Source organism: Aurantimonas sp. (genome assembly GCF_964217435.1).
In the GTDB taxonomy this organism is placed as follows: domain Bacteria; phylum Pseudomonadota; class Alphaproteobacteria; order Rhizobiales; family Rhizobiaceae; genus Aurantimonas; species Aurantimonas coralicida.
The window spans coordinates 1-55769 of the sequence record NZ_CAXPJM010000040.1; the positions used below are offsets into that span (position 1 = coordinate 1).

A 55769-nucleotide genomic window follows, 5' to 3' on the forward strand; every position below is an offset into this window, starting at 1 on the left:
TCACGTGACTGGAGTTCAGACGTGTGCTCTTCCGATCTGAAGGCGAAGCTTTCTATAATGGTCCTGTTTATAACTTTGTAGGATTAACTTCAACACCTAACTATAGATATACAATGGATGTAGGTCATACTTTACAAGCTATGCCTGAGCTGTACTTAACTTTACAGTATGAGTTCATTGATTCTATGGCTGATGATTACTCAGCAACATATGAGCCAATTGGTTCAGTTGGTGATTGGACACAAGTTAACTTAAGAGCAGTTTACTCTGTTCCTCAAGTTGACGGTCTAAACGTTTCATTAACAGTAAGAAACGCTGAGAAAAATGATCCACCACTTGATTCATCAGGTGAGTTCAGTCACCCAGCGCATGCTGGCGATGTACAAGAAAAAAGAAAAGTGAGGCGGTAGCGACCGATGACAGAGAATTTCGCCGCCTTCCTGTACCTCGTCTCGGGGGTGCTCTTCATCCTCGCGCTGCGGGGCCTTTCCCACCCGACGACCAGTCGTCAGGGCAACATGTTCGGCATGGTCGGCATGGCCATCGCCATCGTCACCACGCTGCTTCTGGCCGGTCCGTCCTTCGGTAGCCTGGTGCTGATCGTGCTGGGTATCGCCATCGGCGGTGCCGGCGGCGCGATCGTCGCCAAACGCATTCCGATGACGGCGATGCCGCAGCTCGTCGCCGCCTTCCACTCGCTGGTCGGTCTGGCCGCCGTCATGGTCGCCGCCGCGGCGCTCTATGCGCCGGAAGCCATCGGTATCGGCACGGTCGGTGCCATTCACGGCCAGGCGCTGGTCGAGATGTCGATCGGCGTGGCGATCGGTGCGATCACCTTCACGGGCTCGATCATCGCCTTCCTGAAGCTCGACGGCCGGATGAGCGGCAAGCCGATCATGCTGCCGTCGCGCCATCTCATCAACATCGCGCTCGGCGTGGTCATGGTGGCGCTGGTCATCGGCTTCGCAGTGACCGAGAGCCACGTGATGTTCTGGCTGATCGTCCTGGTGGCGCTGGCGCTCGGCGTGCTGCTGATCGTGCCGATCGGCGGTGCCGACATGCCGGTGGTCGTCTCGATGCTCAACTCCTATTCGGGTTGGGCCGCCGCGGGCATCGGCTTCACGCTGCAGAACCTGGCACTGATCATCACCGGCGCGCTGGTCGGCTCGTCCGGCGCCATCCTGTCCTACATCATGTGCAAGGGCATGAACCGGTCGTTCATCTCGGTCATTCTCGGCGGCTTCGGCGGCGAGAGCGGCCCGGCCGGGGCCGACGATCTGGGCGACCGCACGGTCAAGCAGGGCTCGGCCGAGGACGCTGCCTATCTGATGAAGAATGCCGGCCGGGTCATCATCGTCCCGGGCTACGGCATGGCGGTGGCACAGGCCCAGCACGCGCTGCGCGAAATGGCCGACAAGCTGAAGGAAGAGGGCGTCGAGGTGAAATACGCCATCCATCCGGTGGCGGGCCGCATGCCCGGGCACATGAACGTGCTCCTGGCAGAAGCCAACGTGCCCTATGACGACGTGTTCGAGCTGGAGGACATCAACTCCGAGTTTGCCCAGACCGACGTCGCCTTCGTCATCGGCGCCAACGACGTGACCAACCCGGCGGCGCGCGACGACAAGGCCTCGCCGATCTACGGCATGCCGATCCTGAACGTCGACCAGGCGCAGACCTGCCTGTTCATCAAGCGCTCGCTCGGCTCCGGCTATGCCGGCATCGACAACACGCTGTTCTACAAGGACAACACGATGATGCTGTTCTCGGACGCCAAGAAGATGGTCGAGGACATCGTCAAGTCGCTGAACGACTAGGGTCTTCGCGACCCTTCGCGCTGCCCATGTGAAAAGGCCCTGCCGGCGATGCCGGCAGGGCCTTTTCCGTTTCTGGACCGTGGGTCGGCCGGCTTACTTCGGGCGGACTTCGCCCGGGCCTGCCGGAACGGCGGGGACCGCGACCGTGGCCGGCTCGGTGACGACGGGCTCGGCCGGCGTCAGGGTGAACTTCGACACGCCGATGGCGGCGTTGATGCCTTCCTGCGCCTGGACGCTGACCGGCTGCAGCGAATAGCTGTCCTGCGCGCCGCCGACCAGCACGTTTGCACCGCCGCCGACGATGGCCGACGCGTCCGCCGTGGCGCCGACATAGGTGCCCTGGAGGCCGTTCGGCTGGTAGGTGTAGCCGTCGGCCGTCACGACGGCCCAGGTCATGACCGTGCGGCCGGTGACGCCGACATCGAGGCCGAAGGTGTCGAGGGTCGCGGCATAGAGCTCCACGGGGCCGTCACCGGCCGGCGTGAACTCGCAGACCAGATCCTCGGAGGATCCGACGATGAAGCCCGTTGCGCCGTCGCTGTGGCAGCCGAGCACGCCGGCCTTCACTTCTGCCGCCTGAGCGGAGGTTGCGGCGAACGGTGCCGCGGCGAGCGTGGCTGCGATGGCGAGGCTCGAAATTCTGGAAATCATAAGGGCATTCCTTGCATTGTTCTGTCCCGTTCGCCGGGGAGAACCGCGCAGGAGCCTTCCTGTTCCGTGACGGATGATGTCATTTTGCAACGGCCGTGATCGCGGAGGCCACGGACGCTCTCCCGATCGCCGGGGAGAGCCGGCCCGACCGCTTGCGCGGCCGGGCGTCGCATTGATCAGGCGGCGTTGCCGCCGCGCGTGCGGGCCATGCCGTCCTTGGCCGGCACGTATTTCGGGTCGATCTGTGCGCCGCGCGCATAGGACTGGAAGGCGCGCTTGGTCTCGCCGCGACGCTCATAGACCAGCGCCTGGTTGGTCCAGTACTCAGCCTTGGTGTCGTCGAGCTTCAGGGCGGTGTTGAAGTCGGTGAAGGCATTCTCCTCGTCGCCGAGGGCGAGATAGGAGACGCCGCGCCCCGAATAGGGCTCCGAGGCATTGGCCTGCAGCGAGATGGCCGTCGAGAAGTCCTCGATCGCCTGCTTGTGCTGGCCGTCCTTCTGATAGAGCAGGCCGCGATTGTGATAGGCGCGCGGGTCTGTGGTGTTCAGGTCGATGGCGCGCTGGAAGTCGGCCAGCGCCTCGCGGTTGCGACCGGCCACCCGGTAGACGTTGCCGCGGCCGATATAGGCGGAATCATAGTTCGGATTGATCCGCAGGGCCGCGTTGTAGTCCTCGACGGCCTTCAGCGGCTCGTTGGTCTGGCGGTAGACCAGCGCGCGGTTGGCGTAGGCCTGATGGAAATTCGGGTCGAGCTGCAACGCCATTGTGAAATCGGCGATCGCGGCTTTGTAGTTGCCAGCGCGGCCATAGGCGGTGCCGCGCACATTGTAGGCTTCCGGGTCCCGCGGATTGGCGTCCACCGTCTGGCTGAGCGAAGCCAGGTTCTGCTCGAGACCTTGGTTCTGGTCGAGCGCGATCGCGGTCACGGCGGGGCCGTCGGCGGTCTGGCAGGCGGAGAGAATCGCGATCAGCCCGAGCGCCGCGGTGGCCCGCAGAAGTGCAGCCGCGCGACCGGCGGGTTCATGCGGCGCGCAATGGTCGGCCGGGTGAAGGGCGATCGGGTGGGAGAGCTGCGGCATCGACGGACTGTTCCTCAAGAGACGGTTCGGACGTTCGGATCGCCTGGGACGCTCGCCCACGCGACGGCAAACCGAACTGTCCTATGCCATGCATGCGGTTGCGCCGCAAACGACGAAAGGCGGCGGCCGGAGGCCGGCCGCCGCACTTGAATCGCCAAAACGGTCGAAATTACGGCTGCTTAGTGAACGCGGCCGCCGGCCAGCAGGCCTTCGCGCTGAGCCTGCTTGCGGGCCAGCTTGCGACTGCGGCGGACCGCCTCGGCCTTCTCGCGGGCCCGCCTCTCGGAAGGCTTCTCGAACGCGCCGCGCATCTTCATTTCGCGGAAGATTCCTTCGCGCTGCATCTTCTTCTTGAGCGCGCGAAGCGCCTGGTCGACGTTGTTGTCGCGTACAACTACCTGCACAGGGGTGTTCCGTTTCTGAAGTGTGGACGGGCCGTATAGGGACGAGAAAAGCTGTGCCGCGGAGCGTGTTGCTTCGAAGCGCGCTGGCCGATAGCAGATGACCGCCTTCTTGTCGAGGTCGTCCGGCCACACTGGCCGTGCCGAATGGCGTCAGCGGTTCGCAGCGCCGGCGGGACCGGGCCCGGCGGCATCGAAGTCGGCCTGGGAGACATTCGTCACCACGAAGTCGGCGACCCTGACGAAGGCCTCGTCGGTGTCGCCGCGAAACGAGAGGACGCGGCTGAAGACGTCCCTGCGATCCTCGATGTCGATGATGTCGACGCGGCCCATGCCGACGAGCGTCGAGACCTTCTGGACCGCCCCGAGCAGGAGATAGTCCACGTCGAGCGCCGCGGCGGCTTCGACCGCCTTTTCGACACTGAGCGTACCGACGCTGCATTCGGGCTGGCCGCATGTCAGCGCGACGACCTCATAGGCAGCGCGGTCGGCGAGGCCCTCGCCGAGTGTCGATTCGAACAGGGCGATCCGTGCGGCATGTTCCGCCGTCCGGTCGCCCGGCTCGCCGGACGTATCGAGATAGTAGATGTTGGCGAGCGCGATCCGGGGCGTATCGTTGTTCGCCGCGGCGGGTCCCGTGGCCGATGCGGCGATGAGGCCGGCGGCGATGCCGATGGCTAGCTTGCGTGGAAATCCGGTCATTACTGGTTCCTCCGTCCGTTCGCCCACCCGCCGGTGTCCCGGCCATGCCGTATCGGTCTCGCCATGTCGGCGCCCACAGCACAGGGGCCGACAGGCAATCGCGATTTCACGATGGATATCGTATCCACCAAGAGTATATGCGCCCGCGCAGCCTTCGCTGCTTCAAGTGCAGTGCAAAATTGCCTAGGGTCGCGAAACTGACCCTAGGCCACCTGAGCGGGACACAACATAACATGAGTGACATTCGACGCGAGCGGACAATGGCTTCGGCCTCTGCACAGGCCTTGCCGCGCATCTCCTGGGGGGCGATCGTCGCGGGTTCGCTGCTGGCGATGGCGCTGCAATTCATGCTCGGCCTCTTGGGGCTGGGCATCGGACTGTCCAGCATCGAGGCTGCCGCCGCCGGGGATGCGGGTGCGCTCCTGTCCGCCGGAGGGCTGTGGACCATCGCGGTCGTCCTGATCGGCCTGTTCGTCGGCGCCTATACTGCCGGCCGCCTGTCGGGCAGCGTCTCTCGAACCGACGCGGTTCTGCACGGCGTCATCACCTGGGCGACCTCCACGCTGGTGGTGGTGTTTCTCCTGACCAGCGGTGCCTCGGCCGTGGTGGGCGGCGCCTTCGGTGCGATCGGCAGCTCGATTCAGGGGCTGACCCAGGCCGCCGCCACGGCCGCACCGCGATCGGATTCGGGGCTTCCCGATCCGATCCGCCGCGAGGTCGCGCAGCTTCTCGATCGCGCGACGGCCGCCCCGGCCCCGCAGGCGGCGACCGACGTTGAAGGGCCTGGCGGCGAAGATAGTGTGGCGGGCGACAATGACGCGAATGTTGCGAGTTCCGCTGAGCAGGCCGGATCTGTCGATCTTGCCGGCGCGGTGACGACGATTGCCGCCGGACTTGCCGAGGATGCGACGTCCGACGAGCGCACGGCTGCCGTGCAGGCCATCGCCGACGGAGCAGGCATCCCGACCGCGCAGGCGCGCCAGCGGCTGCAGGCGTTCCAGCAGCGTTTCGACGAGGCGCAGCGCGATGCCCGGCGCGCGGCGGCCGAGGCGGCGCAGGTGGTGTCCTCCGCGTCCTTCGGCGCCTTCGTCGCATTGCTGCTCGGCCTGCTGGTCGGCGCGGCTGGTGGTTTCGTCGGCCGGTCCCGCCGACCGGTGATGTAAGAGCGCCAGGGCCGGCGGCGATCACGGCGCTCCGCACCGTCGCCGCCGGCATTTCGTCGCTGCGTCACCGGCCGTCGCAATCGGAGCATGGTGCGGCGTGATCCCCGCTAGACATGGAGAGTGCGGCCATTGCTCCAGCGGGCAGGGCGGCGCTACACCTGACGGGCGGGCGGTATCCTCGATCGTGCGCCATTCGGATGCGGGGCGAATTATGCGACGATTTTCGGCCTTTGCGCTGGCACGCGAAGCGATGCGCGGCCATTCCGGCTGGACCGAGCAATGGGCCTCGCCCGAACCGCGCAAGACCTACGACGTGGTCATCGTCGGCGCCGGCGGCCATGGTCTCGCCACGGCCTATTATCTCGCCAAGGAGCACGGCATCACCGACATCGCGGTGATCGAGAAGGGCTGGCTCGGCGGCGGCAACACCGGCCGCAACACCACGATCATCCGCTCCAACTATCTCTATGACGAATCCGCGGCGCTCTACGACCACGCGGTCAATCTGTGGGAGGGCCTCTCCCAGGACCTCAACTACAACGTCATGTTCTCGCCGCGCGGCGTCCTGATGCTGTCGCACAACGAGCACGACCGGCAGGGCGCCCAGCGCCACATTCACGCCAACCGGCTGAACGGCGTCGACAACGAATGGCTGACGCCGGACGAGTGCAAGGCCTATTGCCCGCCGCTGAACATCTCGACGAACACGCGCTATCCGGTGATCGGCGGCGCGCTGCAACGGCGCGGCGGCACCGCCCGGCATGATGCCGTCGCCTGGGGCTATGCTCGCGCGGCCTCGGCCCGCGGCGTGCATGTCCTGCAGAACACCACGGTCACCGGCATCCGGCGCAGCACCGACGGCCGTGTGGCGGGCGTCGAGACCTCGCGCGGTTTCATCGGCGCCCGCAAGGTCGGCGTCGTGGCGGCAGGCAGCACCTCCGTCGTGATGAACATGGCCGGCGTGCGCATGCCGATCGAGAGCTTCCCGCTGCAGGCGGTGGTCTCCGAGCCGGTGAAGCCGTGCTTTCCCTGCGTGGTGATGTCCAACACCGTCCACGCCTATGTCTCCCAGTCGGACAAGGGCGAACTGGTGATCGGGGCGGGCACCGACCAGTATCCGTCCTATTCGCAGACCGGCAGTCTTTCGATCTTCAACCACACGCTCGACGCGATCGCCGAGATGTTCCCGATCTTCCGGCGCATGCGGATGCTGCGGACCTGGGGCGGCATCGTCGACGTGACGCCGGACCGCTCGCCGATCTTGTCGAAGACGCCCGTGCCGGGGCTTTACGTCAATTGCGGCTGGGGCACCGGTGGCTTCAAGGCGACGCCGGGCTCCGGTCACGTCTTCGCCCACACGATTGCCCGCGACGAGCCGCATCCCATCAATGCCGCCTTCAGCCTCGACCGCTTCGAGACCGGGCGCTTCATCGACGAGGCGGCCGCGGCCGCCGTCGCCCACTAGCGCGGAAAGGCGGACGATGCTGCTGATCCACTGCCCCTATTGCGAGGACGACCGGCCGGAACCGGAGTTCCGCCATGCCGGCGAAGCGCATATCGCGCGGCCCTCTGCGGAGCTCGACGCCGGACGGGCGGTCGCGGAATCCCTTTATCTGCGCACCAACACGCGCGGCGTGGTGTTCGAGCGCTGGCGGCATGTGCATGGCTGCGGCCGCTTCTTCAACGCCGCCCGGCATTCCGTGTCCGACCGGTTTCTCGCATTCTACAAGGCCGGCGAGCCGAAGCCGGACATTGCCGCGGAGGATGGCCTTGCCCTCGACCCGCTTGGCGCGGGCGCCACGCCGGCGACCGTCGGCGCCGACGGGCTCAATGTCGGTGGCAGGGAGACGGGCCGATGACGTCGCGGCGACTTCCCGAGGCCGGCCGTCTCGGCAATGCCCGGCGCATTGCCTTCAGCTTCGATGGCCAGCGCTATGCGGGCCGCGAAGGCGATACGCTGGCCTCGGCGCTACTGGCGAACGGCATCCATCTGACCGGCCGCTCGTTCAAGTATCACCGGCCGCGCGGCATCGTCGGTTCCGGGCCGGAGGAGGCCAATGCGCTGGTCGAGATCCGCCGCGACGCGGCGCGGCGCACGCCCAATATCCGCGCCACCATGCAGCCGCTCCATGACGGGCTGGAGGCCGTCAGCCAGAATCGCTGGCCGTCGCTCGATTTCGATGTCGGCGCCGTTAACGGCCTCTTCTCGCGCTTCCTGACGGCGGGCTTCTACTACAAGACCTTCATGTGGCCGAAGACCTTCTGGCACCGGGTCTACGAGCCCTATATTCGGGCCGCTGCCGGGCTTGGCCGGGTGCCGGATGCGCCCGACACCGACACCTACGCCAACCGTTTCGCGCATGTGGACGTGCTTGTCGCAGGCGGGGGCGCGGCGGGTCTTGCCGCGGCGCTCGAGGCCGGCGCGAGCGGGGCGAGCGTCCTGATCTGCGACGAGAATGCCGGTTTCGGCGGCTGGCTGCGGGCCGAAAGCGACACGACGATCGACGGCGGGCCGGCAATGGACTGGGTCGCCGATGCGGTGGCCCGTCTCGCAGCGATGCCGAATGTGCGGGTGATGCCCCGCACCACCGCTTTCGGCTATTACAATCACAACATGGTCGCGCTCTGCGAGCAGGTGACCGAGCATCTGGCGCAGCCCGACCCGGCCCTGCCGCGCGAGAGGCTGTGGCAGGTGCGGGCGAAACAGGTGGTGCTGGCGACCGGCTCGATCGAACGGCCGCTGGTGTTTCCGGACAACGACCGGCCGGGGATCATGCTGGCGGGCGCGGCGCGACTCTATCTCAATCACTACGGCGTCGCGGTGGGCCAGCGGGTCTGCGTCTTCACCGCCCATGACGCGGCCTATGCCACGGCGCTGGATCTCAAGCGCGCCGGCGTGGACGTGCCGGCCATCGTCGATCTGCGCGCCGAACCGGGGCCGGGTCTTACGGGCGCGGCGCGGGCTGCGGGCATCGAGGTGCTCTGCGGCTATGGCGTGAAGAGCGTGCGCGGCCGGCGCCGGATCCGCGGGATCACCATTGAGGAGCTGCGCTCGGGGAACGACAATCGCAGCTTCGACTGCGATGCGCTGCTGATGTCGGGGGGCTTCACGCCGTCGGTGCACCTGTTCTCGCAATCGCGCGGCAAGCTCGCCTTCGACGCGAACCTGCAGGCCTATGTCCCATCCGAGGCGGTGCAGGCCTGCGTCAGCGTCGGCGCGGCTGCCGGCCAGTTCGATCTCGCCGAAACCATTGCGGGCGCACGCCGCGCCGGTCGCGCCGCCGCTGGCGGTGATGACGCTGCGGCGGAGGCGGTCACGGTCGACGGCGCGGCTGGGTTCGGCGGCGGCATGGCCGGAGCGACGCCGGCGGCCGGGCCCGGCAAGGCCGTGAAGGCCTTTGTCGACTTCCAGAACGACGTGACGGCCCGCGACATCCGTCTCGCGGTCGCCGAGGGTTTCCGGTCCGTCGAGCATATCAAGCGCTTTACCACCACCGGGATGGCGACCGACCAGGGCAAGACGTCGAACATTCATGGCCTGGGCGTTGCGGCCGAAGCGCTCAGCCGGCCGATGCCCGAGGTGGGGTTGACCACCTTCCGCGCGCCCTTCACGCCAGTGTCCTTCGGTACCATTGCAGGCTTCGCGCAGGGGGCGCTGTTCGATCCGACCCGGCAGACGCCGATCCACGAGAGCGCGGCAGCAGACGGCGCGGTCTTCGAGGATGTCGGCATGTGGAAGCGCGCCTGGTATTTCCCGCGTGGCGCCGACAAGCACGCGGCGGTGGACCGCGAATGCCGCGCGGTGCGCGAGGCCGCCGGGCTCTTCGACGCCTCGACGCTCGGCAAGATCGAGCTGGTCGGTCCCGATGCAGGAGCGTTTCTCGACCTGATGTATGCGACGCCGCTGTCGCGGCTCGCCGTGGGCAAGTGCCGCTATGCGCTGATGCTGAACGAGGCGGGCTTCATCATCGACGATGGCATCGTTGCGAGGATCGCCGAGGACCGCTTTCACGTCACCACGACGACCGGTGGTGCCCCGCGCGTGCTCAACCTCATGGAGGATTACCGCCAGACCGAATTCCCGGAGATGGCGGTCTGGACAAGCTCGATCAGCGAGCAATGGGCGGTGATCGCGGTGCAGGGGCCGCGGGCGCGGGACCTGATCGCGCCGTTCGTCGAAGGGCTGGACATCGGGCCGGACGCCTTCGCGCATATGTCCGTCGCCGAATGCCGCTTCATGGGGCTGCCCTGTCGGCTGTTCCGCGTGTCCTTCACCGGCGAGCTCGGCTTCGAGATCAACGTGCCGTCGGATTACGGTCGCAGCGTCTGGGATGCGCTGCGCGAACGAGGACGCAGCCTGGGCGTCGAGCCCTATGGCACCGAGGCCATGCATGTGCTGCGGGCCGAGAAAGGCTACATCATCGTCGGCCAAGAGACGGATGGGACAGTGACGCCGGCCGATGCCGGCATGGCGTGGGCGGTGTCGCGCAAGAAGGCGGATTTCGTCGGCAAGCGGGGGCTGGAGCGGCCGGATTTGTCGGCGCCGGGACGCAAGCAGCTCGTCGGGCTGAAGACCGCCAACCCGCTGACGGTTCTGGAAGAGGGGGCGCAACTCGTCGCCGATCCGAACCAGCGCGTGCCGATGACCATGCTCGGCCATGTGACCTCGGCCTATCGCTCGCAGACGCTGGGGCGGTCCATCGCACTGGCGATGGTCAAGGACGGGCGCAGGCTGGTGGGCCAGACCCTCTACGTGCCCATGCCGACGGAGACGATCGCGGTGGAAGTGACGGAGCCGGTGTTCTTCGATCCAGACGGGGAGCGACTGCATGGTTGATGCGCAGACGGATGGACCGAAGGGGGCAACGCCGGCGCATGGGGCCGGCAGGACCGGCGAGATGCCGCGGCGGCTCTCGCCGCTCGACGGTCGCCAGGCCAGCGGGCCCGGCGTGACGCTGATTCCGGCCGCATCGCGCCGCCGTCTGATCCTGCGGGCAAGGGGCGATGCCATCGCCGCCGCCGGTACCGCGCTCGGCCTGGAACTGCCCGTGCGGCCGAAGACGAGCGCCCGCCAGGGCGGCGTATCCGCGCTCTGGCTGGGACCGGACGAGTGGCTGATCCTCGACGAGACCGAGGCGGCCAATTCCCTCGCCGCGTCGGATGGGCCCCTGGCGGAGGCGCTCGTCGCCGTCTCCGGCATTGCCGTGGTCGATATTTCCCATCGCAATGTCGGCATCGTGGTCGACGGGCCGGCCGCCGAAGCGGTCGTTGCCGCCGGCTGTCCGCAGGATATCCGGCCGGTCAGTTTTCCGGTCGGGGCCTGCAGCCGCACGGTCCTGTCGAAGGCGGAAATCGTTCTGTGGCGGACCGGCGAACAGCACCTCGAGATCGAGTGCTGGCGATCCTTCGCGGATTATGTCTGGACGTTCCTCGCCGAAGCGAGCCGGGCTCCGGCGGTGTGAGACGGGTCAGAGGGGGCGCATCGACCGCCGGAAGGCGTCGCGGTCAATGACGCGCTCGACATAGGCCTGGATGGGCGTGCTGTCGCCGATGCGGGGTGCGCCGATCATGCCCGCCCAGTTCAATTGCGCGCCGATATAGAGATCGGCGGCGGTGAAATTATCACCCAGCAGATAGGGGCCGCCCGACAAAGCGGCTTCCAGCGTGTCGATCACGTCGTTGTAGCAGCCCCAGCCAACGGTGGATTTCGACAGGGGCACGGCGTCCTTGCGCATCATCGTCTCGGTTAGCGCCGGTTCGAAGCAGCTTCCGCCGAAGAACAGCCAGCGATAATAGCTGCCGCGCTCGGGGCAGTCCTGACGGGGGGCGAGGCCGGCGGCGGGATAGGCATCGGCGAGCCAAGCGATGATGGCAGGCGTCTCGGTGATCACCGTGCCGTCGTCCAGCACCAGCGCCGGGATCTTGCCCATGGGATTGATCGTCAGGAAGTCCGGGCGGCGATTGTCGCCTGCCTCGAAATCGATCGGCACGATCTCGTGCTCGGCACCGACTTCCTCGAGCATCCAGCGCACCATCGCCGCCCGGCTGCGTGGATTGTGGTAGAATGTCAGCCGACCCGGCATCGTCCGTCTCCCGACCATGGCCCTGCATCCGGGGCGATCATGGCAGAGTGCGATGACGAGGGGAAGTTACCGCCAGCCTGGCTCAGGACGGCGTGCCGTCGGCGTCGCGCTTGGCTCTCAGCGCCGTGGCGTACCATTCGAATTCGTCGAGCCATTTTGCCGCCGAGCGGTCGATCCAGTCCTCCATGGCGGCGCCGTCCTCGCCCAGCGACTTGCCGATGGAGGGAATGGCGAGGATCGACGGCAGGCTGGGCATGCCCATTTCCGCAAGGATCGGGCGCAGCGCGATCGCCGCCCTGACGCCGCCGAACCGGCCGGCGGAATAGGAGACGATCGTCGAGGGGCGCCAGAAATACTCCTCCAAGAAATAGTCGAGCGTGTTCTTCAGCGCCGGCGGGACCGACTGGTTGTATTCGGCGCTGACGACGACGAAGCCGTCGGCCCGCCGATAGAGGTCGGCCAGCCGCTCCAGCTTCTCCGGTGCCTCGCCGCGCGGATATTCCTTGTACATCCTGTCGAGGAGCGGCAGGTCGAGTTCCATCGGGTCGACCAGCACCGGTTCGTGCCCGCGCTCGTGCAGCTTCGCGATGACGAATTTCGCCGCCTTGATGCCCTGCCGTTCGGTGCGAACCGAGCCAAGGATGACGGGAACGAGCAGGGACATGGACGTGACCTCCTTGAGTGCGAAGGGGGATCGTCCGCCGGGTCAGCCCACCGCGTCAAGCGCCAGGATGTGGTTGTCCCATTCGAGGTCGGCCCGGGTCGGGCTGTCGTCGTCTTCCAGGCGGACGATGTCGCCGGCGCCGCTGGTCGCCATGAAGCCGGAACCGCCCGGGGCGAGGCCGCAGCCGTCGCGCAGGACATGGCGGGAAAGGATGTTGCCCGTGGCGGCCTCGATGATCAGCATCGTATTGCCGACCGGAGAGGAGACCGCGACGCGAGCCCCGTCGCGACTGGTGGCAACCGAGCCGATATAATTGCCGAGGCCGGCAAGATCGGTTTCCGGCATGGCGGTGAGGGCCAGCGGCCGGCCGGCTTCGGCAAAGCCCACAAGGGGCGGCGCGTCGCCGGACGCGCCCTGATACTGGCCGCCGAACCAGACCCGGTGCTGCGCATCGACGGCGATGTGATGCAGCGACAGCTTGTGCAGATGCGAGGGCAGCAGCTGCCGGTCGAGAAGGTCGCCGCTTCGCCGATCGATGAAGGCGATGGACGGCTCCATGGTGGCAAGGTTCAGCTTCTGCCGGCCGTAATCGGGGTGGGTCTCGATGCCGCCATTGGCGACGACGATGGTCTCGCCGTCGGGCATCAACAGCGCCTCGTGGGTGTCCATGCCGTGGGAATCGAACTCGCCGATGCGCCGATAGCCGGCTGCGACGTCGTAGACGCCGATCACGCCATGGGCAGCGTCGTAGTCGTTTTCGGTGGCGTACATCAGCGCGCCGTCGGGCGAGAAGAAGCCATGGCCGAAGAAATGCCGGCCTTCGACCGAGGTCAGCGTCTGGAGTGTCTCGCCACTGACCGGATCGAAGACGATGGCGAAGGTGCGCGGGCGGCGGGCGAAGACCACCGCGCGGCGACGGACGGGATCATAGGCCACGTCGTGGCCGCGATCGGGCAGGGAGACCGTCGAGACGATCTCGCCGCGCTCGGAAAAGATCGCGCAGCCATAGCTGCCGTCCGGCCGCCGGCAGGAGGCGCCGAACAGGGCGTCGGTTCGCTCAAGTGCGGCGGCGGAACGGGCGGACAGGCCCCCGACGAAGGCGGCTCCGGCCCCTGCGAGGAAGCGCCGCCGGTCGAGGAGGATGCCGCGGCTGGCGGGATGCGGGCGGAAGGACATGAGACAATTCCCGGCGCGTGCCATGGCCGCGCCTGCGTTGGTTCGGCGTGAGCGCCCCTCAATCGCCGTCGAGGGCGGAGAAGCCGGCCGACAAGCCGAGAATGGGCGAGACCTGTTCGGCGAACTGGCTCTGCAGGCTGTCGGTGACGATCAGGAGATAGGTCAGCCCCTGGCGCTTGTCGGGTTCGCTCGCGACGTCCGCCAGCGGCGGCGCGAGTTCGGACAGGGTGCGGTCGGCATTGGCGAATTCGAACAGGATCGAATCCTCCAGATAGGCCTGGGGCGCGGGCAGGAGGCCAGCGAGCTTCGATGCGGCGAAGAGGTCGTTCATGCCGGCGAAATTGGCGCGCAGGGACGCCAGCGCGAGTTCTGAGCGGCGAAACAGGAACAGGTTGGGCTTCGCCGCCTCGGCGCTTTCGCCCATTGCCGGGCGCAGCCGCAGGTCGCGGATCGCCTCGAAGCCATGGATAAAGACGCCGACGATTTCCTGCAGCGAATCCTCGGCGCTGCGCCAAGCCGGGTCGGCGGCGTCCGGCGCGGTCAGGCGGGCGGCGATGCCGGCGTCCGCGGCCCAAGCGGCGTCGAGCTCGCCGGCGATGGACGCAAGGTTGCGGGCGATGGCCCGGCCGTAGGTACAGCGGAAGGCGCTCTGATCGGTGGCGAGCGTCTCGGCATCCGTCCCGTGCAGGACGAATTCCAGGGCGCCCAGCCCCTGGACGGCGACCGACTTGTCGGCGAGGCGCTGCTGCGTTGTTGCTGTCTCGTCCTCGCCGCCGAGAATGCCCTGGATCTGGCGCAGGGCGATGCCGCGACGGTCGGGGAAGAACAGGATCTTCTCCAGCCGGTTGTCGTCCATGACCGGGCCGAAGCGGACGAACTCGATGCGCGACCAGCTCGCCGCGAGATCGGCGAAGCGGTCGCGGGCGTCCTGCAGTGCGGTGTCGCCCGGTTCGCTGCAGAGACTATCCATGGCGCTCGCGGCGGCCGCGGCGTGGTCGTGGAACTGCGCATAGCCCGGCCGGATGAAGCCGTCGATGGCGTTTGCGACGACCGCCAGTTTCTCGGCCTCCGTCGCGCGGGACGGCTCGCGGGGGCCGTCCTCCTGGCCATGCGAGGCCGTGCCAGCGGCAAGCAGGAGCGCAAGGCCGACAAGCGCGCGACGGGAGAGAGAGGCGATCATAGGGACTCCAGGAATGCGTGCAGCGCGTCGCGGTCGGCCTTGTCCATCGCAGCGTAGGCATCGCGCGCGGCCTGGCCTTCGCCGCCATGCCACAGGATCGCTTCGGTCAGATTACGGGCGCGGCCGTCGTGCAGAAACATCGTGTGGCCGTTGACGGTCTCGGTGAGCCCGATGCCCCACAGAGGCGGGGTGCGCCATTCGTTGCCATTCGCGTCGCCCACCGGGCGGCCGTCAGCGAGGCCTTCGCCCATGTCGTGCAGCAGGAAGTCGGAATAGGGCCAGATGAGTTGGAAGCGCAGCGCCTTGTCGTCGGCATTGCGCGAGGTGACGAATTTCGGCGTGTGGCAGGCGGCGCAGCCGGCATCGTAAAAGAGCTTCTTGCCCTTCAGGACCTCCGGCGCATCGACGTCGCGCCGGGCCGGCACCGCGAGATTCTGCGAATAGAAGGTCACGAGCCCGAGGATCGGATCGGGCGCCTCCACCTCGCCGAGGCGGGGCTGGACGCCGGAGGGCGCGTCGCGGCAGACGGTCTGGGCAATCGAGCATTCGCCGAAGGCATCGGTGACCAGCGGTGTCGAGATGCCGATGTCGCCGGAAAAGGCTTCGGCCGTCTGGGTCTCTATGGTTGGGATGGTCGCCTTCCAGCCGAAGCGGGCGAGGACCGGCTCGCCGGTCTTCGGGTCACGCGCCATGGACGGCTTGCCGGAGATGCCATCGCCATCGGCGTCGTTCGGGTCGGCGCGGGCGAGGATGTCGGCGGGCTCGATCTGCTCGACGAGGCCGAGGCCGATCATCGGCGGGGCAACCCGCGGCGACATCAGGACATTCCCGGCCATCGGACCATAGGCGAGATCGGCGACGGAATAGGTCGGGTGGCGCAGCGAGACATTGCTGCCGTCGGCAAGGGTGACGTCGCGCGCGTCATAGTCGATGACGACGCGGCCCTCGGGCTTCAGGCCCGGCGTGGCGAAGGTCTGGAACTGGCCGCCATAGGTCGGCTCGGGAATGCGGCTGAGCTCGTGCGTGGCGAGCTTGCGGCGCTCTTCGTCCGTCGAGGGCGGGACCGACAGGCGCAGGAACATGGAGACGGCGTCTTCGCCCGGCCGGGGCGGGCGGCCGCGACCGTCCTTGATATGGCAGCTCTGGCAGGAGCGGGCGTTGAACAGCGGCCCGAGACCGTCGGACGCCTCGGTCGAGGAGGGCGAGGAGACCCAGAGCTTGCGGAAAAGGGCGTTGCCCAGCTTGAAGCGGTCTTCGCCGGCGAAGGTCTGGTTGGCCGAGACCTGGCTGAAGGAATCGCGATTGACGAGCTTGGTCGAGGTGGCGCCGCCCCCGGGCATCGCCTCGAAATTTTCCGGTCTGGTGAAGTCGCTGGTCGGGGCCGTGACGGCCCGGACACGGGCCAGATCCTTCGGCGTCAGGTCGTCGCGGACCGGGCGGTCCAGTCCGATGGCGGCGCCGATCGGAAGCGCCAGCGGCACGGTCAGCGCCGCCGCGAAGATTGCCATGCCTGCGGCGAAGCGCATTCGCCTCTCCCGATATCGACGCGGCGAACCCGCCGCGCCCCGGTATTGTCGATTATCGCGCCGACCGCACTGTGGCGAAGGGTCTCGTCGGCGCGGTCAAGGTCACCTCCGACGAACCCTGGGGCCGCCGGAGGTGGCGCTGGAGCTTACTGGAAGACGGCGTTGACGTTGTCCAGACTGTCGGAGCCCTCGATGCTGACATTGCCCAGATCGAGCGCTGCGACGGCGCGCTCGATGGCGCGGGTCTGGTCGACCAGGCCGTCGATCGCGGCCTGGACGCGGGCGTTGCCCTCGTCGTTGCCTTCGCCGATCTGCTGATCGTAGGCCTCGCCGTCCTCGGCCGCCTTGGCCATCGTCTCCATCGCGGACACCGTCGCGTCGAGCTTGGCGCGCAGCTCCTCATCGATCTCCGGCGCGCTGGCGGCAACGAGGTCGGAGACGGACGGGCCCTCGACAATCGTTCCGTCGGTGCGCTCGTAGCGGCCGGTATAGACGTTGCGAATGCCGATGGCGTCGTGGAGGTGCGAGATGTGGGTGTTGTCGGAGAAGCAGTCATGCTCCTCCTCCGGATCGTGCAGCAGCAGGCCGAGCTTCATGCGCTCGCCGGCCAGTTCGCCGTAGGAGAGCGACCCCATGCCGGTGAGGATCGCGGAAATGCCGTTCTCCGGGGAATCGAGCAGAGCCTTGCGGGCCGCGCCGTCTTCTTCCCAATTGCCGACCATCTCTTCCAGGTCGGTGACCAGCAGGTCGGTGGCGGCGTCGAGATACTGGCCGCGCCGGTCGCAATTGCCGCCCGTGCAGTCGTCGCCGCTGGCAAAATCGGTGTGCGGGCGCTCGCCTGCGCCGACTTCCGTGCCGTTCAGGTCCTGGCCCCAGAGCAGGAACTCGACCGCATGATAGCCGGTGGCGACATTCGCCTCCACGCCGCCGGCTTCCTGCAGCTTGTCCTGAAGAAGCTCGGGCGTGATGGTCGACGCGTCGATGGTCTCGCCGCCGATGGTGATCGACGGGTTGGCGATGACGTTGGCGGTGTAGAGATTGTTGGCGTCGGACTCGGTGCCGTAGGTGCCGGCGACGTAGTCGATCAGACCCTCGTCCAGCGGCCAGGCATTCACGCGGCCTTCCCAGTCGTCGACGATCGGATTGCCGAAGCGGAAGGCCTCGGTCTCCTGGTAGCTCGGCCGGGCAGCGCGCCATGCGTCACGGGCGGCCTTCAGGGTCGCCTCGCTGGGATCGGCGATGAGGGCGTCGGTGGCCTCGTCGAGCGTCTTCGCCGCAGCAAGCGCATCCTGGTAGCCGGCAAGCGCGATGTCGGAATAGTTCATGAGAACCGCGGCCTTGTCCGGCGCGTCGTCGGCGGCGAGGGCCGACGGGGCAACTGCCAGCAGGAAGACGCCGGAAAGGGCGGCGAGGCCGGTTCGGGCCATCGGGCGAAGAGAGATCATGGTCGTGCTCCAGTTCTGGCCGAACGCCTGTCCGGCTTCTGCCAAATTGCCAGGGGCGAGCCGTCAGCCCGTGACTGTCGTTTCGGGCTAGAACTTGGGGTGGTGTAAAGTCAACTCTTAAAGTCCAGTTTAGAGTCGTTCAAAGAACCTGATCTGCTTGCATTTGCTTGCACTCGACAGATCATTTGTCGGCTGAGGGCGCATGGAGCCCGGCATCGGCGAGCGCGCCGCCCGCCGATGCCGGTTGCCGGGGGAGTTAACCCTTGGAGACGCCGCGCAGGAGCATGAGGAAGCTCGGCTCCAGGTCGAAATTCTCGATCGCCGTCGTGGCGACGGCATTCTGCTTCCAGTTGGCGATGAAGGCCCAGGGCGCATCCTCGTGGATGATCGCCTGCACCTGGTTGTAGAGGGCGCCGCGAGCGGCGGGATCGGTCGTCCGGCGGGCTTCGGCGAGCAGGCGGTCGACCTCGGCGTTGGCGTAGTAGCCCGCATTGAAGCCGCCCGTCTCCGGCATGGCATCGCTGCGCAGCGCCAGGAAGGGCAAGGTGTCGGGGTCGTTGGTCATCCACGCCATCTCGGCCATGTCGGCCTTGCCCGCGAGGCCCGGATTGACGTTGGAAAGAAAGGTGTTCCACTCATAGGTCTCGATCCGGGCATTGAGCCCGACCGCCTTCAGATCGGCCTGAATGGCTTCGGCCATCGCCACGGGATCGAGCATCCCGGACCCGCCCTCGGCGACGTAGAAGGTGAGGGAAGCGCCCTCGACGCCGGCCTGCCGGATCAGCTCGCGCGCCTTCTCCGGATCGTGCGGGTAGGGCTGGACGGAACCGTCATTGGCCCAGTCGAAGGCTGGCGGAATGGGGCCGGCGGCGATCTCCGCCGTGCCCTGCAGGAGGTCCTCGATCAGGCTCTCCTTGTCGATGGCGTAATTGACAGCCTGGCGAACGCGCTTGTCCGAGAAGGGACCTTCCCTGGTGTTGAGGATCAGGAACCAGAGATGCGGTCCGGTTTCCTCGTGGACGATGAAATTGGGGTTGTCGCGGAAGGCGGCGAGGCTCGCGGGCGGCACCTCGGCCATGATGTCGATACCCCCCGACAGCATGTCGGAAGCACGAGCGGCGGCGTCCGGGATCGGCCGGAAGACGACCGTCTCCATCGATGGCGCGCCATCCCAGTAATCCGCATTGCGGGCAAGGGTGACAGCCTCGTCCGGTGTCCATTCGGCGAAGCGGAACGCTCCCGTTCCGACGGGCGCGCGGGCAAAGCCCTGGCCGCTTTCTGCAACGGCCGAGGGCGAGACGATCAGGCCGGTCGGGTAGGCAAGATTGGACAGGAATGGCGCGAACGGCTCCTTCAGCTGGAACGTCACGGTCATCGGATCGGGGGCCTCGACCGCCTCGACCATGGAAAAGAAGAAGGCGAGGGGAAAGGGCCCCGTGCCGTGCTGCGGATGGTCCGGGTCGAGCATCCGGTCGAAGGTGAATTTCACCGCCTCCGCATCGAACGGCGTGCCGTCGTGAAAGGTCACGCCTTCGCGCAGATTGAAGGTGTAGGTCAGCTGATCGTCGGACACGGTCCAGTCGGTCGCGAGCGCCGGTTCGACCTCGAGCGTGCCGCGCTTGAAGCGCACCAGCCCGTCGAAGATGTTCACCAGGATGCGGAAGTCGTTGGTCGCCGTCACGGTCTGCGGATCGAGCGATTTCGGCTCGGCGATCTGGCCGACGACGAGGGTCTCGTCGGACGTCTGCGCGGCGGTCGGTCCGGCGAACACAGTCAACAGGACTGCGAGGACGGTGACGAACCATCTCATGAAACTGCTCCGGTCAATCGGCTGAAAAAGCGATGTTGCTGATTCAGCCTTATGGATCAACCGGCGGGCCGAAATGAGACGCCGCGCGTGTCGTCAGCCCGATTGGGGCGTCTTTGTCCTTGAGCAGGTACCCGGGCATGGCCGGGCGGAATGCTCAGAGGAGAACGTCGAAGAAATATCCGGCCATGGCGAGGAGGGTTCCGACCACTGCCGTCGGGATCATGACGCTCGTCATCCGGTTGTCGGCGACGGCCGCGCCACTCGCCAGATCGTCGCGCTGCGAGCGGGCCAGATAGAAGCCCCGTCTGCCCAGCCGGACCTGCTGCCGTGTCGGCTCGGCCTGCGCCCAGACCTGCGGTGTGTAATGTACCGGCTCTGCGAAATGGGTGGGCTCGCGCACGACGTCCGCCTGGGCTGCGGTCGTGATCGGGTCTGCCGCTGCGGATGGCGCCGCTTCAGTCGCGGGCACATCGGCGGAGACAGCATCCGTCCGCGCCGCGCTGCCGCTGCAGGCGAACATCATGTATTCGTCGCTACCAAATCCAGGCGGGAACGCAGAAACACCGAGCATCACAGACCTCCGAACCGTTAACGCGCGAACGGCCGTTTCGTTGCGCGGACGAAACCCCGAAGTCACTGATCCGGTTTCTTTAGTTGGCTCAAAACCGGCGCGATCGGCCCTGCCGGCTATTCAACCGATTTTAATACCGGCGAGCATGCGCCCGGTACTGGACGTCACGCGTCCGGGTCATCAATAGGGATGACGAACCAACCGGTGGGCCAGGGTGGCCGCCGGCGCCACGAAGGGGAGAGACATGCTAAGAACGCAGACCGTCCGCGAGATCCTGTCCTGGTACGAGGGCGAGACGCCCGGCCTGAAAAGCAATCTCTCCCGCCTCTTGATGCACGGCAAGCTGGCCGGTACCGGCCGCGTCGTCATCCTGCCGGTCGACCAGGGCTTCGAGCATGGTCCGGCCCGCAGCTTTGCGCCGAACCCCGTCGGCTACGACCCGCACTATCTCTACCAGCTGGCCATCGACGCCGGTGTTTCCGGTTATGCCGCGCCGCTCGGCCTGCTCGAGCAGGGCGCCGACACCTTCGCGGGCGAGGTGCCGCTGATCCTGAAGCTGAACAGCGGCAATTCGCTGGTCGGCGGCGCCGACCAGGCGGTGACGGCGAAGGTCGAGGACGCCATGCGTCTCGGCTGCGTCGGCGTCGGCTTCACGATCTATCCGGGTGCCGACAATTCCTACGCCATGATCGAGGAGCTGCGCGAGATCAGCTACGAGGCCAAGTCGCGCGGCCTGATGACGGTGGTGTGGTCGTATCCGCGCGGCGGCAAGGTGACGAAGGACGGCGAAACCGCGCTCGACATCATTGCCTATGCCGCACACATGGCGGCGCTGATGGGCGCGACGATCATCAAGGTGAAGCTGCCGACCAGCCATCTCGATCTCGACGCGGCCAAGACGGTCTACGACAAGTACGAGATCCCCGGCGATACGGCCGCAGCGCGGGTGCGCCACATCATGCAGGCGGCCTTTGCCGGCAAGCGCCTGGTGGTCTTCTCGGGCGGCGCGGCGAAGAACACCGACGAGCTGCTCGACGAAGTGCGGGCCATCCGCGAAGGCGGCGGCAACGGCTCGATCATTGGCCGCAACTCCTTCCAGCGTCCGAAGGAAGAGGCGCTGGCGCTTCTCAACGAAGTCATGGACATCTACCGCTAGACCAATCTTCGGCGGCGCCGATAGAGGCGCCGCCGGTATCGGGCCTGCTCAGCCGTTCAGGACCTGCGCGTTCGTGCTAGCGTGTCGCCATGTCGGCGCTCTTCCCATCAAGCCGGGTCTTCGATGCTCTTGCGGCGGTCTGGCTGGCGGCGGTGCTGTTCGCGGCCGGGGGACAGGCGGATGCTGCCGAGCTCCTGATGTTCGAGCAGGCCGGCTGTCCGTTCTGCGAGGCCTTCGACGGGGAGATCGCACCGGGCTATCCCGCCAGCAACGCCGGGCGGGCCGCTCCGCTGCGCCGGGTCGACATCCATGACGACCGCCGCGGCGGCATCGATACGCTGGTGCCCGCCGTCTTCACGCCCACCTTCGTGCTGGTGGACGGAGAGGGTCGCGAAATCGGACGGCTCGAGGGCTATCCCGGCCGCAAATGGTTCTATCCGGAAATCGACGCGCTGATTGACCGACTGCCAGCCGGCGAGCCGGCGGCGGAAACGGCTCCCGAATGAGGCGTCCGTTCGCAGGCCGTTGACGCCCGGCGGCGCCGAAACGACAGCGGCCGCCCGAGGGCGGCCGCGATCTGCGTCTCCGGGAAGTGAGCCTACTGGGCCGCAGCGGCAGCCAGTGCCTCGGCCGGGTCGCGCGTTGCGCCGGCTTCGTCGAAGGAGGCGAGATAGGCGATGATATCGACCATCTCCTGTTCCTTCTTGATGCCGGGGAAGACCATCTTGGTGCCCTTCACCACATCGCGCGGATTGGTGAGCCAGGCCGTCATCAGTTCCTCGTTCCAGGCCGCCTTGTCGGCCGCCCATTCCTGGAAGGCGGGCGAGAAGGAATAGCCCTCGACGGCGCCCGGCTTCTCGCCGATGACGCCGTTCAGCTCGGGGCCGATCTTGTTCTTGGCGCCTTCACCGACGGCGTGGCAGGCCATGCATTTGCGGAAGACCTTCTTGCCGGCATCCGGATCTCCGGCGGTCTGGGCAAGAGCCCCGTTCGCCAGTGTCAGCGAGAGCAGGGCTCCCGCAGCGACGATCAACCTGTTCATATGTCCTCCAACCAATGACGGTGCCTTCGGAAGGATATGGAACGGTTCCAGAGAGGGCAATCAGCCGGACCGCGAATTCAGGTCGCAGGCGGCGTGGCCGTGCGAATGGAATGGCGGCGCGGCGCGGGCAGGAGGCTCTCACTGCCTTGGCGCGCCTGCTCGTCCGGCGTCGATCCTGCGAAGATGAAGTGTATCCGGGCGGGGTACTTTGCAACGCTTCAGTCTCCCGCGACGCGAAGACGGGTTGGACCGCCGGGAGTTGATACGCGGCGATCGGCGGATGTCCATGCGCAGGTGTCAAACAGACGATCCGCACTCTGATCTGGATCGATGCTCCATCGGTGAAAATCGGTGATTGAGCGTGGCGGGAATGGGGCGGCTTTCCGCTCGGTCGCCGCCTGATCCGCAATTCCCGCCGACCCCCTGCGATGCGGGGGTAGGCCACGCTCGGGCCTGATCGGGACGTTGCTGCATCGCGGTCTAGGAATAACTTCCGACACAACTTCGCCTCATTGATTAAGGCCGTCCGTGAACGGGCGGTTGACGTAAACCATCGTTTTTAAGGGAGAATAAAGGGTCGGGCGTTACGAAGGATTCACGACGCCGGGTCCTGCAGGTCCTCGTTGCGGATCGGCAACACGGCGAAGGAGAACGTATTCCTGCCATCTTCTGAGCACGGATGCGAACCATAACCCTCCCGAACCCGACAAGACGGGTGCGGCATTCGGAGCCGACGGCAGCGTCGGTCCGGAGACAAGGTCGCGCAAGCGACATAATGGAGTACGACTATGAAACGCCTTGCACTGCTTCTCGCCACCACGGCTTTCGTGACCCCGGCCCTGGCCGCGGACGTCATCTATGAGGAGCCGCCGGCACCGGCACCGATGGCCATCGAGCCTGTCGCCACCACCGCAACCTGGACCGGCCTCTACATCGGTGGCCAGGCTGGCGTCGCATTCGGCAACGAGTCCGATGGCGCGACGTTCAACCCGGGCGGCGGCGGCGCATTCGGCACCGGCACGTATTCCGAAGATGACGACAATGCCGGCTTCATCGGCGGTGGTCACATCGGTTACGACTACCAGATCAACGACTTCGTCGTGGGTGCGGTCGCCGACATCAACTACATCGATGCCGAGACCAACCGCTCCTACACGACCGGTGGCTCGACCTTCTCGACGAGCAGCGACATCAACTACCTCGGCACGGTCCGGGCGCGCGTTGGTTACGCCATGGACAGCGTCCTGCTCTACGGTACGGGCGGTCTCGCCTATGCCGGCGTCGACAACGACGCGACGGCTCCGTCCACTTCGACGGGTAGCACCTTCGCTGGCTACACCTTCGACCAGGACGAAGACGATACGGACATCGGCTATGCCGTCGGTGGTGGCGTCGACGTGATGGCGACGAACAACATCTCGTTCGGCGTCGAGTACCTCTACACGAACCTCGGTTCGAACGATCAGACGGTTACGGGCACGAATGCTGCCGGTAACACCGTCAGCTTCACCAGCGAGTCGAACAACGACGACCTGGACTTCCACACGATCTGGGCCAAGGCCTCGTATCGCTTCAACTAAGAACGGTTCCGGACGCCTCGCGCGTCCGGTTTCGCTTTAAAGCCCGGCGGATCCTCGCGATCCGTCGGGCTTTTTGGTTTGCGGATGTTCGAAACCGGCGGGAATGACCGTGGTCAGGCCAGCGGCGGCAGCCCGAGATCGGCGCGGCGCGGCAGGTCGGCGCCGCGACGGGAGCAGGTGACCGCGGCCGCCCCGACCGCGAAGCGAAGCAGCGATTCCACGCTGGCCTGGTCGGCCTGCTTCAGGGCGGCGCGTGACAATTGCCCGCGCTCCTTGAGCGCTGCGAGGAGAGCGGCCTGAAACGTGTCGCCGGCGCCGACCGTATCGGCGACGACGATCCGCTGCCCCGCGACCGTGGCGGTGACGCCGCCACCCGTCAGCGCGATAGCGCCGTTCTCGCCGCGCGTGACCACCGCCATCTCCGCTCCGGCGCCGACCCAGTCCGCCAGCACGGCTTCGGCGGCGCGTCCCGGATAGAGCTGTTCGAGATCTTCCTCGCTTGCCTTCACCAATCCGGCGAAAGGAACGAGCTCGGCGACTTTCGCGCGCCAGATGTCGATGTCCGGCTCGATCGCGGTGCGGATGTTCGGATCGTAGGAGATGAAGCGTCGTCCGGATTCCTGGCGCACCAGCTTCATCAGTGCGGATGCCGTCGGTTCGGTGACGGTCGAATAGGACGCGACATGGATCGCTGCGAGCGCGTCGGGAAATTCGGCCGGGACGTCCGACGGTTCGACCGAACGGTCGGCCGTGCCCTCGATGTAGAAATCGTAGGCTGCCGAGCCGTCGGCGGCGAGCGAGACCATGGCGAGAGTGGTGTTGCGATCCGTCGGGATCAGGAATTGCTGGTCGATCGCCTCGCGTTCCATGAAGCCGCGAATGCGGGTGCCGAAGATGTCGCGCGAGACCTTCGTGAAGAAGCCGGCGGGATGTCCGAGGCGCGCCAGACCGAGCGCGACGTTCAGCGGCGAGCCGCCGACACGGCCGGCAAGCGCGATCTGCGCCACGTCGTCGCCGGTTTCGACGAAAAGATCGAACAGCGCATCGCCGCAACTGAGGAACATGGCAGGCCTCCCGCACCCCGGATCCACTCTGGTGCCTTTAGCGGCTAGCAGGTCTCGGCGAAACGGGGAAGGCGAGGGGCGTTCGGGACGGTCGCCGCAACGGGCTTTCTTCCGCGGCCGCCACGCCTATGATCGGCGAACGGAGCAAGCAACAAGGATACCGCAGCAATGGCATTCGAACGGGTCAACGGCGTCGTTCTCCATCACAAGGTCGAGGGGAACGCGGCAGGGCCGACGCTGGTCTTCGCCAATTCGCTCGGGACCGATTTCCGCATCTGGGACGCCATGGTCGCCGATCTGTCGGCCGACTACCGGATCGTTCGCTATGACAAGCGTGGCCATGGCCTTTCCGAGGCGACGCCGTCACCCTATGCGATGGAAGACCACGTCGCCGACCTCAAGGCGCTGATCGATCATCTGGGGCTTGTCGATCCGCTGGTCGTCGGGCTGTCGATCGGCGGTATGATCGCGCAGGGGCTCGCCTCGCAGCATCCGGGCGTCGCCAAGGGGCTGGTGCTGATGGATACGGCGCATCGCATCGGCTCGGACGAGCTGTGGAACCAGCGGATTACCGCGATCGAGGCGGACGGCATCGCGGCCATTTCCGACCAGATTCTGCAGCGCTGGTTCACGCCCGACTTCCGCGCGCCCGGCAAGCCCGACTTCGTCGGCTATTCCAACATGCTGCTGCGCACGCCGCTGGCCGGCTATCTGGGCAGTTGCTGCGCCCTGCGCGATGCCGATTATACAGACGCGACACGAGCGCTGACGCTACCGGTGCTCTGCGTCGTCGGCGACCACGACGGCTCGACCCCGCCCGATCTCGTGCGCTCGACCGCCGATCTCATCGCAGGCGCGCGCTTCGAGATCGTTGAGAATGCCGGGCATCTGCCGTGCATCGAGCAGCCGCAGGCGACGACGCGGCTGGTGGCGGACTTCGCGGCCGAGGTGTTCGGCGGCGCGCGCGACCAATGACGGCAGCCGTCTTCTCCAATCCGATCCTCGCCGGTCTCCTAGGGGACGAGGAACTCTCCTCCTACTTCACCGCCGCATCCGACATCGAAGCCATGCTGGCCTTCGAGACGGCGCTGGCCGAGGCCGAGGCCGCGGAAGGATTGATCCCCGCAGAATCAGCTGCCGCGATTGCGGCACGGACGGCGGGTTTCACCCCGGACATTGCCGGTCTGGCTGAGGGAACGGCCCGCGACGGGGTGGTGGTGCCGGACCTGCTGCGGCAACTCAGATCCGATCTCGCCGACGATCATGCGGCGGCGCTGCACAAGGGCGCAACCAGCCAGGACGTGATCGACGCGTCCATGGCGATGCGCATGCAGGGAGTGTCGCTCGTCCTCGACCGGCGGCTGGCTGCAATGGTCGACGGGCTGGCCGAGTGGAGCATTTTGGCGGGCGATGCCGAGGTGATGGCCCATACCCGCATGCAGGCGGCGCGCCCGACCCGGTTCCAGCGCAAGCTGTCGGCGTGGTCGGACCCGCTGGTGCGGTGCCGGCTGCGGCGTGAGAAGATCGCCCCGCGGGCCTTCGCCCTGCGGTTCGGTGGCGCCGTCGGGGACCGAGCCGGTCTCGACGCCAAAGGGGACGCGGTCGCGGAGCGCGTCGCCGGGACGCTGGGGCTCTGGTCGGCGCCGGGCTCTCTGCATTCCGACCGCGACGGCATCGTCGAGTTCGGCACCTGGCTGTCGCTGATCACCGGCGCGCTCGGCAAGTTCGGGCAGGACGTCGTGCTGTCGTTGCAGAACGAGGTCGGCGAACTGACGCTGCAGGGTGGTGGCGGATCCTCGGCCATGCCGCACAAGCAGAACCCCGTCGGGGCGGAGGTACTGGTCACGCTGGCGCGCTTCAACGCCACGCTGGTCTCGGGTCTGCACCAGTCGCTGGTGCATGAGAACGAGCGGTCCGGTGCGGCCTGGACGCTGGAATGGATGATCCTGCCGCAGATGGCGATGGCCGCCGGCGCGGCGACGCGCACGGCGCGGGATCTGCTGGGCCGGTTGTCACTGGCGCAGGCGGCACGAACAGGCTGAGCCGATCGCGAGCGGCACGGAAACTCCGCTCGTGTTTCCGGCCTTCTTCGAAACGCGAACGCGTTGCCTGGCTCAACGATCGGGCGACGCGCCCTCGTCTGGCTGCCGTTCAGGCGGCGCGGTCGAGGCGCGAGCGCGCAGCGGGTTGCTGCGATCCGCTGCCCTGATGGACGGCATCGTCGTCCAGGCGGAAGCGTTCGACCACATCGCCGAGATTGCGGGCGTCGGCCGCCAGTGCCTGCACGGCGGCGGTGGTCTCCTCGACCAGGGCGGCATTCTGCTGGGTCGCCCGGTCCATCTCGGCCGCGGCGCCGGAGACCTCCCTGAGGCTCGTCGCCTGCTCGGTCGCGGAGACCGCGATCCGGCCGATGACGTCGGTCATCGCGGCAACTTCCTGGACGATCTCGTCGAGGCTGCGACCTGACGCGGTGACGAGTTCGACGCCGTTCTTCACCTCCTCACCCGAGGCCGAGATGAGCAGCTTGATCTCCTTCGCCGCATCGGCGGAGCGCTGGGCGAGGCCGCGCACTTCCTGCGCGACCACGGCGAATCCCTTGCCCGCTTCGCCGGCACGGGCCGCCTCGACGCCTGCATTCAGCGCCAGGAGATTGGTCTGGAAGGCGATTTCGTCGATCACCCCGATGATTTCGCCGATCTTGTGGGACGAGGTTTCGATCCTGCTCATCGCGGCGACGGCGCGCGAGACGACCTCGCCGCCCTTTTCCGCCTTGTCACGGGCGGCCGTCGCAACGGTCCGCGCCTGGCTGGAACTCTCGGCCGTTCGGTTGACTGCCGCCGTCACCTCGCCGAGGGCCGCGACCGTCTGCTCCAGGGAAGCCGCCTGCTGCTCGGTGCGGTGCGCCAGATCGGCGGAGGATTGGGCAATGCCGCCCGTCGCCTGCTCGACGCTACCGACGGTAGACGCCACCTCGGCGAGCGCATCGGCCAGAGCGCCGATGGCGCTGTCGAAATCGGTGCCGATCTTGCCGAAAGCGGCCGGCAGCTTCGTCGCGAGGCGGGCGCGCAGGTCGCCGCCGGCGATCTGGTTCAGCGCCGTCGCCAGCGTCTCGATGGCGCGGGTCTGCTCTTCGGCGGCCCTAGCTTCGGCGGCCTGCGCCTTCGCACCCTCCTCACGCATCTCGACCATCACCGTGAGGTCGACGAGGAAGGTGACATAGGCGGGCTTGCCGTTGATCTTGGTCGCCATGATGGTGACGAAGCCGGGAAAGGTCGTGCCGTCGAGGCGCTTGGTCGTCCATTCGAAGCGCGCCGCGCCGTTCTTCGTCGCCTCGGCGAGAATGTCGCGGAGCCGGGCGTCGCTGCGACTGCCGTCGGGCTGGGTGTCCGGGGAAATTGCCTTCGGGGTGAGGCCGACGATGCCCTCGCGCCTGCCCCGCAGCATGGCCTCGGTCGCGGGATTGCAGTCGCGGATCACGCCGTCCTGAAGGACGTAGTAGCCGTCGGGCGAGACTTCGATCACCGCGTCGGCGAACTGCTCGCGATAGCTTCTCTGTCTGCGCATCATCTGCAGCATGCCGGTGTCTCCCCCCGCAACAATTCCGGGAAGCCTAGCAAGTCGTGGTGAACGAAAGGTTGCTGTTTCCGCGCGTCAAGCATCGGTGCCGGGCGGCATTGCATGTTGCGTTCGCTAACACGTCCGTCTTCTTGGCGTTCCGCTAGGTCCCGCGCAGGGCGTAGGTGCCGAAGGCCGGCACCTTGATCGCCAGGCGGCGTGGGTCCAGCCCGGCGACGAGGCCGAGGAAATTGACCTCGAAGCCGGAGTCCCAGCCGACGACAAGGCCGGCATAGCCCCACAGCGACAGCCGGAACTCGGCCCGGTCGGGATCAAGCGCGACGAGGCGCCCCTCTGAAGGGTAGTCGCGGCCGATCGCGGCGGCCGGCAGAGTGGCGGCGATGCCGGGCACGGCGCGCATCACATGGGCGACGAAAGTGTTGGAGTTCGGCCCGGGGAAGATGTGGTAGCCGCCCGAAGCCGCGAAAGGGTAGGAGGCGATGGCGTCGAGGACCTGCGGGATCAGGCGTTCGGCGCGCTCTCCCGTGACGGCGACGACGATCTCGGGAACATTGGAGTACCACAGGCCATCGGCCGGCCGGTGGTTCTGCCGGATCGGCATGCCCCAGCCGACCTTGTCCCAACGCTCGTAGGGGCTGGCGCCATCGCCCTTCAAGACGATCCAGGAATGCTGGGAGACGGCGCCCTTCATGCCGCCGGTGCGCGCGGCGAGGATGTAGAGGGCCGCCGGCGTGTCTTCGGCCGGCACCGGCAGGATCTGGGCCGAGCTCCAGTCCGCCTGGCGCCACGAGCCGGGATGTTCGCCGGTCCACCAGAGCAACGCGGAGAGGGCCGCCGGCAGCACATAGACTCCGGCAATGAGAAGCAGCAGCAATTTCAAGGGACGCATCGGCTCGCGGGCAGGTGGCGGGGGGCGTGTCGGACTGATATTGAGGCGACGTTTCGAAACAGCAGCTTAAGGTCGAGGTGCCCAATGGCAAACCCGGTTCTCGTGGAAGTGACCCGCGGCGGTATCGTGGAGAGTTTCCATCGCGGCGGTTTCGCGCTCGTCGATGGTTCGGGCGAGATGGTCGACCATCGCGGCGACATCCTGCGGCCGGTGTTCCCGCGCTCGGCGATCAAGGTGTTCCAGGGAATTCCGCTGATCGAGACCGGCGCCGCCGATGCCTACGGTTTCGGCGACCGCGAACTGGCGCTGGCCTGTGCCTCCCATTCGAGCGAGGACGGCCATGCGCGTCTGGCGGCGGAGATGCTGGCAAAAGCCGGGCTCGACGGCACGGCGCTGGAATGCGGCTGCCACTGGCCGTTCGACGCCTCGGTGTCGCGCGATCTAGCCCGGCGCGACGAGAGGCCGACGGCGCTGCATAACAACTGTTCGGGCAAGCATGCCGGCTTCCTGTGCACGGCGGTGCATCAGGGCGAGGAAACCCGCGGCTATGTCGGGCTCGGTCATCCGGTGCAACAGCGCGCAAAGGCGGTGATCGAGGATCTGACCGGCTTCGATCTGAATTCCGATGTCTGCGGCACCGACGGCTGCTCGATCCCGACCTTCGCCGCGCCGCTGAAGAGCTTTGCCCATGGCTTCGCCAAGCTGGTCAGCGGACATGGGATCGCACCCGAACGCGCAGCTGCCGGCCGGCAGCTCATCGACGCCTGCATGGCCCATCCCTGGGAGATGTCGGGCACCGGCCGGGCCTGCGAGGCCTTGATGCAGATCGCACCCGGCAAGGTCTTCGCCAAGACCGGTGCCGAGGGCGTGTTCTGCGGAGCGTTGCCTGAGCTCGGCCTCGGCTTCGCGCTGAAGATCGACGACGGCGCGACACGGGCCAGCGAAGTGCTCGCGGCAGCGGTCATCGCCGCAGCGCTGCGCAGCCACGATGCCGATCTGGCGGCCCGTTTCGATGCGCTGTCCGAGTCGACGCTGCGCAACTGGGAGAAGACCGAGGTCGGCGCCGTCCGGGCGACGCTCGACTAGTCCGGCGTCAGGCGCTCAGCTCCAGTCGCTCTTCGGCGCCGACCGCGTCCGCTCGCTGTTCTTGGCAGGGCTGCGGGTGGAGCGCCGGCGCGGCGCCGGTTTGGTCGTCGGCTTCAGCCGGATGTCGACGCTGCCGCCCTCCGGGTCGTCGACCTCGAACAGGTCGGTCGAGCGCACGAGGTCCGACAGCTTCTTGAAGCCGTAGGTACGCGGATCGAAGTCCGAGGACAGGTTGAGGAGCTGCTTGCCGAAGCTGCCGAGATTCACCCAGCCATCCTCGGTGTCCATCTGGTCGATGACCCGCTTGAGCAGTTCGGCGGCTTCCTGCGGCTTGGCGAGCGGCGCGCTGGTCGGCTTGCCGTCGTCCTTCTCCGGCGCGATGCGCTGGGGCAGCAGGTTCTCGGTGTAGATGAAGCGGCGGCAGGCCTGGCGGAAGCTCTCGGGGGTCTTCTGCTCGCCGAAGCCGTAGACATCGACACCCTGCTCGCGGATCCGCGCCGCCAGCCGCGTGAAGTCGCTGTCCGACGAGACCAGGCAGAAACCGTCGAAGCGTCCGCTGTGGAGAAGATCCATCGCGTCGATGACGAGGGTGATGTCGGAGGCGTTCTTGCCGGTCGTGTAGGCGAATTGCTGCTGCGGGATGATGGCGTGGCGCGACAGCACGTCGGCCCAGCCCTTCGAGCGCGACGAGGAGAAGTCGCCGTAGATGCGGCGCACGCTGGCTTCGCCAATCTTGGCGATTTCCTCGAACAGGCCGTCGGCGATCCGCGATGAGGCGTTGTCGGCGTCGATCAGCACGGCAAGGCGGGCGGTGCGGTCGGGTCTTGTGTTGGACATGCAGAAATCCTTGGCTCTCGTGAGAGGCGATTTAAGGCGCGCGGCGCCGGTGCACAGGCATCGGCTGCGACACGCGCGAAATGGATGTTTGTGAGGGTGGCGAGGTCGTCATCGGTTCCCGCCGGAGCGGGGCAGACCCAGATGGTCGAGGATGTCTTCGGCAACGGCCGAGGGCGCCCGTTCCCCGGTGCGCACGGCGTTTTCACCGGCAGCGATCTCGGCCGGCCAGTTCGGCCCGGACAGGACGCGCCGGCGGATCGCGGCGTCGAGGCTGGACCACAGCCAGCGCACGCGCTGGTCTGCCCGGCGCTCGTCCCAGGCGCCGTTCTCGCGATGCACCTGCCGGAAGCGTTCGATCTCGCTCCAGAGCGCGTCGAGCCCGGCGCCGGTCATGCCGGAAACCGTGGCGACGGGGACGCGCCATGCGGCCGAACGCGGGGCCAGTATGTTGAGCGCCGAGCGGATCTCGGAGGCGGCCGTCTTCGCCGCATCGACATTGTCGCCGTCGGCCTTGTTCATGGCGATGATGTCGGCGACCTCGAGGATGCCCTTCTTGATCCCCTGCAATTCGTCGCCGCCACCGGGGATCATCAGGAGAAGGACGAGATCGACCATCTCCGCCACCGCGACCTCGGCCTGGCCGACGCCCATGGTCTCGACGATCACCACGTCGAAGCCGGCCGCTTCGCAGAGGAGCATCGTCTCGCGGGTCTGGGCTGCGACGCCGCCGAGCGTGCCGGAGGACGGGGAAGGGCGGACATAGGCATTTCGATCGACGCTGAGCCGCGCCATGCGGGTCTTGTCGCCGAGGATCGAGCCGCCGCTGCGGACCGAGGACGGGTCCACCGCCAGCACCGCAACCCGGTGGCCCTTCGCCGTCAGCATGGAGCCGAAGGCGTCGAGAAGGGTCGACTTGCCGACGCCCGGAACGCCGCTGAGCCCGATGCGGATCGCCCGTCCGGTCTCCGGCGCGAGACGATCGAGCAGCGCGGCTGCCGTCGCGCGATGGTCCGCGCGGGTCGATTCGACCAGGGTGATCGCCCGCGAGAGCGCGGCGCGCGATCCTTCGAGCAAGGATGCCGCCAATGTGTCGGGATCGGTGAAATCGGCCATGGGAGCCTGCAATAGTGGGCCTCGGCGTGGCTGTCGACCATAGTGGCGCCGTATGGGAAACATTCCCGATAACGGCTCCCACCGGTCTTTGTGACCCCGCGTGGCTTCCGATGATGAAACGCTTTTGCTAGCTTTCCGTTGGTGGGTACAGCGATCGACCTTCTGTCGGTCGCGGCACTTTGGGAGAATGACAATGGCCTGGAACAAGCCCGTTATCACGGAAGTCTGCGTCGCGATGGAAATCAACGGCTACATGCCGATCGAATTCTAATTGTCGACTGCACATGATAGCCGCGGGCGGGCACAGACCCGCCTGCGGCTTTTTGTATTGGGCTCCGCTGCCGGCGGCGGCTATCCCCAGTGGAACTGCCTCTGTGACGTGTGCCGCCTCTACTGGACCGGCGACACCCGCGTCAGCGCGCGCTCGCAATCCTCGATCGCCGCGACGGCGGACGGTGAGAACTGGCTTCTTCTGAATGCCTCTCCCGACCTGCGCGAGCAGATCATGCGATCCCCGCCCATCTCGCCGATGGCCGGGGCTGCCGATGCGACGCGGCGTGCGTCGCCGATCGGTGCGGTGCTCGTCACCAATGGCGACGTCGATCATGTCGCCGGCCTCCTGACATTGCGCGAGAAGCAGACTTTCCCGCTCTACGGAACGGCGGGCGTTCTCGACGTCATCCAGCAAAACCCGATCTTTTCCGTCCTCGACCCCGCTTGTGTCGAGCGCCGGCCGGTTGCGGTCGGGCAGGCGTTCGAGCCGGTGTCCGGACTGGAGGTCGAGATCTTCTCGGTTCCCGGCAAGGTCCCGCTCTACCTGGAAAAGGGTGAGGTCGATGTCGGCGAGGAAGGCGAGATGACCGTCGGCGTCCGGCTGACGGCGCATGGCCAGACCGCCTATTACATTCCCGGCTGCGCCGCGGTGACGGAACCGCTGCGCGAGCGCGTGCGCGGCGCCGACGCGCTGCTCTTCGACGGGACCGTGTTCGAGGACGACGAGATGGCGCAGGCCGGCGTCGGTCCGAAGACCGGCCGACGCATGGGCCACATCCCGATCTCGGGCGAGGGCGGCAGCCTGAACGCCTTCGACGATCTGGGGATCGGTCACCGGACCTATATCCACATCAACAACACCAATCCGATCCTGATCGAGGGATCCGACCAGCGGCAGGCTGTCGAGGCGGCCGGCTGGCAGGTTGCGAAGGATGGCATGGAGATCGCGCCATGACGGCCATGATGGATCGCGAGGCCTTCGAGGCGGCGCTGCGCCAGATCGGTGCGGAGCGCTACCACCACCTGCATCCGTTCCAGCAAATGCTGCAGAATGGCGAGCTGAGCTGCGAGCAGGTGCAGGCCTGGGCCCTCAATCGCTACTACTACCAGTCGCAGATCCCGGTGAAGGATTCGCACATCCTGGCACGTCTGCAGACAACGGAGCTGCGGCGCGAATGGCGCCAGCGGATCATCGACCATGATGGACAGGAGGCGTCCGAGGGGCAGCCGGCGCAGCGCGGCGGCATCGAGAAATGGATTGCCCTGACCGATGGCGTCGGCCTCGATCGTGCCTATGTGGAGAGCGGCGCCGGTATCCTGCCCGGCACCCGTTTCGCCGTCGATGCCTATGTGCATTTCGTGCAGGAGAAGACGCTGCTGGAGGCCATCGCCTCGTCACTGACCGAGCTGTTCTCGCCGAATGTCATCGGCACGCGCGTGCGCGGCATGCTCGAGCATTACGACTTCATCTCGCGCGAGACGCTGGCCTATTTCGACAAGCGTCCCGTGCAGGCCAAGCGTGATTCCGATTTCGCGCTGGAGTATTGTCTGGAGAACGCCCGCCGGCCGGAAGAGCAGGAGGCGGTGCTGAACGCCCTGCGGTTCAAGTGCCACGTGTTGTGGGCGCAGCTCGACGCCCTGTATTTCGCCTATGTCGCGCCGGGGCTGACCCCGCCCGATGCCTGGCAACCCGGCACGGCAGAGAAAGAGAATCCGAGATCATGACCGAGATTGCCGACACCACGATTCCGAAGCTGCCGCACGGCGTGAAGTTTCGCGAAGACAAGGTCCGCGGCAATTTCATCCTGGTCGGCCCGGAGCGGATCTTCAACGCCGACGGCGTTGCGACCGAGATCCTGAAGCGGGTCGACGGCAAGTCCGACTTCGGCACGATCGTCCGCTCGCTGGCCGAGGTCTTCGCCGCTGACGAAGCCACCATCCGCCCCGACGTCGCGAGCTTCCTTGTCGATCTCAGCGACAAGCAAATGGTGACGTTATGAACGAAGCCGTCTTTCCCCAGCCGGCCGGCGAGCCGGTCGCGCAGCCGACGCCGGCGCCGCCACTGGGCCTTCTGGCCGAACTCACCCATCGTTGCCCGCTGCGCTGCACCTATTGCTCGAACCCGCTGCAGCTCGACGGCCGGTCCAGCGAGCTCGACACCGAGACCTGGAAGCGGGTGTTCAGCGAGGCCGCCGAACTCGGCGTCATCCATATTCATCTGTCCGGCGGCGAGCCGACGGCGCGCAAGGACATCGTCGAGCTGACCCGCCACGCCAGCGAGGTCGGCCTCTATACCAACCTCATCACCTCCGGCGTCGGCGTCAGCGACGACAAGCTGGATGCGCTGCTGGAGGCCGGCTGCGACCATATCCAGCTCTCGCTGCAGGGGGCGGATGCCCAGATCACCGAGCTTGTCGGCGGCTATCGCGGCGGCTTCGAGAAGAAGGAAGCGTTTGCCCGTTCTGTCGTAGAGCGCGGCTTCCCGCTGACGCTGAACGCGGTCATCCACCGGATGAACATTCATCAGGTGCCGCAGATGATCCAGAAGGCCGTCGATTTCGGCGCCAAGCGCCTGGAGATCGCCCATACGCAATATTACGGCTGGGCTTTGAAGAACCGGGCACAGCTGATGCCGGCGCGCGAGGACGTCGACCGGACGATCATCGAGGTCGAGGAAGCCCGCGAGCGGCTGAAAGGCACGCTGGTCATCGACGCGGTGTTCCCGGACTATTACGCCAAATATCCCAAGCTGTGTAACGGCGGCTGGGGCGCGCGGACGCTGAGCGTGACGCCGGCCGGACGGGCGCTGCCCTGCCATGCAGCCGAGACGATCAAGCATCTGGAATTCTGGTCCGTGCAGGACCATTCGATCGCCGACATCTGGTCGTCGTCGCCGGCTTTCGAGGCCTATCGCGGCACGTCGTGGATGAAGGAGCCCTGCCGCTCCTGCGAGCGCCGGCATATCGATTTCGGTGGCTGTCGCTGCCAGGCGCTGGCGCTGACGGGCGATGCGGCCAATACCGATCCGGCCTGCATCAAGTCGGACATGCATCAGCGCCTCGGCGAGATCGCCACGACGGAATCCTCGGCGGTCGTCGACCCCGGCGCCGCCGTCTATCGCGGTTTCCGCGCCGGATAGCCGTCCCCGTCACCGGGCCCCGGGACGGGGCGCCGGTTGCGCCTGAGGTTCCTCAGGCCGTCATGCCCGCCGTCTGGCCCGTCGCCTGCTTCCAGGAGAAGCGCCGCGCGGCATTGTCGTTGGCCGAGCCTGCCCAGCGCGCGCGGTCGACGAGGCTCGTCGAAGGACCATACAATTCCGCCCGTTCGCCGGCCGTCGACTGGAACACCGGAAACTTCGGGTGGAGTTCGCGGCGCAGCGTCTGCATGTCGTTGTAGCAGAGCGCGATCGGCTTCTTCAGTCCGGGATAATGCCGGGCCGGGGTGCGCGGGTGCAGAAGGCAGATCCGGTCGTAGAAGGGCACGTGTTCGGGCCGGACCGTCGCCAGCATGTAGGTGGCGTCGAAATGGTCGGCGAGCATGGAGCCGAGCCTGAGGCCCGCGAAGGGGAGGAGCGTCGTCATCTTCCGGACGCTGTGGTCGACGACGAAACGGGTCGGGTCGACGAAGCTCTCGCCCTTGTCGAGCAACGGCGTCAATTCAGCGCCGAAGACATCCATGGCCGGGCCGACGCGGCATTCCGGGGTGGTAACATGCAGGCGGATCGAGGCGACGAGTGCGTCATCGATCTCGATGCCCAGAACGAACGCGTTCACATCCTCGTCGTGACGATCTGAGAACATGCGCGACGGTGCTTCGCCGATCGCGCCTTCGGCAAGATACGCATCGTAGCGCAGGCGATAGATCTTCTCCCGATCCGTATCGCTGGTGGCCTGGAAATAACGGACGCTTCTCATCACGCTGGATATCTGAGAGCGACCGGAGAGTTTGCCAGACTTGCTCGTGCCTCGTTCCATGCTTCGTCAGTCCCCGCTGCATTTGACGACGATATCGTTCAAATTGTGCAGACAGGATTACGCATTTTTAAATATATGCAAAGCTGATATTGGAAAAGTAGTTAATTTCTGTTAATCAATCGGCTGCAGCGTTGATTCTGTTCACGGAATCGTAGCGCGACTTGTGGTGCGAGCGCGAAATCGAGCGCCGCTTACTGTCCGGCAATGGCGATCCGCGGGCGGCTCTCGGCCTTCTCGCGGTCGGACGAACTGCTGGCCCTGAGCAGGGTGCCGATGGCCGTTTCAGGCAAGGGGCGGCCGAAGACAAAGCCCTGGATCTGTGTGACCTGCGGGTCCGAAGAGACGAACTCCAAGAGCTCGATCGTTTCGACGCCCTCCACGACGATGCGAAGGTCCAGCGAGGCGACGAGGTGCACAAAGCCGCGCAGGAGCGACTGGCGTCGCTTATCGGCGATGATGCCGGTGAGGAAGGACCGGTCGATCTTCACCTTCCCGATCGGCAGACGGGCGATGTAGCTGAAGTTCGAGAAGCCGGTGCCGAAATCGTCGAGCGCAATGGAGATACCCATGTCGCGCAGGGCTTCCAGCTTGGCGAGGACGGGCTGGTGCTCGCCGAGGAGCAGGTTCTCGGTGATCTCGATCTCCAGCCGTCGCGGATCGAAATTCGTTTCACGCAACGCGGTGGAGATGACCTCGACCATGTCGGCGCGCAGCAACTGGCTCGGCGACAAGTTCACCGCCACGGCGACGGAAGACGGCCAGTCGCTGGCGATCCGCATCGCCTCGTAGAGCGTCCAGTCCGTCAGCATCCCCATCAGGCCGGTTTCTTCGGCCACCGGCAGGAACTCGCCCGGCGAGATCATGCGCCCGTCCGGCGCCATCCAGCGGATCAGCGCCTCGCAGGTGGAAATCCGCAGGGTGTTCGGCTCGACGAGTGGCTGGAAAAACAGGCGGAGCTGGTTGTCCTCGAGCGCCAGACGCAGACCGGTCTCGATCCGCAGGCGATTGGTCTCGCGATCCAGCATGTCGGCCGCGAACATGCGCGCGGTACTGCGGCCGGCACTCTTGGCCTGGTAAAGGGCGGTGTCGGCCTGACGGGTGAGAAGCTCGGCGTCCTCGCCATGCAGCGGGAAGAGGGCGGTACCGATACTGCAGCCGGTCGCGGCCGGCGCCCCCTGGATCATGAAGGGTTCGCGCATCGCCTCGACCAGCCGGTCGGCAAGGCCGGCGGCCGCTTCGGCATCTGCGCCATATTGCAGGATCAGGAACTCGTCGCCGGCAAAACGCGAGATGAAGCCGCTGGTCCCGACAACCTCGCGGAACCGCCGTGCCGTCTCGATCAGGACAGCGTCGCCGGCCTTGTGGCCGAGCGTGTCGTTGATCCGCTTGAACCGGTCGAGGTCGACGAAATGGACCGCGAAGGGCTCGTAGGTGTCGCGTGTCAGCTCATCGAGGCGGCGATTGGTATAGGCCCGGTTGGGCAGATGGGTCAGCGTGTCGAAATGCGCCAGTTCCTCGTTCATGCGGGCCGCGCGCAGCGCCCCGAGGAAGGTCTCGCAGATCCGTCCGTTGGTCCTGAGAATGCCGGCGAAGAACACCAGCAGGATGAAGGCGTAGCCGACATACCAGGCGGTGCCTTGGATGAGCAGGCCGGCGACCATCGGCACGGCTGCGGCTGCGGTCTGGACGCGGGCGATCAACGGGCTTGGAAAGTTGCGCGCCTGGATGCCGATCAGATAGCCGATGGCCGTCGCGAAGGAGACGACCTGCGCGAAGGCGCCGCCGCCGACGAGGAAGACGATGGTGGTCCAGGCACCGACGCTGGCGACATGGACGGTGCCGAGGACCAGATAAAGCCGTTCCCAGAAAACGACGTCGAAGTCGGCATTGTGGGAGCGCTGCCGGACCATCAGCATGGTCACCAGCCGGATCGCGGCAATCAGGGAGGTGAAGGCGACGACGCTCCAAAGGGCGTTCTGCCCGGTCTGGATCGCGGTCATGGAGGCGCCGACAGCGACAGCCACCGAGGCATAGGCGAAGGACAGCATATCGCCGTGCAGCGAGCGGACGATCTCGACGCGCTCGCTCGCTTCCCATCCGCCCAGCTGCAATTCTCGGGTCAGCAGCATACCGTCGGCCTCGCTTTCATCAGCGAAACTTGATCGAATTTCGTTAAGAGATCATTTAGCTACTTCTGCGCGATCATGTATCGGCCGATACACGCGGGGCCGAGATCGGCGACATGCAAAGTGCGAAACGCGATGCGTAGGCCCCGCGACCGGCTAGAGCCAGTTCTTGTAGCGGAACAGGATCATCGGGACGACGGCGGAGACGACCATGGCCGCGAGCGCCAGGGGGTAGCCGAACGTCCAGCCCAGTTCGGGCATGTGCGTGAAGTTCATGCCGTAGATCGACGCGATGAGGGTCGGCGGCAGGAACGCCACCGCCGCCACCGAGAAGATCTTGATGATGGCGTTCTGCTCGATCGAGATCATGCCGACGGTCGTGTCCAGCAGGAAGGTCGTCTTGTTCGACAGGAACGAGACGAAGTCGTTGAGCGAGTGCACGTCGCGGGACATGGCCTTGACCCGCGGCCTAGTGTCCCGGCTCGACGGTTTACGGCCGTCGAGGACGAGCTGCAGGAACGGCAGCAGCCGGTCGAGGGTCGCGAGGCTCTCGCGGACCCGCGACGTGAGATCGCCGGCCGCCCCGATCCGCCGCAGCAGCGATTTGAAGTCCGCGGTGCCCGTCGGCTTCTTTCTCGCCGACGAGGAGAAGATGTCGTCGCCGATCCGGTCGAGATCGGCGGAGATGGATTCCAGGAGGTCCGCAACCCGGTCGACGACAGTCTCCAGAAGACCGATCAGGATGCTGTCGGCTGTCGGCGTTCCGGGGTGGCTTGCCGTCTTGGCGGTCTGCGTCGGCTGTGGGTTTTCCGGCGACATATGAGCGGCGTTGGGCGTTTCGCGGCAGAGCTTTGCGGCGTAGATCGCGAAGCTCTTCGGCTCGCTGTAGCGCAGGGTGATCAGCCGGTCACCGGTCCGGATGAAGGTGACCGGCGCGAAGGACGGTTTGCCGCTGTCGAGGCCGAACACCACCGAGGCGGTCATGAAGTCCGCGCCATCTTCGGAATAGAGCCGGCTCGAGACCTCGATCTCGTCCATCTCCTCGCGGGTGGGCACGTCGATGCCGCACAGCCGTTCGACGGCGGAGACGTCGTCCGCCGTCGGGTTGAGGAGGTCGAGCCAGACGGCCTCGGCCGGGATCGCGTCGCCCTGCACCGATCGGGGGCGCATGAAGCGGCCCGAGGGCGTGTAGGCCTCGATCATGGGCGCCATCCGCCGAAGGTGCGGGAACGGCGCTTCCCACAGGGATCGCCGCCCAATGGCGCAAGTGCACCGGTGCCGTGGGTCGTCACGGGCTCTACTCTGCCGCCAGCTTGCCGTGTCCGAGATGGGCGGCGAGCGACTGCAGGAGATCGGCCGCTGCTTCCGCGACGACGGTGCCCGGCATGAAGATCGCCGCCGCGCCGGCTTTCTTCAGCGCCGGAACGTCCTGAGGCGGGATGACCCCGCCAACGACGATCATGATGTTCTCGCCGCCTTCCCGGGCGAGGGCGGCCTTCAGCTCTGGCACAAGCGTCAGGTGACCGGCGGCCAGCGACGAGGCGCCGACGATATGGACGTCGTTCTCGACGGCCTGGCGGGCCGCTTCCTCTGGCGTCTGGAAGAGCGGGCCGATATCGACGTCGAAGCCGAGATCGGCAAAGGCCGAGGCGATGACCTTCTGACCGCGGTCGTGACCATCCTGGCCCATCTTGGCAACGAGGATGCGCGGACGGCGTCCCTCGGCCTCGGCAAAGGCCGCGCTCATCGCCTGAACCTGCGCAACACGATCCGCCATGGGACCCGCCTCCCGCTTGTAGACACCCGCGACGACCTGCGCCTTGGCGACATGGCGGCCGAACACCGTCTCCAGCGCATCGGCCATCTCGCCGACGGTCGCCTTGGCCCGGGCCGCCGCGATGGACAGTTCGAGGAGGTTGCCGTTGCCCTCGGCTCCGGCTGTCAGTGCGGACAAGGCCGCCTTGGTCGCGGTATCGTCGCGTTCGGCCCGCAATTGCTGCAGCTTCTCGATCTGCTGACGCCGCACATCGGCATTGTCGACCCGCAGGACATCGATCTCGTCGTCGCTGGCATTGCGGAAGCGGTTGATGCCGACGACGGTCTGGGTGCCCGAGTCGATCCGCGCCTGGGTCTTGGCCGCGGCTTCCTCGATCCGCAGCTTCGGCAGGCCCTTTTCGATAGCCTTCGCCATGCCGCCCATCGCCTCGACCTCGGCGATATGCGCCAGCGCCTTTTCCGCGAGAAGATGGGTCAGCCGCTCGACATGGGCCGATCCGCCCCATGGATCGATCAGGCCCGTCGTGCCGGTTTCATGGGCGAGCACGAGCTGGGTGTTTCGCGCGATGCGGGCGGAAAAATCGGTCGGCAGCGCCAGCGCCTCGTCGAAGGCATTGGTGTGCAGCGACTGGGTATGGCCCTGCGTCGCCGCCATCGCCTCGACGCAGGTTCGCACGACGTTGTTCATCACGTCCTGCGCCGTCAGCGACCAGCCGGAGGTCTGGCAATGGGTGCGCAGCGAGAGCGAGCGCGGATCCTGCGGCGCGAAGTTCTCCTTCATCAGCGCCGCCCAGATCAGCCGTGCGGCCCGCAGCTTGGCGATCTCCATGAAGGCGTTCATGCCGACGGCCCAGAAGAAGGACAGACGCGGCGCGAACCGGTCGATGTCGAGCCCGGCGGCGACACCGGCGCGGGCATATTCGATGCCGTCGGCGATGGTGTAGGCCAGCTCCAGGTCGGCGGTCGCCCCGGCTTCCTGCATGTGGTAGCCGGAAATCGAGATCGAATTGTATTTCGGCATGTTCTTCGAGGTGAATTCGAAGATGTCCGAGATGATCCGCATCGAGGGCGCCGGCGGATAGATGTAGGTGTTGCGGACCATGAACTCCTTCAGAATATCGTTCTGAATGGTCCCGGAAAGATCGGCCTGCGCGACGCCCTGTTCCTCGGCCGCGGCCACGTAGAGGGCGAGGACAGGCAGCACCGCGCCGTTCATGGTCATCGACACGCTCATCTCGCCGAGCGGGATGCCGTCGAAGAGCTGGCGCATGTCGATGATGGAATCGATGGCCACGCCTGCCATGCCAACGTCGCCCGCGACGCGCGGGTGATCGGAATCATAGCCGCGATGGGTGGCGAGATCGAAGGCGACCGACAGGCCCTTCTGGCCCGCGGCGAGGTTGCGGCGGTAAAAGGCGTTCGACGCCGCGGCGGTGGAGAAGCCGGCATATTGCCGAATGGTCCAGGGCTTCTCGACATACATCGTCGGGTAGGGGCCGCGCAGATAAGGCGCGATGCCCGGCTGGGTATCGAGGAACGGGTAGCCTTCCAGCGCCTCGGAGCCGTAGGCGCCGCCGATCGTGATGCCTTCGGGCGTTTCGAACCCGTCGGTCGCCGGCGATTGCGGCGCGGCTGCGTTCGGGCGGCTCCAGCCGATTTGCCTGAAATCCGGGATCGCGCTCATCGGCTGGCCTCCGAAGTTTCGCTGAGACGGTGCGGACGCAGGGGCTCGCAGCGCATCTCGCCGTCGGACGCCGCCGGATCGCTTCGATCGACGGCAAGGATCGTATGATCGCGCTCGCTCTCGAGCGGGTAGAGGCTGGCGCCGATGACGATTGTCTTGCCGTCCTCCAGCCGCCGCTGGCGTTCCAGCCGCGCGTCCATGACCCGGCTCTGGAGGGCGCCGGTCTTCAGGCTGGCGACGATGCCGCCTTCTGCCTCGATCTCGCGGAATTCGTTCCAAGCGGCTTCGGCGGTCAGGTCGGTCAGCGCCTCGATGCTGCCCGAGCCGGCGGCGGGGTCCGCGACCAAGGCAAGGAAGCTCTCTTCCTGCAGGATGATCTGCAGATTGCGGGCAAGGCGGCGCGCCGCGCGATCGGGCAGGCCGAGCGGCGCGGTGTAGGGCAGGACGGCCAGGCTGTCGGCCCCGCCGGTGCCCGCGGCGACGGCCGCAATGGTGGCGCGCAGGATGTTGGTGTGCGGGTCCAGGGCAGCCATCATCCGCCAGGACGTCTCGGCATGGATACGGGTCGCGGACGGCGCATCCTCGCCGCAGGATTCCAGCAGCTTCGCCCAGAGCAGGCGCAGCGCTCGCAGCTTGGCCGTCTGCTCGAACTGGCGCTGGTCGACGGAGAGGGTGAAGCCGATCGCGGAGGCGGCGTCGGCGACGCTCAGGTCGGCCTCGGTCATCGCGCGCAGGTAATACAGCGCGGTCGCGAGAACGGCGCCGAGTTCCTGTGCGGCGGTGGCGCCGGCGTCGTGATAGAGGCGACCGTCGGCCTCGGCGACGCGGCCGATGAAGCCGCTGGCGCGCAGCCCTTTGGTGGCGCGGCCGGCATGGGCCCGGAAGGCGCTCTCGGCACCGGGAAAGCTGCCGGTGAAGGCAAAGGGGCCGACCGCGTCGAGGCAGAGATCGATCGTCAGCGTCTCGAATGCCTGGTCACGCGTTTTCGCAAGGGAACGCAGGGCGTCCACGGCGATCCGGGCGTCCATATGCGGTTCGATCCGCAGCGAGATCATGGAGAGATCGACGCCATCGAGGGCGCGGGCGATCGCCTCCGCCTCCATCGGCAGGCCGAAACCATGGGCCGAGGCCGAGCCTGCAAAGACCAGAGACAGTGCGTTGGCGCCGCCTTCGAGATCGGCCAGCGCCTGCTGGTTGGCACGGGCCGGATCGGGGTCGTCGACCCGCTGGACGATCTGCCAGGGACCGGAGGTCGCACGCCCGAGCGGCGCGGCGGCGCGGCGTCCATAGAGCGGGCCGTAGCCGAACCCGTCCTCGGCTGTCGTCACGAGGGATTCGAACGATCGCCCCTTCAGGCCCTTTTCGACGCGCGCTCGCCAACCGGCTTCGTCGACTTCCGGAAACTCGATGGCTTCGATCGTCAGCGCCGTCATGGGCCCTCCTCGTGCTGCCTGGTCGCGGCCATCCCCGAAAGGCGGTCGCGAAGGTCAGGCGGTCTGGCTCGCCCGCCTGTCCTTCTCACTCGTCCGGCTGCTTCCATAGGCTGTCCGGCCGGGAAACGAAACTGGCGTTGCCATGGCGTCTGGCCAGACCCGCGCTTGCCCGTGCGAGCTAATGCGGGATCACGGCGTCAGAGGGCGCTCGCAATTGCCACACCACGCCCGAGACAGCGTAGTCCATCTCGACCGAGCCGTTCAGGCCGCGCGAGGTCATCTTCTGGGTGACCAGCGTACCGAACCCCGAATGCTTGGGCTCGATCACCGGCGGTCCGCCGCTCTCGCTCCAGGTGATGGTGAACTCGGCATCCATCGACCAGGAGATGACGACCTTGCCCTCCGATGTCGACAGCGCGCCGTATTTGACGGCGTTCGTGGCCAGTTCGTGCAAGGCGAGGCCGAGGGTCTGGGCAGCGGTCGGGTTCAGCCGGACGGACGGACCACGAACCTCGATCTGCTCCCCGCCGGCGCCGAAGGCATGGAGCTGGGCATGCACGAGGTCCTTGACCATGGCGCTTTCCCAGGCGCGGCTCGACAGGAGATCGGCGGAGCGGGCCAGCGAACTCAGCGCCTCGGAGAGGGTCGCCAGGAACTGCGTGGTGTCGGCGCTTTCCTTGGCCGCCCGGCGCGCAATGGCCGCGATGAGAGCGTACTGGTTCTTGGCGCGATGGGTCATCTCGCGCATCAGGAAGCGGTTCTGTTCCTCGGCGTCGCGGCGCGCGCGGGAGGCTTGGGCGAGGACCTTCGACACCTCCGCAACCTCGGCGATGTCGGTGCCGATCGTCGCCGCGGGCTCGCCGGCGCCGATGGCGGCAGCCTGCTTGGACAATTGCAGGATCGGCGCGGCAATGCGGCGACCGAGCAGGATGCCCAGCAGGATCGAGAACATCAGAAGCACCGTGCCGGCGCTGATCAGCAACAGCCAGGATCGCAGGACGGGCTGCACGATGACCGAGTTGGGCACGGCGAGCGTGGTCGTCCATCCGGTCAAGCTGGATACGGTGGAGGCCTCGATCAGGTCGCGGCTCATGCGGGCGCCGAGCGTCTCGATGATCGAGGGATTGTCGTAGGAAATGCCCTGCTGGGCCTCCATCCGGCCTTCGCTGGTGACGGCGGCGAAGACCCGCTTGCCGTTCGAATCCTTGATGATGGCGGACCATTCGCGCGGCAGGTTGCGATCGGCGATCACTGCGCTAAGCGTATCCGCAGCCTTGCTGATGATCAGGACGTAGGAGACGTCGTTGCCGCGAAACACCGGCACCGCGACGTGGAACACGAAGCGTTCGGAGCGATCGCCGAAGAACACGCCGGACACGGTCGGCTGACGGGTCTTGCGCACCCGGTCAACCGTTTCGGTGTAGCTCATGGCGCGAACCGGGGCCGGATAGGGATCCAGCGTCGAGGCGACGATCCGACCGTTAGGCTCCACCAGGGCGGCATCGGTGTTGGTGGTTTTCAGCGCCGCGACCGTGCGGGCGTGGAACCCGGCCAGTTCACCCTCGGCCAGGGACGGCGAGGAGGCCAGCACCCGGCCGGTGGTGATCATGCCGTAGATTTCACGATCGACCGCGTTGGAGATGATCTCGGCGGTGTCGTTGACCTGGGCAGCGGCGATCTCGCGCTGCTGGGCGGAGAATTGCAGGATCAGGAATGCGCTGAACAGCAGGGCCGGGATCAGGACGATGACCGCGAACAGCACCAGATGCGCGAGGAGCGGCGGTCGCCGGAACAGGCGGGAAAGGTTGAACGACCCGGCAGCCCACGAACGCGTCAGCGAAGAACGCAGCCGGGACACATGCTGAGGGGTGGCGCCCGGTTCGGCGCTGATCGGATCAGATGTCATTCAAGGACCTCGCTCCCCCGATGACGTCGTGTTCCTTCAACACGGCCACATTTCCGTTGTTCGCCAAGACCATAGGCGAAGGCAACGGCTTTATCCAGCGCGCGGCTGGCGGTCTGCGCGGAAAGGTGGCCGGCCCGGCAACGAGGCCGGCCATGTCATGGCGTCCGGGGCGCTGCCGCTCAGATATACTGCGACAGGCCGGGCACGGAGGAGAGGGCCTTGTCGACGGTCTCCGGGTCGGTCTGGGTCTTGGCGAAAGCCACCAACTCGCGCGCCACGGTCTGGATCTCGCCCATGCCGAGGCCGAGGCCCATGAGCTTGGAGCCGAGGCCCATGATGCCGCCGCCGAGCATGCCGCCCATCAGGCCACCGCTGCCACCTTCGCCGGCGGTCGCCATCGCGTCTTCGGCGCCGGGCGTCTCGGCGATCATCTTGCCGACGGCCGGATCGTCCCCTTCGGCCTTCACGAAGGCGAGGATGTGCCCGACGGCCTTCTTGGCGGCGGCCTCGTCGATACCGGTTTCAGCGGCAATCTTGGCGAACAACTCGTGCATGGATGGTCCTCTTGGATCGGAGGCTCTGCCCCGGACATGCCGCTAAAAACCGGCCCTTGGGGGGTCGGCGCGAATCAGCGGGACTTTGGCAAAGCCGGCGGGGGCGCGCAATTGCAATCGGCGACAGGGCCTTGATGTGCGCTTGTGTCGCCGGAAGACCGGCATGTAAGCTCCGGCCTCCGCAAGAGGGGGATGCCGCATGCTCGAAGACGGTCGGATATATCTGGGATCCAGCCGCGACCCGAAGGACGCGATCAAGAAGGGCGAGTATCTCGACCTGACACGCGCCAATCGCCACGGCCTGGTGACGGGGGCGACCGGTACCGGCAAGACGGTGACCCTGCAGATATTGGCGGAAGGGTTTTCGGAAGCCGGTGTGCCGGTGTTCTGCTCCGACATCAAGGGCGATCTGTCCGGCGTGTCGCAGCGCGGCGAGGGCAAGGATTTCCTCGTCGCCCGGGCTGATGCCATCGGTCTCGATCCCTATTACCACGACCTCTATCCCGTCGTGTTCTGGGACGTGTTCGGCAAGAAGGGGCACCCGATCCGCGCCACCATCTCCGAGATGGGGCCGCTCCTGCTCTCGCGGCTGATGAACCTGTCCGACGCGCAGGAAGGCGTTCTCAACATCGTCTTCAAGATCGCCGACGAGGAGGGGATGCTGCTCCTTGATCTCAAGGATCTGCAGGCGATGCTGGCCCATGTGGCCGAGAATGCCGACGATGTCTCGAAGCTCTACGGCAATGTCGCCAAAGCCTCGGTCGGCGCGATCCAGCGGTCGCTGCTGGTCCTGGAGCAGCAGGGGGCGGAGAATTTCTTCGGCGAGCCCGCGCTGGCGATTGCCGACCTGATGCGCACGGACCGGGACGGGCGCGGCATCGTCAACATGCTGGCCGCCGACCAGCTGATGATGAATCCGCGGCTTTACGCGACCTTCCTGCTCTGGCTGCTGTCGGAGCTGTTCGAGGAACTGCCGGAGGTCGGCGACCCGGACAAGCCGAAGCTCGTCTTCTTCTTCGACGAGGCGCATCTGCTGTTCGACGACGCGCCGAAGATCCTCGTCGACCGGGTCGAGCAGGTGGTGAAGCTGATCCGCTCCAAGGGCGTCGGCGTGTATTTCGTGACGCAGAACCCGCTCGACATGCCCGAGGGCGTTCTGGCCCAACTCGGCAACCGGGTTCAGCATGCGCTGCGGGCGTATACGCCGCGCGAGCAGAAGGCCGTGCGCACGGCGGCCGAGACCTTCCGTCCTAACCCGGAATTCGACTGTTTCGAGGCCATCACCAAGCTCGGCGTCGGCGAGGCCCTGGTCTCGACCCTCGACAAGAAGGGCGTGCCCTCGATGGTCGAGCGTACGCTGATCCGCCCGCCGGCCGGCCGGCTCGGTCCGGTGACCGAGGCGGAGCGGGCGCAAACGATGGCGAAGAGCCCGGTCGCGGGCCAGTACGACCATGCCGTCGATCGGGAATCTGCCTATGAGATGCTCATCGGCCGGGCCGAGGATCAGCTCGCGCAGGAAGAAGAGCAGCGCCGACTGGAAGCCGAGCGGAAGGAAGAAGCGGCACGCCGCGCCGACGCTGCGCGCCGCCGTGAAGAGGAGGAGCGGGACGCGCCGCCGCCTCGCCGGACGCGGACCGGTTTCCAGCTTCCCGATTTCGGCCTTGGCGGCGATGGCCGCGACGATACCCAGGAGGTGGAGGAGACAGAGCCCGCACCGCGCCGCCGCTCGGCACCCCGTCGGCGTTCGTCGGGCTATCAGCGTCAGACCGTGACCGAGACCATCATGAAGCAGGTCGGCCGCACGGTCGCCTCGACGGTGACCCGGGCGATCCTGCGCGGCGTTCTCGGCAGCCTGAAACGCGGGAAGTGACGCGAACCGAGTAGATGCGCCTCGTTCGCGGCGGCGCCGGGACCAGGGCGGCGGCTTTCAAACCGGCGCGCCCGTCCCCATCTGTTCGGTGACGCGGAATGGAAGGAATGGGCATGAACCGGAAGTCGACACTCGCATCCTACATCCTCTGGCTTCTCTGTTTTGCCGGGATCTGCGGGCTGCACCGGTTCTATCTCGGCCGGCCATGGACCGGGTTGCTGTGGCTCCTGACCCTCGGTCTGCTCGGCATCGGGCAGATCATCGACCTCTTCCTGATCCCGGGCATGGTCCGCGAGGAAAACCTCGAAAGCCGCATCGACATGATGGAGCGCGAGCGGGGCCGCCTCTCGTAAGACGCTGGGGGCGGCGCAGATGCGCCGCCGTCCCGCCCAGGGTCAGTTCAGCAGCCTTGCGGGTTGCCAGCCTGCCGCGGCCAGATCCGCCACGGCTGGTGTGCGCTCGCTCAGCATAACCGCGTGCAGATCGGCCGTCGTATCGGCCTTGCCTCGACCCAGTGCCGCCACGACGCGGCCAGCGACGATGAAGAAGGCGGTGTAGCTGCCTGCGTCGAGATCGCCCTCGATGTGGACGTCGTCGTAGGTCCGAGCATTTCCGACATAGTGGATCGGGCCGTACTGCGCCGACCAGAAGAACGGCACACCATCGAAGGCGCCGGCTTCCCCGAGCATCGCGGCGGCGGCATGGCGGCCATGTTGCTCGGCGACCCGCCAATGCTCGATGCGCGTGCTGTAGTCCCGCCCCGCCAGCGGAAAATTTGCCACGTCGCCGCCAGCAAACAGGCTTGCATCCACCGACAGATCGGCGGCGACATCGAGCCCGCCTGCAACGTCCTCGCCGAAGAGCTCCAAGCGAGGCCTGGCGCCGACCGCGATGAGGACGACCTCGGCCGGGATCCGGGTGCCGTCGGCCAGGTGAACCGTGTCGACCTTGCCGTGCTTCGCCTCCAGTTCGGAGACGACCGAATTGGTGCGCAGATCGACGCCTTTGGCCCGGTGCTGGGCTGCGATCTGGCCGGCCACCGCGTCCCCGAATTTCGAGGCGAAGGGCAGGGTCTCGCGGGAGATCACGGTGACGGTCTTGCCGTTCTGGACGAGACCGGCAGCGATCTCCATGCCGATGAAGCCGGAGCCGATGATGACGACCCGGTTGGCGGCATCGATGGCGCCCTTGATCGCCTTGGCGTCGTCATGGCTGCGCAAAGTGAAGACGTTCGGCAGGCCGGCATTGTCGAGCGGGAGCGTGCCGGCACGGCTGCCCGGCGCAGCGAAGCACTTGTCGTAGACGAGACCCGCATTGACGCCGTCCTTGCCGCGGAACTGGATGGTCCGCGTGGCGCGGTCGATCCGCGCGACCGGCTCGGTCATCCGCTCCACCCCGATCGCGTTGAGACCGCCATCGCCAAGGAGCGGCAGGCCCGCGTCGGATTTCTTGCCCTGCATATAGGCCTTGGACAGATCGGTGCGATCGTAGGGCGGTTCGCCTTCGTCGCCGAACAAGACGATACGGCCATCGAAACCGCGGCGCACCAGTTCCTGGGCGCAGGCAACACCAGCAGCCCCGGCACCCACGATGGCGAAGAGACGGTCGCCGCCCGCCTTGCGCGCCTTGGGATCTACCTCGGGCCGATGGACGCCGGCGCCGTCGGGAATGTCGACATGGACCCGACCTGTGGCGATCTCGGTGGTGAAATGGTTGAGGCAGCCCTGTCCCGGCGGTTCGATGTGGTCGCCGCTGGTCAGGTCGAAGATGGCATGATGCCACGGGCAGATGACCCGGTTGCCAATACGGGTCCCGTTCTTCAGCGGGGCGCCCTTGTGCGTGCAGATCGCGCCGGTGGCGTGGACCGTGTCGCCGTCGCGGATGAGCAGCACCTTCAGGCCGTCAATCTCGACTTCGGTCATGCCGGTTTCGGGCAGGTCGGCGAGTGCGCAGACGTCATGTTTCATGAAATGCGGTCCCTTGGCCGGATCTGGAAGTCTTCAGCCAACGGGGCGCAAGTGCGGACGTTCCGTCCGCGACCTCGGGCCGCGGCAGTGATCCGGCAAGTAAAAGGGGCGAGCGGTTCGGCCGCTCACCCCCTCATGTCAGTAGGAAATTCGCTCTGCGATCAGGCGACGAGACCGCCCTGGCGGACCAGAACCGGCGAGCCCGACGGAACGCGATCATACAGGTCGATGATGTCCTGGTTCATGAAGCGGATGCAGCCCGACGAACCCGACGTGCCGATGGTCCAGTATTCCGGCGACCCGTGCAGGCGATACAGCGTGTCCTTGCCGTTCTGAAACAGATAGAGCGCGCGCGCCCCAAGCGGGTTGTCGATGCCCGGCTCCATGCCGTCGGCATATTGAGCCAGTTCCGGCTTGCGGGCGATCATTTCCTTCGGCGGCGTCCAGGTCGGCCACTTCTTCTTCCACTGGATCTTCGCGCGGCCCGACCAGCCGAAGCCTTCGCGACCGACGCCGACGCCGTAACGCATGGCGCGGCCGCCGGGCTCGACGACATAGGCGAACTTGTTGGCGGTATCAACGACGACCGTGCCGGGCTTCTCACCGGTGGGATCGGCAACTTCCTGCCGGTAGTAGATCGGATCGACGCGGCTCAGATCGATGGCCGGGATCCGGTAGCCTTCATCCACCACGGCGTCGTACATCGCGCGATACCGTGCCGGAGCGCCGCCCTGCGGTGCCGGGTAGGGGGCGACGGAGGCGATGCGCGCGCGCGAGCCGCTGGTGCAGCCGGCAGCAAGTGCAGTCGCGCCAATGCCGAAGCCCAGGAGCAGCCTGCGCCGCGAGAAATGTGCGGAATTGTTCATTGTGGTCCAGCCTTCGATTTTTCTTGGCGGAATCGGTAGACGCGCCCCGCTTTTGGCATTCGCAGGCAAAACCTGCAGACTTCGGAGAAGTTCCGCAGCCATCACAGCTGTTTGACCAGGAAGGAAAACGCCGCTCAAACGAGTTTCGGCAAATCCCGCAGATCGGGCAGTACCCCGCTCGGCTGCAGGTCCAGATACTCGTCCGGTTCGCCGCCGCGGTTGATCCAGACCGTGTGGAAGCCGAAGGCAGTCGCGCCCGCGATGTCCCAACGGTTGGAGGACTGAAACGAGACCGCATCCGGATAAAGCCGGAAATGCGTCGTCACCAGATCGTACATGGCGGGCGCCGCCTTGTAGGTTCCGCAATCCTCGGCGGAGAAGACGATGTCGAAGACGTCGTCGAGACCGGCGGAGCGAACGGCGCGCGCCAGCATGTCGCGGGAGCCGTTGGACAGGATCGCCAGACGGGCGCCGCGGTCGCGCAAGGCACGCAGCGTCGAGGGGACTTCCTCGAAGGTGTCGAGGTCCCGGTAGGCTTCCAAGAGACGACCGCGCAGCGACGGATCGGCTGTCGGGACTTTCTGGAATGCGTAGTCGAGCGCGTCTTCCGTCAGATCCCAGAAATTGCGATGGGCGCCGCCCATCAGACTGCGCACCCAGGAATATTCCAGCTGCTTGCGGCGCCAGATGTCCGCCAGCAGACGTCCGTCCTCGCCAATCTCGCCCGCCAGGCGAGCGACGGCGGCGCCGGTGTCGAACAGCGTGCCATAGGCGTCGAACACATAGACTGAATGCAAGGACGTCTCCCTCGGGTTGCCGGGCCCCGTTGGGTCATATGGGCAGGGTCTCGCGAATGAAAGGCCGCGGACGCATCGCGATCGCATTCGCGGCCGCCTCTGCCCGGCGCGTGACGAGACGTTGCTGCTGCGCTATGGACGGGCAGGGGCCGCGCCGTGCCCCACGCTTCATGCAGAGCCAATCCGGAGCCGGCCATGCCGCAGGAATTTTCCCGTACCCGCACCTTCGTCGATGGCCAGTGGCACGACGGCAATCCCGGCCTGATCGGTCCGCGCAGCCACGCCATGTGGCTCGGGAGCTCGGTGTTCGACGGGGCGCGCTGGTTCGAAGGCGTCGCGCCGGATCTCGATCTTCATTGCGAGCGCGTTAACCGGTCGGCCGAGGCGCTGGGGCTGAAGGCGACGATGGCGGCCGACGAGATCGTCCGCCTCACCCACGAGGGTCTGCAGGATTTCGACGGCAAGACGGCGGTCTATATCCGGCCGATGTACTGGGCCGAAGACGGCGGCTACATGGGCGTTCCGGCCGATGCTGCGACCACGCGCTTCTGCCTGTGCCTCTACGAATCGCCGATGATCGCATCCTCCGGCTTCACACTCGGCGTGTCGCCGTTCCGTCGCCCGACACCGGAGACCATGCCGACGCTGGCGAAGGCGGGCTGCCTCTATCCGAACAACGGCCGGGCGATCATGGAGGCCAAGTCGCGCGGCTTCGACAATGCGCTGGTCCTCGACATGCTCGGCAATGTCGCCGAAACCGGCACGTCCAACCTCTTCATGGTCAAGGACGGCGTCGTCTTCACTCCGGTCCCGAATGGCTGCTTCCTGAACGGGATCACGCGCCAGCGCATCATTGCGCTGCTGCGCGAGGCCGGCCGCGAGGTGGTCGAGACGACCCTGACGGTCGCCCAGTTTCGCGACGCGGACGAGATATTCTCGACGGGCAATCATTCCAAGGTCGTGCCGGTCGTGGGTATCGAGGACCGGCAGATGCAGGCCGGCGCGGTCTATGCCGAGGCGCGCGAACTGTACTGGTCATTCGCCCGCACGGCAGCGTAGGAAGAACTGGCCGAAAAACGGTGGCAAATGCGACCGTTGGCACTAGCTTCGTTCTCGCCGATTTTTGCGCGTGGCGGAAACACTCCCCGTGTTGAGCCGTTGCGCCCCTAACGACACCAACAGAAGGAGACGGACCATGGCTTTCACGCTTCCGGAGCTTCCCTACGCCTATGACGCGCTGGGACCCTACATGTCTGCCGAAACGCTCGAGTTTCATCACGACAAGCATCACCAGGCCTATGTGACCAAGGGCAACGAGCTGGCCGAGAAGGCCGGCATGGCCGATCTGTCGCTGGAGGAGGTCGTCAAGAAGTCCTACGGCACCGATCAGGCGCTCTTCAACAATGCCGGCCAGCACTACAACCACATCCATTTCTGGCAGTGGATGACGCCGAATGGCGGCGGCAAGAGCCTGCCGGGCAAGCTGCAGACCGCGTTCGACAGCGATCTCGGCGGCTACGACAAGTTCAAGGCCGATTTCGAGGCCGCCGGTGCCGGCCAGTTCGGTTCGGGCTGGGCCTGGGTTGCCGTCAAGAACGGCAAGCTCGAGATCATGAAGACGCCGAACGGCGAGAACCCGCTGGTTCACGGCGCCGTGCCGATCCTCGGCGTCGATGTGTGGGAGCATTCCTATTACATCGACTACCGCAACGCGCGCCCGAAGTACCTGTCGGCTTTCGTCGACAATCTGATCAACTGGGATCACGTGCTCGAATGCTACGAGAAGGCGACCGCCTGATCGCGGCCATCCTCACCGGTCGACTCTGACCGGTTGTCCACGAAGGCCCCGCGGCATCCGTCGCGGGGCTTTTGCATGTTTGCAACCCACGTGATCGTGAGCGCGACGACGGGTTTTCAAGATTGCACGGTTGCCGGATCTGGTTTCAACTTTCACCGCACCGGCTGTTCTGGCCGGAATACCGGGAGAGTTTACATGCTGCAGAGCAAACTCATCGTCATCACTGCGGGTGTCGTCCTGTCCGCCGCAACCGTGGTCCCCGTCTTCGCGCAGAATGTCGAACCCATCGAGGCCCGCCAGGCGCTGATGGAAGAGAATGGCGACTCCGCCAAGGCCGGCGGCGCAATGCTCAAGGGTGAGGCTCCCTTCGATGCCGCGAAGGTCGCGGCGATCTTCACCGAGATGCACGACGTGGCGATGAAGTTCGGCGACTACTTTCCCGAGGACAGCAAGACCGGCAACGACACCGAAGCGGCGCCGGCGATCTGGGAAAAGCCGGATGAGTTCGAGGCAGCACTCGTCAAGTTCCAGGAGGACACCCAGGCTGCCATCGATGCCGCGCCGCAGGACATGGAGTCCTTCAAGCAGGCATTCGGCATGGTCACCCAGAACTGCAAGGGCTGCCACGAGGAATTCCGCATCGACAAGGACAAATAGGCGGATCGCGGCATGACGCCGACGCAGTCGCAATCGGGCGAGGCTGGCCGTTTGTGCGGCCGGCGGGATGATCCGGGATCGGTGCAATGCTCGACCGGATCCTGACGGGCCTCTTTCTCCTCGTCATCCTGGGGGCGGGCGGTTTCTATCTCCTGACCATGCCGCAGCGCCTCAATGCCGCGACCCTGGCGGAGGTCCCGGCCGGCGATGCCACGAAGGGCGAACGGCTCTTCTGGGCCGGTGGTTGCGCGTCGTGTCACGCGCCGGCCAAGGCGAAGGACGACAATCTTCTGAAACTCGGCGGCGGGGCGCCGCTCGAGACCGATTTCGGCACGTTCCATGCGCCCAACATCTCGCCCCATCCGGTCGACGGCATCGGGGGCTGGAGCTTTGCGGATTTCGCCAATGCGATGCAGCGGGGCGTCGATCCCGCCGGCCGGCATCTCTATCCAGCCTTCCCGTATACGTCCTACGTCAACATGCAGTTGGCCGACGTGGCCGATCTCTGGGCCTTCCTGCAAGGTCTGCCGGAGGTCGAGGGCAAGGCCCCGTCGAACGCGCTGACCTTCCCCTTCAATCTGCGCCGCGGGGTCGGGCTGTGGAAACTCGCCTTCCTCGGCGATGGCGAACCCGCGGTAGATCTGCCGGCAGATGCACCTGCGGCGGCGCATGACGGGCAGTATCTCGTCGAGGGACCGGGCCATTGCGGGCAGTGCCATACCCCGCGCAGCTTTGGCGGAGCCGGCGGGCTTGAACTGTCACAATGGCTGGCGGGCGCGCCTAACCCGGAAGGCGAGGGACGTGTGCCCAACATCACCCCGTCGCGGTCGGGGATCGGCGGCTGGTCGGCCAGCGACATCGCCTATTATCTGGAAAGCGGCTTCACGCCCGATTTCGATTCCGTCGGCGGCGCGATGGTGGCCGTGCAGGAGAACATGGCCCGACTGCCGGCCGAAGACCGTGAGGCGATCGCGGCCTATCTGAAGGCGATCCCCGCCATCGACCGGGATGTAGAGGCCGCCGAGGCATCGCCGTCGGATTAGGCCCAGTATCCTGGCGTGCCAGCCGGTCCCGGTCGCATTCGCTAATACAGGCATGGCGGGCGGGGCCGTCCCGCCCGCCATGCGCTCGTTCGGATCAGCCGGTGGTCAGCGTATCCTTGCCCATCAGCCGCAGCGCGAAGGCATCGACGAAGGCGACTTCCTCCAGCTTGGAGAAGCGCCCGGAAGCGCCGCCATGGCCGGAATCCATGTTGGTCCGCAGGATGACAGGGTTGTCGTCGGTCTTCATGTCGCGCAGCCGCGCGACCCATTTCGCCGGCTCCCAGTAGGTCACCCGGGGATCGGTAAGCCCGGCGAGGACCAGCATTGGCGGATAGGCCTGCTCCTTCACGTTGTCATAGGGGCTGTAGGACGCGATCACTTCGTAGTCCTCGCCGGACAGGATCGGGTTGCCCCATTCGGGCCATTCCGGCGGG

Annotated in this window: 53 protein-coding genes (1 of these 53 running past the window's edge); 24 read left to right on the forward strand and 29 right to left on the reverse strand. The window is 66.5% G+C overall.

Annotation, left to right across the window (positions count from 1 at the left end; all coding sequences use genetic code 11):
* Nucleotides 1-23: 23 nt before the first annotated feature.
* Both ACEQX1_RS15655 and ACEQX1_RS15660 read left to right on the forward strand, forming a co-directional pair.
* Nucleotides 24-410: a hypothetical protein gene (locus tag ACEQX1_RS15655; RefSeq protein ID WP_372521629.1), complete on the forward strand. Its 387-nt coding sequence runs from the start codon at nt 24-26 to the stop codon at nt 408-410.
* A gap of 6 nt (nt 411-416) precedes the next feature.
* Entirely contained in the window at nt 417-1817 is a 1401-nt protein-coding gene (locus tag ACEQX1_RS15660) for an NAD(P)(+) transhydrogenase (Re/Si-specific) subunit beta (protein WP_024349035.1), read from the forward strand.
* Nucleotides 1818-1910: 93 nt separating this feature from the next.
* Here ACEQX1_RS15660 and ACEQX1_RS15665 read toward each other — a convergent pair whose 3' ends face one another.
* From ACEQX1_RS15665 to ACEQX1_RS15680, 4 genes are all read right to left on the reverse strand, one after another.
* Nucleotides 1911-2468 carry a DUF992 domain-containing protein gene (locus tag ACEQX1_RS15665; protein WP_187390338.1) on the reverse strand — a complete coding sequence of 186 codons (558 nt, stop codon included), beginning with the start codon at nt 2466-2468 and terminating at the stop codon, nt 1911-1913.
* A 176-nt stretch (nt 2469-2644) separates the two neighbouring features.
* Nucleotides 2645-3547, reverse strand: coding sequence for a tetratricopeptide repeat protein (locus ACEQX1_RS15670; protein WP_370193390.1), 903 nt, complete (start codon nt 3545-3547; stop codon nt 2645-2647).
* Between the two features lie 179 nt (nt 3548-3726).
* The gene (gene rpsU, locus ACEQX1_RS15675) at nt 3727-3951 is read right to left on the reverse strand and encodes a 30S ribosomal protein S21 (protein ID WP_029702632.1); all 225 of its coding nucleotides are present in this window, start codon (nt 3949-3951) and stop codon (nt 3727-3729) included.
* A 150-nt stretch (nt 3952-4101) separates the two neighbouring features.
* Complete coding sequence (locus tag ACEQX1_RS15680; protein ID WP_370197033.1) at nt 4102-4650, reverse strand: DUF2380 domain-containing protein; 549 nt, start codon at nt 4648-4650, stop codon at nt 4102-4104.
* A gap of 233 nt (nt 4651-4883) precedes the next feature.
* Here ACEQX1_RS15680 and ACEQX1_RS15685 point away from each other — a divergent pair, with 233 nt between their 5' ends.
* The 5 genes from ACEQX1_RS15685 (at nt 4884) to ACEQX1_RS15705 (ending at nt 11275) form a co-directional block, all read left to right on the forward strand.
* On the forward strand, nt 4884-5813 hold the full coding sequence (locus tag ACEQX1_RS15685; RefSeq protein WP_370193388.1) for a hypothetical protein: 930 nt from the start codon (nt 4884-4886) through the stop codon (nt 5811-5813).
* 211 nt (nt 5814-6024) lie between these two features.
* A complete protein-coding gene (locus ACEQX1_RS15690; protein ID WP_370193387.1) occupies nt 6025-7278 on the forward strand; it encodes a sarcosine oxidase subunit beta family protein in 1254 nt (417 codons plus the stop codon).
* A 16-nt stretch (nt 7279-7294) separates the two neighbouring features.
* Nucleotides 7295-7672 (forward strand): sarcosine oxidase subunit delta, encoded by a 378-nt coding sequence (locus tag ACEQX1_RS15695; protein ID WP_370193386.1) that lies wholly within the window; start codon nt 7295-7297, stop codon nt 7670-7672.
* The gene (locus tag ACEQX1_RS15700) at nt 7669-10650 is read left to right on the forward strand and encodes a sarcosine oxidase subunit alpha family protein (protein WP_370197034.1); all 2982 of its coding nucleotides are present in this window, start codon (nt 7669-7671) and stop codon (nt 10648-10650) included. Before ACEQX1_RS15695 ends, ACEQX1_RS15700 begins: the two co-directional genes overlap by 4 nt.
* Before the next feature lie 61 nt (nt 10651-10711).
* The gene (locus ACEQX1_RS15705; RefSeq protein WP_370193384.1) at nt 10712-11275 is read left to right on the forward strand and encodes a sarcosine oxidase subunit gamma; all 564 of its coding nucleotides are present in this window, start codon (nt 10712-10714) and stop codon (nt 11273-11275) included.
* Nucleotides 11276-11281: 6 nt separating this feature from the next.
* Here ACEQX1_RS15705 and ACEQX1_RS15710 read toward each other — a convergent pair whose 3' ends face one another.
* From ACEQX1_RS15710 to ACEQX1_RS15745, 8 genes are all read right to left on the reverse strand, one after another.
* Complete coding sequence (locus tag ACEQX1_RS15710) at nt 11282-11896, reverse strand: glutathione S-transferase family protein (protein ID WP_370193383.1); 615 nt, start codon at nt 11894-11896, stop codon at nt 11282-11284.
* Nucleotides 11897-11978: 82 nt separating this feature from the next.
* The gene (locus ACEQX1_RS15715; RefSeq protein WP_370193382.1) at nt 11979-12560 is read right to left on the reverse strand and encodes an NADPH-dependent FMN reductase; all 582 of its coding nucleotides are present in this window, start codon (nt 12558-12560) and stop codon (nt 11979-11981) included.
* A 42-nt stretch (nt 12561-12602) separates the two neighbouring features.
* Complete coding sequence (locus ACEQX1_RS15720) at nt 12603-13736, reverse strand: DUF1513 domain-containing protein (protein WP_370193381.1); 1134 nt, start codon at nt 13734-13736, stop codon at nt 12603-12605.
* Between the two features lie 58 nt (nt 13737-13794).
* Nucleotides 13795-14916 (reverse strand): imelysin family protein, encoded by a 1122-nt coding sequence (locus ACEQX1_RS15725; RefSeq protein ID WP_370197035.1) that lies wholly within the window; start codon nt 14914-14916, stop codon nt 13795-13797.
* Nucleotides 14913-16442, reverse strand: a complete 1530-nt coding sequence (locus ACEQX1_RS15730; RefSeq protein ID WP_370193379.1) for a di-heme oxidoredictase family protein — start codon at nt 16440-16442, stop codon at nt 14913-14915. The genes ACEQX1_RS15725 and ACEQX1_RS15730 overlap by 4 nt, the downstream gene beginning before the upstream one ends.
* A gap of 146 nt (nt 16443-16588) precedes the next feature.
* A complete protein-coding gene (locus ACEQX1_RS15735) occupies nt 16589-17887 on the reverse strand; it encodes an imelysin family protein (RefSeq protein ID WP_370197036.1) in 1299 nt (432 codons plus the stop codon).
* Between the two features lie 256 nt (nt 17888-18143).
* Complete coding sequence (locus tag ACEQX1_RS15740) at nt 18144-19697, reverse strand: ABC transporter substrate-binding protein (RefSeq protein WP_370197037.1); 1554 nt, start codon at nt 19695-19697, stop codon at nt 18144-18146.
* A 154-nt stretch (nt 19698-19851) separates the two neighbouring features.
* Nucleotides 19852-20271, reverse strand: a complete 420-nt coding sequence (locus ACEQX1_RS15745) for a hypothetical protein (protein WP_370193376.1) — start codon at nt 20269-20271, stop codon at nt 19852-19854.
* A gap of 241 nt (nt 20272-20512) precedes the next feature.
* Between ACEQX1_RS15745 and ACEQX1_RS15750 the strand changes: the two genes are divergently transcribed.
* Both ACEQX1_RS15750 and ACEQX1_RS15755 read left to right on the forward strand, forming a co-directional pair.
* Entirely contained in the window at nt 20513-21424 is a 912-nt protein-coding gene (locus ACEQX1_RS15750) for a class I fructose-bisphosphate aldolase (protein WP_024349019.1), read from the forward strand.
* An 89-nt stretch (nt 21425-21513) separates the two neighbouring features.
* Entirely contained in the window at nt 21514-21930 is a 417-nt protein-coding gene (locus tag ACEQX1_RS15755) for a thioredoxin family protein (RefSeq protein WP_370193375.1), read from the forward strand.
* Nucleotides 21931-22022: 92 nt separating this feature from the next.
* Here ACEQX1_RS15755 and ACEQX1_RS15760 read toward each other — a convergent pair whose 3' ends face one another.
* Nucleotides 22023-22466, reverse strand: a complete 444-nt coding sequence (locus tag ACEQX1_RS15760) for a cytochrome c family protein (RefSeq protein WP_024349017.1) — start codon at nt 22464-22466, stop codon at nt 22023-22025.
* Between the two features lie 788 nt (nt 22467-23254).
* Here ACEQX1_RS15760 and ACEQX1_RS15765 point away from each other — a divergent pair.
* A complete protein-coding gene (locus ACEQX1_RS15765) occupies nt 23255-24046 on the forward strand; it encodes an outer membrane protein (RefSeq protein ID WP_370193373.1) in 792 nt (263 codons plus the stop codon).
* Between the two features lie 113 nt (nt 24047-24159).
* Here the strand turns inward: ACEQX1_RS15765 and ACEQX1_RS15770 are convergent, their stop codons facing one another.
* Nucleotides 24160-25110 carry a carbohydrate kinase gene (locus tag ACEQX1_RS15770; protein ID WP_370193372.1) on the reverse strand — a complete coding sequence of 317 codons (951 nt, stop codon included), beginning with the start codon at nt 25108-25110 and terminating at the stop codon, nt 24160-24162.
* Nucleotides 25111-25278: 168 nt separating this feature from the next.
* On the opposite strand from ACEQX1_RS15770, the gene pcaD reads away from it, so the two are divergent.
* Both pcaD and ACEQX1_RS15780 read left to right on the forward strand, forming a co-directional pair.
* Entirely contained in the window at nt 25279-26085 is an 807-nt protein-coding gene (gene pcaD / locus ACEQX1_RS15775; RefSeq protein WP_370193371.1) for a 3-oxoadipate enol-lactonase, read from the forward strand.
* Complete coding sequence (locus ACEQX1_RS15780; RefSeq protein ID WP_370197038.1) at nt 26082-27152, forward strand: 3-carboxy-cis,cis-muconate cycloisomerase; 1071 nt, start codon at nt 26082-26084, stop codon at nt 27150-27152. Before pcaD ends, ACEQX1_RS15780 begins: the two co-directional genes overlap by 4 nt.
* A gap of 109 nt (nt 27153-27261) precedes the next feature.
* On the opposite strand, the gene ACEQX1_RS15785 is transcribed toward ACEQX1_RS15780, so the two are convergent.
* Together ACEQX1_RS15785 and ACEQX1_RS15790 are read right to left on the reverse strand one after the other, a co-directional pair.
* Complete coding sequence (locus ACEQX1_RS15785) at nt 27262-28686, reverse strand: methyl-accepting chemotaxis protein (RefSeq protein ID WP_370197039.1); 1425 nt, start codon at nt 28684-28686, stop codon at nt 27262-27264.
* Nucleotides 28687-28828: 142 nt separating this feature from the next.
* The gene (locus ACEQX1_RS15790) at nt 28829-29575 is read right to left on the reverse strand and encodes a DUF3750 domain-containing protein (protein WP_370194056.1); all 747 of its coding nucleotides are present in this window, start codon (nt 29573-29575) and stop codon (nt 28829-28831) included.
* 84 nt (nt 29576-29659) lie between these two features.
* Between ACEQX1_RS15790 and ACEQX1_RS15795 the strand changes: the two genes are divergently transcribed.
* Nucleotides 29660-30661, forward strand: a complete 1002-nt coding sequence (locus ACEQX1_RS15795) for an asparaginase (protein WP_370194055.1) — start codon at nt 29660-29662, stop codon at nt 30659-30661.
* 15 nt (nt 30662-30676) lie between these two features.
* Here ACEQX1_RS15795 and ACEQX1_RS15800 read toward each other — a convergent pair whose 3' ends face one another.
* Nucleotides 30677-31498, reverse strand: coding sequence for an NYN domain-containing protein (locus tag ACEQX1_RS15800; RefSeq protein WP_370194054.1), 822 nt, complete (start codon nt 31496-31498; stop codon nt 30677-30679).
* A gap of 108 nt (nt 31499-31606) precedes the next feature.
* Entirely contained in the window at nt 31607-32611 is a 1005-nt protein-coding gene (meaB, locus tag ACEQX1_RS15805) for a methylmalonyl Co-A mutase-associated GTPase MeaB (RefSeq protein WP_370197040.1), read from the reverse strand.
* A gap of 193 nt (nt 32612-32804) precedes the next feature.
* Here meaB and pqqA point away from each other — a divergent pair, with 193 nt between their 5' ends.
* The 5 genes from pqqA to pqqE are packed head-to-tail and all read left to right on the forward strand — an operon-like array spanning nt 32805 to nt 36023.
* Entirely contained in the window at nt 32805-32882 is a 78-nt protein-coding gene (gene pqqA, locus ACEQX1_RS15810) for a pyrroloquinoline quinone precursor peptide PqqA (RefSeq protein ID WP_007067894.1), read from the forward strand.
* Nucleotides 32883-32924: 42 nt separating this feature from the next.
* Nucleotides 32925-33839: a pyrroloquinoline quinone biosynthesis protein PqqB gene (gene pqqB, locus ACEQX1_RS15815; protein ID WP_370194059.1), complete on the forward strand. Its 915-nt coding sequence runs from the start codon at nt 32925-32927 to the stop codon at nt 33837-33839.
* Nucleotides 33836-34609 (forward strand): pyrroloquinoline-quinone synthase PqqC, encoded by a 774-nt coding sequence (gene pqqC, locus ACEQX1_RS15820; protein WP_370194052.1) that lies wholly within the window; start codon nt 33836-33838, stop codon nt 34607-34609. Before pqqB ends, pqqC begins: the two co-directional genes overlap by 4 nt.
* The gene (pqqD, locus tag ACEQX1_RS15825) at nt 34606-34884 is read left to right on the forward strand and encodes a pyrroloquinoline quinone biosynthesis peptide chaperone PqqD (RefSeq protein ID WP_024349005.1); all 279 of its coding nucleotides are present in this window, start codon (nt 34606-34608) and stop codon (nt 34882-34884) included. Before pqqC ends, pqqD begins: the two co-directional genes overlap by 4 nt.
* Complete coding sequence (gene pqqE, locus ACEQX1_RS15830) at nt 34881-36023, forward strand: pyrroloquinoline quinone biosynthesis protein PqqE (protein WP_370194051.1); 1143 nt, start codon at nt 34881-34883, stop codon at nt 36021-36023. Before pqqD ends, pqqE begins: the two co-directional genes overlap by 4 nt.
* 52 nt (nt 36024-36075) lie before the next feature.
* Here the strand turns inward: pqqE and ACEQX1_RS15835 are convergent, their stop codons facing one another.
* The 7 genes from ACEQX1_RS15835 to ACEQX1_RS15865 all read right to left on the reverse strand — a co-directional run bounded on the left by ACEQX1_RS15835 (nt 36076) and on the right by ACEQX1_RS15865 (nt 46337).
* On the reverse strand, nt 36076-36798 hold the full coding sequence (locus ACEQX1_RS15835) for a hypothetical protein (RefSeq protein WP_370194050.1): 723 nt from the start codon (nt 36796-36798) through the stop codon (nt 36076-36078).
* Between the two features lie 251 nt (nt 36799-37049).
* A complete protein-coding gene (locus tag ACEQX1_RS15840; RefSeq protein ID WP_370194049.1) occupies nt 37050-38987 on the reverse strand; it encodes a putative bifunctional diguanylate cyclase/phosphodiesterase in 1938 nt (645 codons plus the stop codon).
* A gap of 153 nt (nt 38988-39140) precedes the next feature.
* A complete protein-coding gene (locus ACEQX1_RS15845; protein ID WP_370194048.1) occupies nt 39141-40187 on the reverse strand; it encodes a magnesium transporter CorA family protein in 1047 nt (348 codons plus the stop codon).
* Between the two features lie 94 nt (nt 40188-40281).
* The gene (gene scpA, locus ACEQX1_RS15850) at nt 40282-42444 is read right to left on the reverse strand and encodes a methylmalonyl-CoA mutase (protein WP_370194047.1); all 2163 of its coding nucleotides are present in this window, start codon (nt 42442-42444) and stop codon (nt 40282-40284) included.
* Nucleotides 42441-43877, reverse strand: a complete 1437-nt coding sequence (locus tag ACEQX1_RS15855) for a methylmalonyl-CoA mutase subunit beta (RefSeq protein ID WP_370194046.1) — start codon at nt 43875-43877, stop codon at nt 42441-42443. The genes scpA and ACEQX1_RS15855 overlap by 4 nt, the downstream gene beginning before the upstream one ends.
* Before the next feature lie 178 nt (nt 43878-44055).
* Entirely contained in the window at nt 44056-45783 is a 1728-nt protein-coding gene (locus ACEQX1_RS15860) for an HWE histidine kinase domain-containing protein (protein ID WP_370194045.1), read from the reverse strand.
* Between the two features lie 179 nt (nt 45784-45962).
* A complete protein-coding gene (locus ACEQX1_RS15865) occupies nt 45963-46337 on the reverse strand; it encodes a hypothetical protein (protein ID WP_024348997.1) in 375 nt (124 codons plus the stop codon).
* Nucleotides 46338-46536: 199 nt separating this feature from the next.
* On the opposite strand from ACEQX1_RS15865, the gene ACEQX1_RS15870 reads away from it, so the two are divergent.
* Both ACEQX1_RS15870 and ACEQX1_RS15875 read left to right on the forward strand, forming a co-directional pair.
* Complete coding sequence (locus tag ACEQX1_RS15870) at nt 46537-48207, forward strand: helicase HerA-like C-terminal domain-containing protein (RefSeq protein ID WP_370197041.1); 1671 nt, start codon at nt 46537-46539, stop codon at nt 48205-48207.
* Nucleotides 48208-48320: 113 nt separating this feature from the next.
* Nucleotides 48321-48560, forward strand: coding sequence for an NINE protein (locus tag ACEQX1_RS15875; RefSeq protein ID WP_155898361.1), 240 nt, complete (start codon nt 48321-48323; stop codon nt 48558-48560).
* 42 nt (nt 48561-48602) lie between these two features.
* On the opposite strand, the gene ACEQX1_RS15880 is transcribed toward ACEQX1_RS15875, so the two are convergent.
* The 3 genes from ACEQX1_RS15880 to ACEQX1_RS15890 all read right to left on the reverse strand — a co-directional run bounded on the left by ACEQX1_RS15880 (nt 48603) and on the right by ACEQX1_RS15890 (nt 51837).
* Complete coding sequence (locus ACEQX1_RS15880; RefSeq protein ID WP_370194043.1) at nt 48603-50174, reverse strand: FAD-dependent oxidoreductase; 1572 nt, start codon at nt 50172-50174, stop codon at nt 48603-48605.
* Nucleotides 50175-50335: 161 nt separating this feature from the next.
* Entirely contained in the window at nt 50336-51040 is a 705-nt protein-coding gene (locus ACEQX1_RS15885) for a L,D-transpeptidase (RefSeq protein WP_370194058.1), read from the reverse strand.
* A gap of 134 nt (nt 51041-51174) precedes the next feature.
* A complete protein-coding gene (locus ACEQX1_RS15890; RefSeq protein WP_187390302.1) occupies nt 51175-51837 on the reverse strand; it encodes a haloacid dehalogenase type II in 663 nt (220 codons plus the stop codon).
* Nucleotides 51838-52032: 195 nt separating this feature from the next.
* Here ACEQX1_RS15890 and ACEQX1_RS15895 point away from each other — a divergent pair, with 195 nt between their 5' ends.
* The 4 genes from ACEQX1_RS15895 to ACEQX1_RS15910 all read left to right on the forward strand — a co-directional run bounded on the left by ACEQX1_RS15895 (nt 52033) and on the right by ACEQX1_RS15910 (nt 55335).
* Nucleotides 52033-52896 carry a branched-chain amino acid aminotransferase gene (locus tag ACEQX1_RS15895; RefSeq protein WP_370194042.1) on the forward strand — a complete coding sequence of 288 codons (864 nt, stop codon included), beginning with the start codon at nt 52033-52035 and terminating at the stop codon, nt 52894-52896.
* 136 nt (nt 52897-53032) lie between these two features.
* A complete protein-coding gene (locus ACEQX1_RS15900) occupies nt 53033-53635 on the forward strand; it encodes a superoxide dismutase (RefSeq protein WP_024348991.1) in 603 nt (200 codons plus the stop codon).
* Between the two features lie 195 nt (nt 53636-53830).
* A complete protein-coding gene (locus tag ACEQX1_RS15905; RefSeq protein ID WP_370194041.1) occupies nt 53831-54292 on the forward strand; it encodes a cytochrome c in 462 nt (153 codons plus the stop codon).
* Between the two features lie 86 nt (nt 54293-54378).
* A complete protein-coding gene (locus tag ACEQX1_RS15910; RefSeq protein ID WP_370194040.1) occupies nt 54379-55335 on the forward strand; it encodes a cytochrome c in 957 nt (318 codons plus the stop codon).
* 94 nt (nt 55336-55429) lie between these two features.
* On the opposite strand, the gene ACEQX1_RS15915 is transcribed toward ACEQX1_RS15910, so the two are convergent.
* Nucleotides 55430-55769 carry the 3' portion of a S9 family peptidase gene (locus ACEQX1_RS15915; RefSeq protein WP_370194039.1) on the reverse strand. It continues 1784 nt past the right edge of the window, so 340 of the gene's 2124 nt are visible here — the last part of the coding sequence; the start codon falls outside the window, past its right edge; its stop codon occupies nt 55430-55432.

What these genes read in the sequence shown, in the direction of transcription:
- ACEQX1_RS15840 (WP_370194049.1), bottom strand. Translation starts at nt 38,987, where the DNA reads ATGCTGCTGACCCGAGAATTGCAGCTGGGCGGATGGGAAGCGAGCGAG.
- ACEQX1_RS15870 (WP_370197041.1), top strand. Translation starts at nt 46,537, where the DNA reads ATGCTCGAAGACGGTCGGATATATCTGGGATCCAGCCGCGACCCGAAG.
- ACEQX1_RS15685 (WP_370193388.1), top strand. Translation starts at nt 4,884, where the DNA reads ATGAGTGACATTCGACGCGAGCGGACAATGGCTTCGGCCTCTGCACAG.
- pqqD (WP_024349005.1), top strand. Translation starts at nt 34,606, where the DNA reads ATGACCGAGATTGCCGACACCACGATTCCGAAGCTGCCGCACGGCGTG.
- pqqE (WP_370194051.1), top strand. Translation starts at nt 34,881, where the DNA reads ATGAACGAAGCCGTCTTTCCCCAGCCGGCCGGCGAGCCGGTCGCGCAG.
- ACEQX1_RS15680 (WP_370197033.1), bottom strand. Translation starts at nt 4,650, where the DNA reads ATGACCGGATTTCCACGCAAGCTAGCCATCGGCATCGCCGCCGGCCTC.
- ACEQX1_RS15835 (WP_370194050.1), bottom strand. Translation starts at nt 36,798, where the DNA reads ATGAGAAGCGTCCGTTATTTCCAGGCCACCAGCGATACGGATCGGGAG.
- ACEQX1_RS15710 (WP_370193383.1), bottom strand. Translation starts at nt 11,896, where the DNA reads ATGCCGGGTCGGCTGACATTCTACCACAATCCACGCAGCCGGGCGGCG.
- ACEQX1_RS15700 (WP_370197034.1), top strand. Translation starts at nt 7,669, where the DNA reads ATGACGTCGCGGCGACTTCCCGAGGCCGGCCGTCTCGGCAATGCCCGG.
- ACEQX1_RS15845 (WP_370194048.1), bottom strand. Translation starts at nt 40,187, where the DNA reads ATGATCGAGGCCTACACGCCCTCGGGCCGCTTCATGCGCCCCCGATCG.
- pqqC (WP_370194052.1), top strand. Translation starts at nt 33,836, where the DNA reads ATGACGGCCATGATGGATCGCGAGGCCTTCGAGGCGGCGCTGCGCCAG.
- ACEQX1_RS15705 (WP_370193384.1), top strand. Translation starts at nt 10,712, where the DNA reads ATGCCGCGGCGGCTCTCGCCGCTCGACGGTCGCCAGGCCAGCGGGCCC.
- ACEQX1_RS15750 (WP_024349019.1), top strand. Translation starts at nt 20,513, where the DNA reads ATGCTAAGAACGCAGACCGTCCGCGAGATCCTGTCCTGGTACGAGGGC.
- ACEQX1_RS15715 (WP_370193382.1), bottom strand. Translation starts at nt 12,560, where the DNA reads ATGTCCCTGCTCGTTCCCGTCATCCTTGGCTCGGTTCGCACCGAACGG.
- ACEQX1_RS15765 (WP_370193373.1), top strand. Translation starts at nt 23,255, where the DNA reads ATGAAACGCCTTGCACTGCTTCTCGCCACCACGGCTTTCGTGACCCCG.
- ACEQX1_RS15860 (WP_370194045.1), bottom strand. Translation starts at nt 45,783, where the DNA reads ATGACATCTGATCCGATCAGCGCCGAACCGGGCGCCACCCCTCAGCAT.
- ACEQX1_RS15725 (WP_370197035.1), bottom strand. Translation starts at nt 14,916, where the DNA reads ATGATCGCCTCTCTCTCCCGTCGCGCGCTTGTCGGCCTTGCGCTCCTG.
- pcaD (WP_370193371.1), top strand. Translation starts at nt 25,279, where the DNA reads ATGGCATTCGAACGGGTCAACGGCGTCGTTCTCCATCACAAGGTCGAG.
- ACEQX1_RS15895 (WP_370194042.1), top strand. Translation starts at nt 52,033, where the DNA reads ATGCCGCAGGAATTTTCCCGTACCCGCACCTTCGTCGATGGCCAGTGG.
- ACEQX1_RS15780 (WP_370197038.1), top strand. Translation starts at nt 26,082, where the DNA reads ATGACGGCAGCCGTCTTCTCCAATCCGATCCTCGCCGGTCTCCTAGGG.
- meaB (WP_370197040.1), bottom strand. Translation starts at nt 32,611, where the DNA reads ATGGCCGATTTCACCGATCCCGACACATTGGCGGCATCCTTGCTCGAA.
- ACEQX1_RS15665 (WP_187390338.1), bottom strand. Translation starts at nt 2,468, where the DNA reads ATGATTTCCAGAATTTCGAGCCTCGCCATCGCAGCCACGCTCGCCGCG.
- ACEQX1_RS15770 (WP_370193372.1), bottom strand. Translation starts at nt 25,110, where the DNA reads ATGTTCCTCAGTTGCGGCGATGCGCTGTTCGATCTTTTCGTCGAAACC.
- ACEQX1_RS15875 (WP_155898361.1), top strand. Translation starts at nt 48,321, where the DNA reads ATGAACCGGAAGTCGACACTCGCATCCTACATCCTCTGGCTTCTCTGT.
- ACEQX1_RS15735 (WP_370197036.1), bottom strand. Translation starts at nt 17,887, where the DNA reads ATGATCTCTCTTCGCCCGATGGCCCGAACCGGCCTCGCCGCCCTTTCC.
- ACEQX1_RS15760 (WP_024349017.1), bottom strand. Translation starts at nt 22,466, where the DNA reads ATGAACAGGTTGATCGTCGCTGCGGGAGCCCTGCTCTCGCTGACACTG.
- ACEQX1_RS15910 (WP_370194040.1), top strand. Translation starts at nt 54,379, where the DNA reads ATGCTCGACCGGATCCTGACGGGCCTCTTTCTCCTCGTCATCCTGGGG.
- pqqA (WP_007067894.1), top strand. Translation starts at nt 32,805, where the DNA reads ATGGCCTGGAACAAGCCCGTTATCACGGAAGTCTGCGTCGCGATGGAA.
- ACEQX1_RS15690 (WP_370193387.1), top strand. Translation starts at nt 6,025, where the DNA reads ATGCGACGATTTTCGGCCTTTGCGCTGGCACGCGAAGCGATGCGCGGC.
- ACEQX1_RS15855 (WP_370194046.1), bottom strand. Translation starts at nt 43,877, where the DNA reads ATGACGGCGCTGACGATCGAAGCCATCGAGTTTCCGGAAGTCGACGAA.
- ACEQX1_RS15670 (WP_370193390.1), bottom strand. Translation starts at nt 3,547, where the DNA reads ATGCCGCAGCTCTCCCACCCGATCGCCCTTCACCCGGCCGACCATTGC.
- ACEQX1_RS15740 (WP_370197037.1), bottom strand. Translation starts at nt 19,697, where the DNA reads ATGAGATGGTTCGTCACCGTCCTCGCAGTCCTGTTGACTGTGTTCGCC.
- ACEQX1_RS15880 (WP_370194043.1), bottom strand. Translation starts at nt 50,174, where the DNA reads ATGAAACATGACGTCTGCGCACTCGCCGACCTGCCCGAAACCGGCATG.
- ACEQX1_RS15900 (WP_024348991.1), top strand. Translation starts at nt 53,033, where the DNA reads ATGGCTTTCACGCTTCCGGAGCTTCCCTACGCCTATGACGCGCTGGGA.
- ACEQX1_RS15905 (WP_370194041.1), top strand. Translation starts at nt 53,831, where the DNA reads ATGCTGCAGAGCAAACTCATCGTCATCACTGCGGGTGTCGTCCTGTCC.
- ACEQX1_RS15885 (WP_370194058.1), bottom strand. Translation starts at nt 51,040, where the DNA reads ATGAACAATTCCGCACATTTCTCGCGGCGCAGGCTGCTCCTGGGCTTC.
- ACEQX1_RS15785 (WP_370197039.1), bottom strand. Translation starts at nt 28,686, where the DNA reads ATGCTGCAGATGATGCGCAGACAGAGAAGCTATCGCGAGCAGTTCGCC.
- ACEQX1_RS15800 (WP_370194054.1), bottom strand. Translation starts at nt 31,498, where the DNA reads ATGTCCAACACAAGACCCGACCGCACCGCCCGCCTTGCCGTGCTGATC.
- ACEQX1_RS15865 (WP_024348997.1), bottom strand. Translation starts at nt 46,337, where the DNA reads ATGCACGAGTTGTTCGCCAAGATTGCCGCTGAAACCGGTATCGACGAG.
- scpA (WP_370194047.1), bottom strand. Translation starts at nt 42,444, where the DNA reads ATGAGCGCGATCCCGGATTTCAGGCAAATCGGCTGGAGCCGCCCGAAC.
- ACEQX1_RS15755 (WP_370193375.1), top strand. Translation starts at nt 21,514, where the DNA reads ATGTCGGCGCTCTTCCCATCAAGCCGGGTCTTCGATGCTCTTGCGGCG.
- ACEQX1_RS15695 (WP_370193386.1), top strand. Translation starts at nt 7,295, where the DNA reads ATGCTGCTGATCCACTGCCCCTATTGCGAGGACGACCGGCCGGAACCG.
- ACEQX1_RS15720 (WP_370193381.1), bottom strand. Translation starts at nt 13,736, where the DNA reads ATGTCCTTCCGCCCGCATCCCGCCAGCCGCGGCATCCTCCTCGACCGG.
- ACEQX1_RS15730 (WP_370193379.1), bottom strand. Translation starts at nt 16,442, where the DNA reads ATGCGCTTCGCCGCAGGCATGGCAATCTTCGCGGCGGCGCTGACCGTG.
- ACEQX1_RS15795 (WP_370194055.1), top strand. Translation starts at nt 29,660, where the DNA reads ATGGCAAACCCGGTTCTCGTGGAAGTGACCCGCGGCGGTATCGTGGAG.
- ACEQX1_RS15790 (WP_370194056.1), bottom strand. Translation starts at nt 29,575, where the DNA reads ATGCGTCCCTTGAAATTGCTGCTGCTTCTCATTGCCGGAGTCTATGTG.
- ACEQX1_RS15660 (WP_024349035.1), top strand. Translation starts at nt 417, where the DNA reads ATGACAGAGAATTTCGCCGCCTTCCTGTACCTCGTCTCGGGGGTGCTC.